Origin of the sequence: Crossiella sp. CA198 (assembly GCF_052078295.1) — a bacterium.
Classification (GTDB): domain Bacteria; phylum Actinomycetota; class Actinomycetes; order Mycobacteriales; family Pseudonocardiaceae; genus Crossiella.
Window position 1 is genome coordinate 281,676 of sequence record NZ_JBQJIM010000007.1, and the last position, 56,820, is coordinate 338,495.

The window sequence follows — 56,820 nt, forward strand, 5'->3', positions numbered from 1 at the left end:
GACCAGTAGCCGGGGGTTGTCGGCCCGCACCGTGGCGGCGCCGATCAGAATGGCGTCGGACTCGGCGCGCAACTGGTCCACGCGGTCGAAGTCCGCCGCGTTGGACAGCGGAAACCGTTGCGCGCTCACGTCATCTATGTAGCCGTCAACGCTGACGGCGACGCTGAGCAACACCTGCGGACGGGTCACCAGGGACACGCTACCCGTGAACCGGCCGGGGCTCGCCCACGTCTACCCAGACAGCGCACCCGGACGGAAGGATCCCGACGATGCCGGCACGGTCGACTGTGGACGGTCGGGGCGCCACTCGCCGCGTCCTGGCGCACCTGATGACCGCGCTGGCCGCGCTGCTGGTGCTGTTCGGCCTGCTGCTGCCCAACGACGTCGACCGGCTCACCCCGGCCGCCTTCACCCGGCTCCCGGCCGAGGGCCTCCTGGTCCTCCTGCTGCTGCTCTTCCTGCCCGGCAAGGCCCGCCGGGTCACCGCGCTGGTCGGCGGTATGGCACTCGGCCTGCTCACCGTGGTCAAACTCCTCGACCTCGGCTTCGACGCGGTGCTCTACCGACCGTTCGACCTGCTGCTGGACTGGCCGCTGTTCGGGCCAGCCGTGGACTATCTGGAAGTCACCCTCGGCCATCCCGCCACCCTGGCCGCGATCGCGCTGGCCGGACTGCTGGTGCTGGCCGTGCTCTTCCTCACCGCCCGCGCCACCCTGCGCCTCACCGAAGCGCTCGCCCACCGCCGCAGGCCCGCCATCCAGGCCGTCGCGGTGCTGGCCGTGCTCGCGGTCACCGCCACCCTGCCGGTGGCCACCGGCAGCACCGGCGCGGTGGTCTACGAGCACGCCCGCCGGGTCCAGGCCGGACTGCACGACCAGGAGGCCTTCGCCGCGGCGGCCGCGGTCGACCCGTTCCGGGACACCCCCGGCCCCGAACTGCTCACCGCCCTGCGCGGTAAGGACGTGGTGCTCGCCTTCGTGGAGAGCTACGGCCGGGACGCACTCGACCAGGCCGGGGTCGGCACGGTGCTGGACAACGGAACCAGGGAACTCGGCGCGGCCGGATTTGCCGCCCGCAGCGGATTCCTCACCTCGCCGACCGCGGGCGGCGGCAGCTGGCTGGCCCAGGCCACCCTGCTGTCCGGACTCTGGATCGACAACGAACAGCGCTACCGCACCCTGGTCGCCAGCGAACGGCTCACCCTCAACGGCGCCTTCCGCCGCGCGAACTGGAGTTCGGTCGGCGTGGTCCCCGGCATCACCCGCGCCTGGCCCGAAGGCGCCTTCTTCGACTACCAGCGCATCCACGCCGCCGCCGACCTCGGCTACCGCGGCCCGCGCTTCGGCTACGCCACCACCCCCGACCAGTTCACCCTGGCCGCCTTCCAGCGCGCCGAACGCGCCCCCGCCAACCGGCCGCCGGTGATGGCCACCATCCCCCTGGTCACCAGCCACGCGCCCTGGACACCCACGCCCGCACTGCTGGACTGGAACGACCTCGGCGACGGCTCGGTCTACCTCGCCCCGCCCGGCGCACAGGATCGCGGTCCGGCCCAGGTCCGCGCCGACTACGGGCACGCCATCGAGTACTCGCTCCGCTCGCTGATCTCCTACCTGCGCACGCACGGCGACCCGAACCTGGTGCTGGTCTTCCTCGGCGACCACCAGCCCGCCCAGCTGCTCACCGGCGCCAACAACACCCGCGACGTGCCGATCACCATCGTGGCCAAGGACCCCGCCGTGTTCGAGCGCACCGCCGGCTGGGGCTGGACCGAGGGCCTCGCCCCCGCGCCCGGCGCGCCGGTGTGGCCGATGGACGCCTTCCGGGACCGCTTCCTCACCGCCTTCGGCCCCACCGCCGACGTCCGCCGCTAACGGTTGGCGGCTCCGCCCCGCTGCGGTTACCGTCCCTGTCGATCACGTCCGGGCTGGGGAAGGACACGACATGGCCTCCGTGCTGCGCAACGTCAACTTCGACTGTGCCGACCTCTTCGCACTGGCCGGATTCTGGAGTCAGGTCACCGGGAATCCGGTGCGGTCCGAGGACGGGCCGGACGAAACGGAGGTCTGGGTGTCCATGCCCGAGGGCCCGGACCTGTATTTTCAGCAGGTCGCCGAGCCCAAGACGATCAAGAACCGGGTGCATGTGTGCCTGGAACCACTGATCCCGCGCGATGAGGAAGTCGAGCGGCTGCTGGGCATCGGCGCGACCATGGTCACCGATGCGCGGGAACCCGACGGCACCGGCTGGGCAGTGCTGGCCGATCCGGAGGGCAACGAGTTCTGCGTGCTGCGCAGTGCGGCCGAACGCGCGGTCACCGCGTAGCGGCATGATGGAGAGGAAAAGCATGTCCCAGGCGATTTCCGGCGGTCACCTCACCCTGGCGGGCGACCTGACGCTGAGCCGCCTCGGCTACGGCGCGATGCAGCTGGCCGGTCCCGGTGTGTGGGGGCCGCCGAGCGACCCCGCCGAGGCCGTCGCGGTGCTGCGCGAGGCGGTGCGGCTGGGCGTCACGCACATCGACACCAGCGATTTCTACGGCCCGCACACGGTCAACCAGGTCATCCGCGAGGCACTGCACCCGTACCCGGAGACGCTGCGGATCGTGACCAAGGTCGGCGCCCGGCGCGGCGCGGACAAGTCCTGGATCATGAACCGGGAACCGGCCGACCTGGTCGCGCAGGTGCACGACAACCTGCGCAACCTGGGCGTGGACGTGCTCGACGTGGTCAACCTGCGGGTGGGCGCCTCGGCCGGACCGGTGCCCGGCTCGATCGCCGAAGCCTTCACCGCGGTCGCGCAACTCCAGGAGAAGGGCCTGATCCGGCACCTCGGCGTGAGCAGCGTGACCCCGGAACAGCTGGACGAGGCACGCGCGATCGCGCCGGTGGTGTGCGTGCAGAACCAGTACAACATCGCGCACCGGGTCGACGACGCACTGGTCGACCGGTGTGCCGAACTGGGCATCGCCTACGTGCCGTTCTTCCCGCTCGGCGGCTTCTCCCCGTTGCAGTCCCAGGTGCTCGACCAGGTGGCCGCCCGGGTGGGCGCGAGCGCGCGGCAGGTGGCGCTGGCCTGGCTGCTGCGCCGCTCGCCCGCGATCCTGCTCATCCCTGGCACCTCCTCGGTGGCGCACCTGCGGGAGAACCTGGCCGCCGGGGAGATCGAACTGTCCGATGTGGACTACGCCGAGCTGTCCGCGATCGGCTGAGACCGGGCTCAGCCGGTGATCAGCCGCTGGATCTCCGCCGCGATCAGCTCGGCGTCGGTGAGCGGTACCAGGTGCCCGGATTTCGGGGCCAGCACATGCCGTCCGCCGGTGGAGACCAGTGCCCGCCGCCGGTGCGATTCGGTGGCGGCGGCCCGGGTGCCGCGGGGCATGCCGGGGGAGTCCAGCGCGCCGGAGATCACGGTGACCGGGATGCCGGGCAGCGGCGGCGGATCGTCCCACAGGGCCACCAGGTCCGTGGGCACCGAGGCCAGTTCGGCGGCCCGGGTCCGCACCGCCGCCATGGTGAAGCCCTCCCGCCGGATGTCCGCCCTGGGCACCGGCGGGAGCGCGGCGGTGGGTCGCCGGTAGGCCAGGCCGAGCAACCGGAACCGGACCAACCAGGTGGTCAGCGCCTGGCCGATCCGCTCGGCCTTGCGCACCTGTTCGGTGAACAACAGCTCGCACAGCTCGTCGGTGGCGTCCACCAGCACCACCCCGGCGATCCGGGCCGGTTGGGCCGCCGCGGCCAGCCGCACGATCGGCCCGCCCCAGCTGTGGCCGACCAGCACGAACGGCCCCTGACCCAGGTGATCCAGCAGTCCGCCCAGATCCGCCGCCAGTTGCGCGGCGTGCCGAGGGCCGGAGCTGGCCGGGCTGCGGCCCAGGCCGGAGCGGTCGTAGCAGACCGAGTCGGCGAAGGCGGCCACCGCGGGCTGCACCAGGCCCCAGAACGAGCGGGAGGCGGCCAGCCCCGACTCGAAGACCACGGTCGGGGCGGCCGATCCGGCCGGACCGGCCACCCGCTCGTAGTACAGCTCCCGGCCGTCCGGCAACCGCGCGATGCTCATTCCTGCCCCCAGGAAGTTAGGTGACCCTTACTTGAGTGGACTGTAGCAGCGCCAGGGCGAAGCGGGTGCGCGCCGGACAATTTGGCTCAGGTGCGCCACGCCGGAGATCATGACCGCCGTGTCACCAGGGTGCTCCGTGCGGCGATCCCGATCAGCGACAGGAGCGTGAGCCCCGATGGCGCAGCAGACCGGTCCCCGGCGACGGAGCAAGGGGGTGAGCACCGCGCCGGTGCTGGTGGACATCGCGCTGCTGCGCACCACCGGCTCCCCGCGCCACTCCGGCGAGCACCCCGGCCATTCCCGGTTGCTGGCCGAATTCCGTTCGCTGCCGCCGATTCTGGTGCACCGGCAGACGATGACCGTGATCGACGGCGTGCACCGGCTGCACGCGGCCGTGCGCAACGGCGACACCCGGATCCGGGTGCAGTTCTTCGACGGCGATGAGGAGACCGCGTTCCTGCTGGGTGTCCAGGCGAACTCCGGCCTCGGACTGCCCCTGGACCTGGCCGAGCGCGCGCACGCGGTCCAGCGCATCCTGCGCCTGTGTCCACAGTGGACAAGCGCAGCCATCGCCAGTGCGGTTGGCCTGGACCCGGACACCGTGGCCCGGCTGCGTGCCGGGGCCGCCCCGCCCGCGCGGTCCGAGGCCGGTGCGACCGACCTGGCCGCCGATCACCTCGCGCTGCGCGCGGATGCCGGACTGGCGGCCACCGCCCAGGGCCGGGTGCTGGTGCGCTGGCTCGGTTTCGGCGCCGCATTCGCCCGGAACTGGCCCGCCCTGCTGGCCGGTGTGCCCGCGTGCAGCACCCGGCTGGTCGCCCGGATGGCCAGGGCGTGCGCGGACTCGTTGCGCTGCTTCGCCGAGGAGCTGGACCGGCGCTGAGCCGTCCAACTGCCGACCGGCCCCGGCTGGACACGATTTCCTTGCCGCCCAAGCCATCCCTGGCCATGCTGTGCCGCGGTCACGGCCCAGGGAGCGGATGGTCTGATGCGCGGACTCGGCGAGCGGCTCAACACGGTGCGGAGATCGGCTGGCCCCTGCCCGCGCTGCGGCCTGCGGGAATCCTTCACCGTGCACACGCACGCGGTGGTGTGGCAGTGCGGCCTGGTGCGCTGGCTGCCGCCGCTGAAGAGCCCGCACGAGGAACTCACCGGCGCCTGCCTGCTCACCAGGGAACACCGGCTCGGCGTCACCCTGTTGAGCCGGGCCAAGGTGATCCACACCCTGGTGCCGGACGAGCTGTGGCGGCAGATCCAGCCGCGCCTGCCCGAACGCCCGGCGCGCCGGGACCGCAATCCCGGCCGCATCCCCATCGACGACCGGGCGGTGCTGGCCGGGATCGTCTACGTGCTCAGCCTGCGAATCCCGTGGAAGGCACTGCCGAATGAGGCGGTCGGCTGTTCCGGGGTCACCTGCTGGCGCCGGCTACGCGAGTGGAAACGGGCCGGGGTATGGCCGGAGGTCCGCGAACTGGTCGACCACCGCCTCCGAGTCCTGGCCGCCCGAGACCTCCGCATCGCGATCAGCCCCTCCCCACCGATCCGCCGCTGAGTTGGCCCAAGTGGTACGCCCAGTTGGGCAAAGCAGGCGTACGACTTGGGCCAACTCGGCGTTAGACCGGGCAGCCGGGTGCCTTGGTGTCGTGCTCGCGCAGGATCCGGGACAGGCGGGCGGCGCTCTCGTCGCGGTGGTCCGGGGTGTAGATGGTCATGGTCAGGTCCGGGCCGTCGAAGCCGCGCAGGGTGGCCACCCGGAAGGAGACCGGGCCTGCCTGCGGATGCGCCACCCGCCAGTGGTGCGCGTGCGCGGCCCCGGGATCCGGTTCGGCCCACCAGGCGGCGAAATCCGGGCTGGCCGCGCGCAGTTCGGCCACCAGCGCGGTGGCCACCGGATCGTGCCCGCGGGCCCGCGCCTCCGCCCGGAACACCCTGACCATGTACCGGGCGATCTCCCGCCAGTCCGGCAGGTACCGCTGAGCGCCCCGGTCCAGCAGCATCACCCTGAGCAGGTTGCCCGCGGGCTCGGGCAGCGAGTGGAAACCGAACACCACGCCCGCGGACCGGTTGTAGGACTTCAGGTCCCAGGTGTAGTCGGCGACAAAAGCCGGTGCGGGCAAGGCTTCCAGGAAGGCCAGGGTGGCCGGGGAGAGCAGCTCGGCGCCGCGCACCGCGGCCCCGTCCGCGCCCCGGCCCAGTCGCAGCAGGTAGGCCCGTTCGGCGTCACTGAGCAGCAATGCCTTGGCCAGCGCCAGCAGCGCCCTGGCCGAGGCGGTCACCGGGCGGCCCTGTTCCAGCCAGGCGTACCAGACCGCGCTCACCCCGGCCGCGGCCGCGACCTCCTCCCGGCGCAGCCCCGGCGTGCGCCGCCGCCGGCCGCCGGCAGGCTGCTCCGGGGTCAGCCGGTCCCGCGCACCGCGCAACAGCCTGCCCAGGTCCTTGCGTATCTGCTCGGATCGCACCGCGGCCCTCCCGCCTTCGGCCTGTCGAAGGCGGGAAAGTACTGCGGGCTAACCGGTCCTGTCGACATCCACCCCAGGTTCGCCGCTGAGCACCCGCTCCAGCCGCGGCCCGCTGATCCCGTCCGGCACCGGGGCGAACAGGTGCAGCATGAGCTGCGGGCTGTCACAACCGCGCAGCACCACGGTGCGGAAGGCGATCGCCCCGGCCCAGGTGTTGAGCACCCGCAGCGCGTCCTCCCGCGCCTGCGGCAGCTCCTCGTTCTCCCACCAGCCGTTCACCTCCGGACTCACCGCGCGCAACCGGGCCACCAGCTCGCGCACCGCGGGCTCCTCCGCCCGCAGCGAGCTGGCCAGCCGCAGCCGCCACACCATGGCCCGGCTGACCTCCGGCCAGTCCGCGACGTAGCTGCGCGCGGCCGGGCGGGTGAGCATCAGCTCCAGCAGGTTGGTCGAGTCACCTGGCAGCCCGGCGAAGCCGAACAACGTCGCGGCTGGCCGGTTGTAGGCCTGCAGCACCCACACGTCGTCCACCAGGTAGGCCGGGATGGCCAGCGCGTCGAGGAAGGCCAGCATGCCGGGCGAGGCCAGATCCCGGCCGGCCGACAGCGGCGCCTCCTCGCCCCGGCCGAGCCGGAACAGGTAGGCCCGTTCCAGATCGCTCAGCGCCAGCACGGTGGCGATCGCGTCCAGCACCCTGGCCGAGGCGGTGATCGACCGGCCCTGCTCCAGCCAGGTGTACCAGGTGGTGCTCACCCCGGCCGCCCGCGCGACCTCCTCCCGGCGCAGGCCCGGCGTGCGCCGCCGCCTGCCGCCGGGCCGGTCCGCGGTGGGTGGCTGGGTCCGGCCACGCGCCCGGCGGAGCAGTTCGCCGAGTTCTCGCCTGCGCTGGCCGGACAACGAGGTCATCAGAAGGTCACTCCATCATCCGTTCGGGTATGGACGGTCAGCTTGCGGCGCATTTCCGCGGTGGGGTTAGCAATACGAAAGCCGATTCTTGTACTTTTCTGGCATGGTCGGCACGCAACTCGCTCCTGGCAAGTCCTATGCCGCCGCCGTGGTCGAACTCGGCGGCGCCGGACGCACCCGGATGAGCAGGGAGGACGAGCACGGCCACGACCTGGTGCACGTCTTCGGCGGGATTGGCCAGGTGCGTTCCGGCGCGGCCATTTCCCGGCTGGAACAGGGCGATGTGCTGTTCCTGCGCGCCGGGGTCCGGCACACCCTGGCCGCGGCGCAGGGCGAGGTGTTGTCGCTGGTGCTGGTCTCCTTCCCGGACCCCACCTGGCGGGCCTTCGCCGACCTGGCCGGGCTGGAGGCTGGGCGCTGGGTGCTGGACGGGCCGCCGCCGCAGGTCAACCTGCGTTACGGCGACGGCACGGTGCCAGCCGCGTTCCGCCGGGTGCTGGCCGGGCAGGCCGAACCGGCGCGGCCGATGGACCTGGTGCGACTGTGGGTGGAGGCGCTGCCGCCGCTGGAACGCGCGTTGCGCAGCCGGGCCTTCCACCCGGTGCCGGACTGGCTCACCCAGGCCTGCGTGCTGTTCAGCTCGGAGGAGCACCTGCGCGCAGGCGTGCCGGGCCTGCTCGCGCTGGCCTCGGTCAGCGCCGGGCATCTGACCAGGTCGATGCACAAGCACTACCAGTGCACGCCGAGTGAGTTCGTGGACCAGCGGCGGCTGGCCTACGCCGCGATGCTGCTGTCCAGCACCCGGCTGCCGGTGGGCGCGGTGGCCAAGCGGTGCGGGTTCAACAGCCAGTCCTACTTCGCCCGCCGGTTCCGCGAACGGCACGGCTGCAGCGCCACCGAGTTCCGCCGGGCCCCGGTGCAGAGTGGTAGTTAATGTACCGTGATATGGCTGTTGACTTGACTCCGTGCATACCGAGAACATGTATTCGGTCGCGCAATTCAAGGCGCCCGGCATATCGGAATTCCTGAATCCGGTTGCCGCGAATTCTCCTTTCCCGGTCGGAGTGTGGATGCGGCATGGACAACAGTGCGGTAGCGACCTGGGCGCCGGACCTGGTTCCGGTCACCGTCGCGGTTTCCCAGCTGGATCTGGCCGGTTCGCCCCGCGTTTCCGGGGAGAACCCGGAACACGTGAAGGTGCTGGCCGGAATGGCGGGTCTGCCGCCGATCCTGGTGCACCGGCCCTCGATGCGGGTGATCGACGGCGCACACCGGTTGCGCGCGGCGATGCTCAACGGCGAACGCACCATCGAGGTGCGCTATTTCGACGGTGACGACCGGGCCGCGTTCGTGCTGGGCGTGCGGGCGAATGTGGCGCACGGCCTGCCGTTGAGCCTGGCCGAGCGCAAGGCCGCCGCGGTGCGGATCATGGGCCTGTACCCGGACTGGTCGGACCGCGCGGTGGCCACCTCGGCCGGCCTGGCCGCCAAGACGGTGGCCAAGCTGCGCAAGGTCTGGCAGCCCGGACCCACCGCGCCCCCGGTCCGGGTCGGACTGGACGGCCGGGCCCGCCCCCTGGATGCCGCCGCGGGCCGGCGCAAGGCCGCCGCGTTGATCGGGCTGCGGCCGGATGCCTCGCTGCGGGAGATCGCCGGGCTGGCCGGGGTGTCCCCACAGACGGTCAGCGATGTGCGGGAGCGGCTGCGCGCCGGCCGGCCCCCGGTGCCGGGGACCGCGCGGCCCCGGCGCGGTTACCGGCGCGACGACGGTCCGCACGACCCGGTCGTGGCACTGCGCGAGATCCGCCGGGACCCGAGCCTGCGCTTCACCGAGAACGGGCGGCAGCTGCTGCGCTGGGTGGAGGCCAACCTGGCCGCCCCGGCTGGCTGGTCCGCGCTGCTGGAGAGCGTGCCCGCGTACTGGGCGCCGGTGCTCTCCGCGATGGCCAGGGACTGCTCGGCGGCGTTGCGTCAGTTCGCCGAGGAGCTGGAGCAGCTGGAGCGGCCCGCCGCGGCGCCCGCGCGGCGGTCCTGATGACCGGGATCGAACCGGCGGTGCTGCTCGCCGAGAGGCCCTCGCTGGAGTTCATGGCCAGGGTGCCGCGCGGCCTGCCCGCGCTATGAGCGGCTCAGCAGGCCGCGGATCTCCGGCGGGGCCGGGAAACTGGCCTGGTCCGCGCCGCCGGTGGCGGTCAGCACGGCGAGCGCGGCGCGCAGCGTGGGCAGATGCCCCGCGGTGAAGCACCAGCTCACCTCGCGCGGGTCGAACACGTCCCAGCCCGGCTCCGGCAGCAGTGTGCGGTAGGCCGCCGCGTGGGCCGGATCCGCCAGCAGCACCACGACATCGGCCCGCGCGGGGGAGTGCCGCACCGCGCCCATCCCGTGCCGGGACAGCTGGTAGAACCGCCAGCCCCGGCCGCGCAACAGCTCCAGCAGGACCTGCCGTTCCGCCTCATCCTGATCGCGGTGGACACGCATGATCCCGACGCTAGAAGCGCGAATCGGGACGGGTCCCGCCGTGCCGCGCTACCCCTCGTACAGCCGGTCCAGGTCGGGTGGGACCAGGGTGGTGGAGACCATGAGTTCGCGGAAGAGGTTGTCGTTGAGGCTGTTGCCCACCGGCTCGCCCACCTCGTCCCTGGTCAGTCCGGGCACCCCGGCGCGGGACAGCCGGCCGCGCACGCCGAGCAGCAGGTGCTCGACCCGCTTGAAGGTCCAGCCCTCGGCCGGGCGCAGCCGGTCCAGGCAGGCGGCGGCCTCGCGGCGGGACAGCGGTTGCGCGCCTGCCTCGTGCCGCAGGTAACGCTGACCCAGCGCGGTCAGCGCGAGCCGTTCGGCGGTGGTGAGCCGCCAGGTGCGCGGTGGTGTGGTGGCCTCGTCCCGGCTGGCGCCGCGGCGCTGCCCGTCCCGCCCGGCCACATACAGCTCCAGGAGGTGTTCCCGGCCGCCGGAACCGCGGATGAACAGCGGGGTGTAGCCCTCGGTCAGCGGCACCGGTTCCTCCTCGGCGAACAGCAGCCGGGACCCGGGCAGCCGGATCGGCCGCCTGCCGAGGTTGCCCACCCACCACTGCTCGTCCCGGTGCACCAGCCGGCCGTGGTGGCGGCTGATGTGCCGGTCGTCCTCGCCGATGCACACGTGCACCTCGGGCCGGTTGCGGCCGAACAGGATGGTGCGGCCCTCCCGCGGCGGCACCGCCAGGCCGCCGGAGGTGACCAGGGCGTACATGGTGCCCGGCGCCGAGGGCGGCACGCCGAAGGCCAGGCTGTCGTGGCTGGCGGGCAATTGCTTGTCCGGCAAGGCTTTCCCGGCGCGGGTCATGTCGAGGGCAGACTGGCGAGGGCGGTGTGCGCGAGGTCGGTGGCCTGCGCGCACAGCCGCTGGTGCCCGGTGCGGCCGAGCAGGGCGATGCCGAGGATCTCGCTGGCCTGCTGGCCATGCTGGTCCGGGTAGCTGCGGTGGCTGATCCGGGCCAGGCAACTCTCCGGGCCCCAGCCGTCCGGGCGCAGGAAGAACCGCCGGTCGCCGACCTGGTGCGGCACCCCGTCCTCGCCGGGGCTGGGCGGCTGGTCCCGGTCGAAGATGATCAGCACCGTGACCGGGTCGGTGGTGCTGCGCCAGCGGCATTCCCAGCCGCCGAAGCCGCGCATCCCCTTGCCGGGGTCGATGCCGGGCACCCGGCGCAGCGCCTCGGCGGGCAGCAGCGCGCAGGCATCGAGGCGGGCCAGCGAGGCCAGCTCCGGCGGGGCGCCGCGGCGGGCCAGCGGGGCGCGGTCGAGGATCTCGGCGGTCCTGGTGGCGGCGACGTCGGCGATGGCGCACAGGTCGGCGCGTTCGCCCCGGTCGTGCCTGGCGTTGATGGTGACCGTGGTGGCCTCGGGCAGTTGCAGGGCCCGGCGGCACTGGTCGCCGCCGCCCTGCTCGCGCACGATCCGCACCCGGCCGAGCTGTCGCACCGGCCCGTCCGCCTTGAGCGCGGGACGTAGTTCGTACTTGACGTCGACCACCCCGGTGCCGTGGCGCACGATCACATCGCAGCGGTTGAAGCTGCCGTAGTCGGTGTCCACCTCGGTCGCGCCGAACCTGGCCAGCGCCACCGCGTCGGTCAGCGCGCAGGGATCAGCGCTGTGCTCCGCCCCGATCACCGGAGTGGCCGCGGGCGCGGCGGGTGGCGGCGAGGCGGCCATCAGCACCGGCAGACCGCTGAGCAGCACCACCACCCCGGCCACCGCGCCGATCCGCGCGCCCAGTCGTCGCCGAACCGGTTGCCCCGCACCAGGTTCCCGGTCCTCGGCCACCGCGGCCAGCAGCCGCCGGGCCTGGCAGGCGTCCGGCCGGTCCGCCGGATCCGGTCGCAGCAACGCGGACAGCACCGGCCCCAGCGGCCCGGCCCGGGTCGCGGGTGGCACCACCCCGGCCGCCGCGCGTCGCAACACGGCCAGTGGATTGTCCCCGGCGTTCCCGAACGGCGAACATCCCTGCACCGCCGCGAACAGGGTGGCGCCCAAGGAGAACAGGTCCGCGGCGGCCGTGGCCTGCTCGCCGTTGGCCACCTCCGGCGCCAGGTAGGCTGGGGTGCCCGCGACCAGCGCCGCCTGCGAGAGGGTCGCATCCCCGTTCACCGCACGGGAAATCCCGAAATCGGTCAGCCGCGCCGGACCGTCCGCCGGCACCAGCACGTTGCCCGGCTTGACATCCCGGTGCACCACACCACAGGCGTGCACCGCGGCCAGTGCCGCCGCGAGCTGCGCGCCCAGCGCCGCCACCCGGCGCGGCGGCAACGGACCATCGCGCTCGATCAGTGCGCCGAGATCCGGCCCGGCCACGTATTCCATGACCAGCCAAGGCTGTGCGCCCTCGCCCACGACGTCCAGGAACCGCACGATGCCGGGGTGCTTGAGCCCCGCCACGATCCCGGCCTCACCACGCAGTCGCCGCCGCCCGCGCGCACCGTCCACATCGGCGGAACGAGCCCGTTTCACCGCGACCGGCCCGCCGTCTCGCTCGTCCACGGCCAGCCACACCACGCCCATGCCGCCGGAGCCGATCGGCTCGGTCAGCCGGTACCGGCCCGTGATCAGGTCTCCAGCGTCCAACCAGGCCTCCACGTCACCGGTGGTGCGGCCAATCGCCGCGGCGACCGTACTGCAATCGGACCGGGTTGTCAGACCCCCGTGCCAGGCTTTTCCGGTGACCAGCCCACAGGAACTTCGAACCGCCCTCGCCGAGCTGTCCCGCGAACGGCTCGGTGACGACCTCGGCGACCGGCTCGTCGAACTCAGCCGCCCGTCGATCCGGCTGCTGCACCAGGAATCCGGCGCCGGCCGCTCCCGGCTCGGCGGCGACCCGGTGCTGCCGCCGGGCACGGAATGGCCCGCGGTGCGCGGCGAACCGCTGAGCCTGGTGGCCGTGCTCGACCTGGCCGAGGTGGCCGAGTTCGCCCAGGTGGACTGGCTGCCGAAGACCGGGCTGCTGAACTTCTTCTACGACCTCGTCGGGGAGTGGGCCTACTCCCCGGACGCGGTGGACAGCTTCCACGTCGCCTACCTGCCCGACGGTGGCGTGCCGGTCCCAGCGCCCGTCGGGGCAACGGTTTTCCCGGCGCGGCCGGTGCGCTTGGCTCACCTGCTCTCGCTGCCGACTCTGGACGATGAGGTGCCCGAGTTGGCCCAGGCCGACCCTGGGCGGCTGGAGGAGCTGCGCCAGGAGTGGGCGCGCTGCTCGGCCCGGCTGGGTGACTGGCCGGAGGACGCGCCGAGTCACCAGATCAACGGCTGGCCGGACCTGGTCCAGTGCCCGCTCTGGCTGGAGGCGCACTACGACTCGCAGGGCATGGAGTGGGCGGAGGCGCCCGAGGAACAGGCCGAGCACGAGCGGCTGGCGCGGGCGCAGTGCTGGCAGTTGCTGCTCCAGCTGGACTCCGACGACACGATGGACTGGGTGTGGGGCGATGTCGGGACGCTGTACTACAACATCCCCGACCAGGCCGCCCGCGCGGGCGAGTTCGACCGGACCTGGTTGATCATGCAGTGCAGCTGAGGCTGTTCGACCACCCGCACCGCACGCTCGAACACCCACCCAACAAGACGAGACTCATTCATGTCTCTTCTTACGATCCTGATGATTATTGACTCGTAAATGAGACACCGGATATAGACGTCTCATGGAACTGGGGCAGCAGGAGCGGGCACAACGCTCGGCATCGTGGCCGGAGCTGGGGCTCGTCGATCTACCGGTGCGGCTGGTGGCGGTGTCCGCGCTGCGGGCCGAGTCGATGTCACCGCGGCAGGCGGGGGAGAACATCGAGCACGTCCGGCTGCTGGCCGACAGCACCGCCGAGCTGCCGCCGATCCTGGTGCACCGCAGCTCGATGCGGGTGATCGACGGCATGCACCGGCTGCTCGCGGCGGTGGCGCGCGGCCGCGGCGAGGTCGAGGCCTGCTTCTTCGACGGGCCGGAGCGGGACGCCTTCGTGCTCGCGGTCCGGGCCAACATCGCGCACGGCCTGCCGCTGTCCGCGGCCGACCGCAGTGCCGCCGCCGGCCGGATCCTGCGCAGCCACCCGGAGTGGTCGGACCGGCTGATCGCCAAGGTCGCCGGGCTGTCCCCTGGCACGGTGGCCGGCATCCGGCAGCGCGACGACCGGGCGGGCGCGCCGCTGGCCCGGATCGGCCGGGACGGCCGGGCCCGGCCGATGAACAGCGCGGATGGCAGGCGCAAGGCCGGGGAGCTGTTCGCCGAGCGGCCGACCGCCTCACTGCGCGAGGTCGCCAAGGCGGCCGGGGTGGCCGTGTCCACCGCGCAGGACGTGCGCCGCCGAGTGCGCGCGGGCGAGGACCCGGTGCCCGCCGGGTTGCGCGCCCGCGCCCGGCCCGCGCCGCCGCCCGCACGGTCCGGCGTGGACCGGGAGAACGTGCTGCAGGCCCTGCGCGCGGACCCCTCGCTGCGGTTCAACCAGTCCGGCAAACTGCTGCTGCGCTGGCTGGACGCGGCGCCGGTGCCCGGTCTGCCCCTGGACCAGGTGGTGGCTGGCGTCCCGGACTACCGGCGCGGCGATGTGGCCGAACTGGCCATGGCCGCCGCCCGCGCCTGGCAGGAACTGGCGATCCGGTTACGCCGGAACGCCCGGTGAGCGAACTGGCCGTGGTCCGCGACCTGCTCCGGCGGCACTGGCCCGCGCACTGGGACCGGACCGCGCCGGAACGGCTGCCGGACTGGGCGGACACCACCCGGCACTGCGTCTGGCGGGTGCCCTGCCACGGCCGCGCCCACCTGCTCACCCTGCGCCGCCACCAGGACGACCCGTGGGCCGAGGCCCGCTACGCGCTGCGCCGCCGGGTGCTGGCCGACTGCCACCGCCAGGGCCTGCCGGTGCTGCTGCCGATCCCCACCGCCGCGGGCGCGCCGGCCGGCTGGCAGGCCGGGTTCGCCGGTGAGCTGACCCCGATGGCCAAGGGCGTGGTGCCCAACCAGTTCGCCCCGCCGCAGGTGGCCGCGATGACCACGGCCGCGCTGGACCTGCGCGACTGCCTGGACCAGCTGCCCACCGTGCTGCGCCGTGGCCTGGCCGCGATCACCGCCCCGGCCCCGGCCGGTGACTGGGCCGCGGCCGTGGAGCAGGCCCAGCGACTGCTGCCCGCCGCCAGGGGCCGGGCCGACATCTGGGGCTGGACCGCCACCGCGGTGCTGCGCGGCGTGCTGGCCGCCGTGCCCGCGCTGTGCACCCTGGACCAGCGCGGCCCGGCGCCGGCCGCGGTGGTGCACGGCGCCCCGCACGATGACAACGTGCTGCTCTCCGGCGGCGGCGAACCCCAGGCGCTGGCCGTGCTCGGCTTCGACGAGCTGCACGTGGGCGACCGGCTGCACGATCTGGCGGTCATCGCCGACACCGCGGCCAGGGTCCGGGTCGGCGAGACCGCCCGCAGGCAGGCGCTGGCCCGGTTCCTGGACCAGGCGTTCCGGCGCGGCCTGCTGCCCGACGGCGAGGAGCGCTTCCTGATGCCGGTGCTGCTGGCCAGGACCGTGCCCGCCGCGGTCGAGCTGATGGCCCAGCTGCTGCGGGACGGCCGGGGCGGTCCCGAACTGGCCGACCGCCTGGACCGCCTGGACCCGATGCGCAAGGTCAACGTGCACCACCTGCTCACCGGCGCCGAGGTCCGCTCCTGCTGCTGAACACCTGCTGTCCAACCGCGGACCGGGCCCGGTCGAGCAGGTGGCCGGTGTCCCACGATGAGGCAGATTCCCGATGTGTGTCGCGCTGAGATAAAAGATAAGATGTCCACATGTCGGCCAAGCCCAGCAGCAGGCCCGTTGTCCAGGAAACCCCGCTCAGCCGGGCGTTGTCCGGCTGCGGGCCCACCGCCAAGGCGACCCCGGTTGACGCGTTCAAGGTGGCCCGGACCTGGTTCCTGGAAGGCCGCCGGGTGGACATGCAGCAGCTCGCCGAGACCCTGGGCGTCAGCCGGGCCACGCTGTACCGCTGGTGCGGCAACCGGGAACAGCTGCTGGGCGAGGTGATCTGGGCGCTCACCGAGGAGCAGCTCAACCGGACGAAGAGCAAGGTCCAGGGCAGCGGCCTCGGCTATGTCACCGAGGTGATCGGCACCTGCATCGCCAAGTTCCGCACTTCCAAGAACCTGCGGCGGCTGCTCTCCGACGACCCCGAGTACGCGCTGCGGCTGATGACCTCCAAGCACGGCATCGTGCAGGGCCGCATGATCGACTGGTGCGCGGAACTGGTGTCCGGCCTCAATCTGCGCCCCGACCTGGACCTGCCGGACCTGTCCTATGTGATCGTGCGGATCTGCGAGTCCTTCGTGTGGAGCGACCTGATCACCGGCGCCGAGCCGGAGACGGAGAAGGCCGTGGTGATCATCGAGCTGCTGCTGGGCGCGGCCCAGGTCGCGGAGTGACTGACGGGGACCGGCCCGCGCGCCGGTCCCCACCAGGTTTTCCCTACTGGGTCTGGAGATCCAGCCCGTAGGCGGTCAGGATCTCGCCGATCGGCTGGAAGTAGGCGATGTTCGGCTCACCCACCTTCTCCCCGCATTCGGCCTTGTCCTTCTCGTCGATCCGCCCGTCCCCGTTGGTGTCCTTGGTCCGGTAACCCATGCCACCACTGGTGACACCCTGGGCGACCGTGCCCGACATCCACGCGCCGCCGCTGTCCCCGCCCTCGGTGCACACGCTGGCCTGGGTCATCTCCTCCACCCGGGTGCCGCCGGCGTAATTGACCGTGACGTCAAGGGATTCCACCTCACCGCAGGTCCACCCGGTGGTGCGGCCGGACTTGCAGATCACCCCGCCCACCGCGGTGGCCCCGTGCCCGGTGACCCGGACCGCCCGGCCGTTGTACTGGCTGACCGCGGCCTGCGGCGTCCAGTCCGCGGCCAGCGAGGAGTAGGCGTAGTCGTTGACCGGGAAGCTGTGGTCCCGCACGGTGCCGAGGTAGGTCCCGTTGCGCCGGAACTCCCCGTCGGCGATGCCGTCCGCGCAGTGCCCGGCGGTGATCATGACCGGGTTGTCGTCCCGGTCGGTGGCGTTGAACCCGACCGAGCAGACGTAGCCGCGCCCGCCGACGGTGAACTGGATCTCCTGTCCGCCATAGAGATTGGCCTGCGCGCTCGCCTGCCCCGCGGTCCGCTTGACCCGCGCGCCCTCGATCGCGCCGACCCGCGCGGCCAGCCCGTCCAGCGCCGCCCCGGCCGGGATGGTGGCCACCACCGCGTTGCCGGCGACATCGGTGTGACTGCTGCTGCCCGGCACCCCGGTCAGCAGCCGCCGCACCGCCTCCTTGGCCCCGGCCAGCTTCGCCGCCCCGTTGGCCACCCGCTTCGCCTTGGCCCCGGCCGATTCCGCCGTCCGCGCCGCCGCGTCATCGGTGACCGCCACCACCACGCGCCCGGCCTCCAGGTAGGCCCCGGCGGCCCGCCCACCCAGTTCCGCGGTGAGCCGGTCCGCCTTGCGGGACAACGTGTCCTGGTCCGCGATCCGCCGCACCGCCGCGTCCCGGTCCAGCCCACCCGCGACCAGGTGGTCCACGGCCGCGGCCTCCGCCGCGCTCAGCTCCGGACTGGCGAGCGCGCTGGGTCCGGCCAGCATCGCGGTTGCCGCGACGGTGACCGCGACCCCGGCACGCAGGGTGCGCCAGGTTCGATCCGACATGACTCCTCCTCGACTGCCCAGCGCACTCGCCAAGGGGTGAGCCCTCGTCACCCTGCAGGGGATGGCGTGCCGCTGTGTTGTGCAGTGCGGAGTCTGCGTTTCCTTGCGGTCACAAGGAATGACCCGGTTTTCAGATGGCGTTCAGTTCACGCCACTCTGTTCAAACAAGTTCAGACCACACAGTGGCCCGCACCCGTCCGGCCCAGGTCGGCAGGCTGAGTCAGGTCATACTGACCGGTGGTAGACAACAAAGCTGGGAAATGCGTGCACACCCGGCCGGTCCCCGATCTCCCGGATCGCGGACTGGATCTCGCGCAGCTGGGCCACGGACAGCTCCAGCGGCGGCTCGTCCGGCTGGTAGGTGGTCCGGATCGGATAGTCCACTCCGGACTCCCGGGTCATCTCGATGTGGCAGCCCAGCACGTGCGAGACCGGCCGCCGCCCGGCGAAGTCCACCAGCCGGTCGATCGTCGCGCCGAAGGCCGCCCAGTCCTGGACGTACAACCGTCCGGGGTAGACGGTGTCCCCGGTGAGCAGGAACCCGGTCCACGGATCGAAATAGGTCACCGCCGCCTCGTGGTGCCCCGGACTGGCAATGCACTCCAGCACCCGCCCACCCAGATCGAGTGAGGCCAGCCCGTCCTCGTCGAACCCGAAGAACGCCCGCACACTCGCCAGCCCCGCGTCCACCACCGTGGTATCGGCCCGCCCGGCGAACTGCCCATCCCCGGCGACATGGTCCCCATGCCCGTGCGAATGCAGGACAAGCAACCGGTAACCCACCCGCGGATTCCGCGCCAGCCACTGTTCGATCAGTCCGTCCACGATCTGGCGCAAGGGAAAGAACTCGGCCGATTCGGTGGCTCCGGTGTCCACCAGCACCGCGGTGTGTTCCCCGAACAACAGGAACAGGAACGGCGCCTCGTAATTGATCGCCATGTTCTGCCGCAGAATCACCGAGTTGCCGTCATACCAGTAGACCTGGAGATCCGGATCGGTGTTGTGCTTCGCCGACTCCGAACCATGGATCCAGCGCACGTCCAGGGGAAGGGCCACCACGACTCCATCGTGCGTCGTCTTGGCGGTCCGGGTACGGCGCACATCTCGTCCGGGGAAGGCACGAACGAGCCCCCGATCAGCAACATACACGCTGCACTAGCGCTACTCCGTTCGGGCGAACCTCCGATTAGGTGGAGCCAATGGCTTGTTGCCATCGTCCATGGTTACGATGCGAATAAGTTGGCGATAAGCCACGTGCGGCTGGGGGGCCCGTGCTGTTCGAGGGGGAGTACCACCGATGGCTGATCCGGACGAGCACCTGCTCACACCTACTCAGCGCAAGATGCTGGACGAGCAGAAACGCGCCAATCCGAACCCGGTGCCGGTTGACGTGCAGGGATCGTTGAGCCAGGTCGGCCGCTACCGGATCGATCCAGCCCACGCAGGGAAGGCCCTGGCCAAGCTGGAAGAGGCCCTGGAGGAGGTCCGGGCCATCGGGGAAGACGCGAGAAAGCTGCAAAAGCTCGACCCGCCGTACAACGACCCGTACAGCAAGGCCGCGGTGAAGGCGATCATCCAGCGGGCCAGTGACGAGCAAGGTTGTCACGGCAAGGCCAACAAAGACCTGGAGAACACGCTCCAGAACATGATCGACAACATCAAGGCTATGGTGCGCGAGCACGAGAACACCGAGGGCAAGAACAAGGGCATCGGAGGACACCGCTCGTGACCCGCACAGTCCAGCTCGCCGCCATCATCTCACTGAGCACGCTGGTGTTGTCCGGTTGCGGCGGAGGCACGCCCGACCCCACCCAAGCGACCAGCGCACCGACCAGCACCAGCAAGCAGAGCCTGGCGCCGCCGATCAACAACCCGGTTTCCGCCGACGCGTTCAAGGACCGGCCGTGCGACCTGCTCACTCCAGCACAACGCGAGACCGTGGGGGCGACCAAACCTCCGAAGGCCGACGACTCCGTCCTCGGGCCAGCCTGTGTCTGGGGGCCCAAGGACTCCAGCGAGAACACCCGCGTCTCCGCGACTCTGTACACCAAGCCCGAAGCCGTGAAGTGGGAACGCTTCTTCGAGCTGAAGGACCAGAACCCGTTCTTCGAGCCCGCTGGTGAGCTTGCGGGTGTCCAGGCTGTGCACACCCACGATGAGAAGACCGCCGAGCGCGGCGGCTGCACCACCCAACTGGGCCTGAGCAAAGACCTCATGATGGAGGTGGCCGTGAACCTGCCGTTGAAGTCGCCGGACTACAAGACGCCGTGCAAGGTCTCCGATCGGATGGCGACACTCGTGATCCAGAACCTACGGGCAGGGGGCTGAGATGGGCCAGGAAATCAGGTACATCGCGATCAGCCGGGACGGCAGTCTGCCGCGCTCCCAAGCCTTCGACGGCCGCACCATCTATGACTATTTCAACCAAGGCGTCAAAGGCACCGGACCCACCACCGAAGCCAACAAAGACTCCTGGTCCAAGCTCGGCAAACGCTACGACGCCGTCGCCCAGCTGATCACCGACGCCATGTCCACCGGCCGGATCGCCTTCGAGGGCAAAGCCGCCGACGCCATGCACAACAAGATCGCCCCCGTGGTCGCCATCGCCACCCAGGCCAAGGGCGTCTGCGACAGCGTGGCGCTCCAGGTCGCCGCACAAGGAGACCACGCCCGGCGAGCACAACAGGCCATGGAGCAGGTTCCGGATGTGCCGGACAAGCCGTGGCTCAACGATCTCAACCCGATGGACACCGACTACGACAAAGCGAAGCGGGCCGAAGGCGAAGCGTTCAAACGCAACCAGGAACGCTTCGATTCCTACCGCGGCAACACCCAGGGCACCGTCGACGCCCTGCCCCAATACCAATTCCAGCCCCAACCCGAACTGACCCTGGACACCGGCAACGGCAACCCGGGTGAAGTCGACCCCGGCCGCCGCGACCCAGGCCGAGTCGACCCACCACGCGGACTACCAGGACAACCCGGCCGAATGGACCCACCCGGACCCGGCGGCGGACCCACCGGCAACGGCGGAGGCGGCACCGGCAACGACCAGGTACGCAACGACTGGAACATCCCAGCACCACCCCCAGTCGGCGGACCCCCACTGCCACAACCCATTCCCGCACCTGGACCAGTCCCTGGACCGAGCCCGCTACCGGTGCCGCCGCCCGGGATTCTCCCGCCCGGCGGGCAGCCGCCCGGTGGCGGTAGCGGCGGTGGCCGGGCTGGTACCGGTGGTGGCGGCGGGTTCGGGCCGCGGGGGAGTGGCGGGGCCTTCGGGTCCGGCGGGCGCGGTGCCGGATTCGGGCCCGGTGGGTCCGCGGGCATCGGCGCTGACCCGCACGCGGCCGGTGGTCGTGGTGGACCCGGCGGCACCGGCGTACGCGGGGCGGCGGGCACACCTGGTGGGCCGATGGGCGCCGGGGCGGGCGGCCGGGGCGAGGAGGACAAGGAACACCAGCGGCCGGAGTACCTGATCGAGACCGAGGACATCTTCGGGGACACCCTCACCGTGCCGCCGCCGGTGATCGGGGAGAGCGGCGGGCCTTACGGCGGCTGAGAAAACCACGGCGCGGGGCCGGAACCAGCACTGGGTTCCGGCCCCGCGCCATGGGCAGGGGGTGTTACGGGGTGACCTTGATGTTGGTCAGGCCGGTGGTGGCGCCGGTGACCGTGTTCGAGGCGTGCACGACGTTCGGGTTGGCCGAGCACTTGGACACCGACGGGATGTAGATGGCGTACTTGCCCACCCCGCCGAGGTCGGACTTGTTGCCGCGCCAGGTGTTGCCGCAGCCGTTCGGGAAGGACGGGCTGCTGGACGGGTTGTGCGTCTCGTAGCCGTTGGCGAAGACGCCGGGCTTGGCGAAGGTGCCGGTGTTGTTCTCGATCAGGTAACCGGTGCCCTTCACGTCGATCCAGGAGTCCGCGGAGTTCTGGCCCTTGATGCCGGTGCCGTTGAACTTGTTGCCGCGGATCACCCCGGCGCTGGTGCCCTCCTTGACGTCGATGTGCTCGGCCGCCACCTCGGGCCCGATCTCGTTGTCCAGCACGCTGACCCGGTCCGAGCGGTCCGCGCCACCGGTGTTGCCGTGGCACTTCCAGTTCGAGCCGGCCGAGCCGATGTAGACGCCCTCGCCGTAGCTGGGCTGCACCAGGCCGGCGTGGGTGATCCTGGAGTTCCTGATCACGCCGTCGGCCGAGGAGCGCCGGAAGTGCACCGCTTCCTCGTCCACGTGGTGCACGTAGACCTTGTCCAGGGTGACGTGGTGGGAGTTGTCCAGGATGACGCCCTTCTTGGAGTCCTTGACCGTGAAGCCGGTCAGGTTCCAGTAGGGCGCGTTGTGCAGCCACAGGCCGTAGCCGGAGTCCCAGCCCGCCGTCGGGACGGGGCAGGACGGCGCGGTGCCGGAAGGGCCGTCGTTGATCAGCACCGCGTTGGCCGGGCCGGTCAGGGTGATCCGGGCGGCGGCGGTGCCCGCCTTCTGGGTCACGAACGAACCGCGGTACTCACCGGCGGCGAGTTTGATCGTGTCGCCCGGTTTGGCGTTGGCCAGCGCGGTTTTGAGCTGTTCCGCGGTGGAGACGTCCACCAGCGCGCCCTGGGTCGCTTCGGCGCCGAACACGGTGGCACGGCCCGGGTTCTTCAGGAACAGGCTGCCGGAGGAGTCGGTCTTGCTGGCGTTGACCCCGTTGTTGGACTTGGTGAAGTCCACCGTCTCCTTGCTCGCCCAGTCCGGGATGGTGGTGCTGCCGACGCTGAGGTGCTTGAACTTGCTCGCGTCCGCGGCGTCACTGCCGAACTGGTAGATCCGCTGCCGGTCGCCGTAGTAGGGCTGGAAGGCCCCGCCCTTGACGGTCTGCTTGCTCATCTCGTTGTTGTAGAAGACGTTCTGCGGACCGCTGGAGCCCGACCACTTGGCCGCCTTGGGGCCCGCGGCCCACCAGATCGGGTACCAGGTGGAGTCATCCGGCGCGCCGCCGCCCTCTTCGCCGCAGTTGCTCTTGCAGTTCTTGGAGGCGTGCTCGAACGGCACGGTCACCTTGTTGTTCTCGAACAGGTTGCGGCGCTCCCAGCCGCCGTGCACGTTGAGGTCGGAGTCGAAGTCGTTGCCGACGACCACGTTGTTGGAGGCCGACCACTGGAAGGTGAAGTGCCGCAGGTTGCGGGTGGTGTTGTAGGCATACAGCGAATCCCACACCCGGGAGCCGCGGAAGTAGCCGTTGCCGCCCTTGCCCTTGTTCCAGGAACCGTCCAAATAGGACTCCTGGATCTGGATGTTCTTGGCGCTCTCGGTGACGATCGGGTGCGAGCCGGTCATCTCCGCGCCCACCCGGCGGATCCAGGTGTTGGCCGCCCACTTGAGCACGATGCCGTGCATCTCGTACTCGGGCGCCACGTTGCCGTAGTTCTGGGTGGCGTCGGCCTTGGTCACGTTGTGCGTGCCGCCGCCGTGCTTGGGCATGCCGTTGAGTTCCTGGGTGATGCTCAGGTCCTCGATGCCCACGCCCTGCACCACCTTGAGCGGGGTGACCCGGCTCGGGTAGGTGGTGCCGCCGATGGCCGCTGAGCCGTCGGCGGTGGAGTTCAGCGGCAGGTCGTATTCCAGGGGCTTGTCGATGGTGAGGTCCTTGGTACTGGAGTTCACCGCCGTGATCTGGAAGATCTGTTGCCGCATATGCAGGTTCAGGTACTGCGCGGTGTTGGTCACGGTCTGCTGCTGGTAGAACTTGATCGTGTTGGCCGCGCCCACCCACAGGTAGCCGCCGACCTTGAACTTGCTGATGTCGGCGTTCTTGGCCAGCTTGATCTGATTGGCGCCCAGGGCCGAGCCCTCGCGCAGCGGAATCCCGGAGGCCCAGTGCTGGTTGATGCTGCCCTCGAAGATGTCCTTGCGGTTGGCCGGGGCCGACTTGTGGTCGGCGGCGTACTTGGGTGAGACCTCACGGGTCTGCACCCGGAGCAGGCCGCGGCCGGGCCACATCCAGCCGCCCTTGCCCGCGCCGTGCACCATGCCGTCCTCGTCCCAGTCGCTGCCGTCCTCGGTCAGCGCGTCGTAACGAGTGTTCGCGTCCGGGCGGAAGACCAGCGTGGTCTTGCCCCGGCCCGCGCCCTTGATCAGCAGGTAGTCCGCGTCCACACCGAGCTGCCGGGTGACCGTGAGCCTGCCCTCCGGCAGGGTGATCGAGGACAGCTTGGTGTAGCTCGCCTTGGGCGAGCACTTGGTGCGGATGTCGTCGATGGCCTTCTGCAGACCGGCGGTGGCATCGCTGCCGTCGGTCTTGACGCCGTACTGGGTGGAGAGTTCGCTCGCGGTGATCTGACATGCCGCGTCCGGGTTGATCTCGGAAGGGCCGGGTAGCGCGGCCCCGCCGCGGTAGCCGGCCTTGCTCCAGTCGGGCAGACCGGAGATCGGGGCCCGGCGGTTGGCACTGGTCAGATCGGGCAGTGCGGCCTGGACACCGGATTCGTCCGCGGCACCGGCCGAGGGCGGGGTGACCAGGGCGGAAAGGCCGCTGAACGCGAGCGCGGCCGCGGTGAGCGCGGCCGTGCGGCGGCGTCGCCGTGCGGAGTGACCCGCGGGCGACAGCCTGGTGAGTCGCAACATCGTTGCTCCTGACAGATCTCGTTTCGACGGGGCAGGGCGTCGTTGGCGGCGAGACGTTCAGGCGACAGTTCAGGTGAACGCGGTAGGAATAGTAAGGAAACTATCCTAACTCTACGGGAACGCACAGGGCAAGGGGTTGTGCAAACCATTGCGCTTGACCGATCAACGCAGTTCTCCGTACGGTGCGTAAGTAAGGTTTCTTTACCCCGGAGGTGTCATGAGCAGTCCAGTCCGGGGTACGCCAAGCCTGATGCGGGCGATCAACGACCGCGCCACCCTGCGTGCGCTGCTGGAATCCGGTTCGCTGACCCGGCCGCAGATCGTCGCGCTGACCGGGCTGTCCAAACCCACCGCCTCCCAGTTGCTGGCCCGGCTGCAGGAGATCGGCCTCGTCATCAGCGATGGCATCCGCAGCGGCCGCACCGGCCGCAGCGCGGAGGCGTACCGGATCAACCCGGCCGCGGCCCAGGTGGCCGCGATGGACGTGACCCCGGAACGGATCGAGATCCAGATCGCCGACCTCACCGGCACCGTGATCGGCGCGGCCACCCTGCCCGCCACCGGACCCACGCCGGACCCGGTCACCCGGCTGCGCGCCGCGCTGGCCGCCGCCGACCCGCCGGGTGGTTTGGACCGCCTGGTCATTGGCGTGCAGGGCGCGGTCAACCCGGCCACCGGGCGCCTGGACTACGCCACCGACGAGGACATGCCGGGCTGGCAGATCCCTGACCTGGCCCCGAGTCTGAGCCAGGCGCTCGGCGTGCCGGTGGTGGTGGAGAACGACGTCAACCTGGTCGCACTGGCCGAACAAGCGCACGGCGCCGCCGCGGGCAGCCCGGACTTTGTGCTGCTGTGGGCTGATGAGGGCCTGGGCGCGGCACTGATGCTCGGCGGCCGGCTGCATCGCGGGGCCACCGGCGGCTCCGGCGAGGTCGGCTACCTGCCCGCACCCGGCGCGCCCACCGCCCGCGAGGTGGGCCGGTTCGGTCACCACGGATATCAGGCGCTGGCCGGCGGTCCCGCGATCCAGGAATTGCTGGCCGGGCACGGGATCACCGCGCCGGACTTCCGGCAGGCGGTGGCGAACGCGGCCCGGCGGGCGGTGGACGGCGACCCGGCGGCGAGGACCGGGTTGCGGGAGGTCGCCGAGCGGCTGGCGGTGGGGCTGGCCGAGATCACCGCGGTGCTGGACCCCGGACTGATCGTGCTGGCCGGTGGGCTGGCACTGGCAGGCGGGGAGGTGTTGCGGGAACTGGTGGAGCGGGAACTGCACGCGCTGACCATCCCGCGCCCGCCGCTGCGACTGTCCACTGTGGAGGGAAATCCGGTGCTCGCAGGCGCGCTGGACCTGGGACTGGGCCAGGTGCGGGACGAGCTGTTCGGCGCGGCCATCCCCGCGGGCTGACGGGTAAGGTCCTTCGGTGTGGCCAAACCGACCGCGGCCGAGCTAGCCGCCGCGACCACCAGGACCCTGCCCGACGTGATCGCGCCAAACCTGGCGGTGCTGTTCTGCGGCATCAACCCCGGCCTGTACTCCGGCGCCACCGGCCACCACTTCGCCCGGCCGGGCAACCGGTTCTGGCCCACCCTGCATCGCTCCGGCTTCACCCCGCGGCAACTGCAGCCGAGTGAGCAGCTGGAGTTGCTGGAGTACGGGCTGGGCATCACCAACGTGGTCGCCCGCACCACCGCCCGCGCGGACGAGCTGACCAAGGACGAGCTGCTGGCCGGGGCGCTGGCACTGACCGAGCGGGCGCGGCGGTACACGCCGAAGTTCGTCGCGGTGGCCGGGATCTCGGCCTACCGCGGCGGGTTCGGCAGGCCCAAGGCGGTGATGGGTCCGCAGCCGGAGCTGATCGGCGGCTCGCGGCTGTGGGTGCTGCCCAATCCGAGCGGGCTGAACGCGCACTACCAGGCCGCGGACCTGGCCGCCGCGTTCGCCGAACTGCGGGCGGCGGCCAGGTCGTGAGCGGAATTCCGGTCAGGACGGGGCCATCCCGGCGGGATTGGGTAGTACCACCCACGGTTTCCGGCATTGCTGGCGGCGTTGATCCGGCCGCAGGGTGGTGCTCCCGCGGTGTTGGCCGCGGGTCCCTGCACTAGGAGGATCCCGTGCGGATCAGATCAGCACTGCTCGTGGCGCTGGGGGTGGTGGCGCTGGGCGTCACCGTCCCGGTCGCCGAGGCGGCCGGGCCACCGGCGGACCACCTCGTCACCCTGACCGACGGCAGCACCGACCCGGCCGCGCTGGCGGCGCGGCACAGCACGCGGGTCGGGCACGTCTACCGGCATGCCCTCACCGGCTTCGCCGCTTCCCTGACGCCCCAGGCGGTCGCGGCGCTGCGGCGCGATCCGCGGGTGCGCTCGGTGGAACCGGACCAGGTGGTGCGCACCACCGCGCAGACCACGCCCACCGGGGTGGAGCGGGCCTTCGCCACCAAGAACCCCAACCTGAAGATCAACGGCGTCAGCGACTACAGCGCGGACGTGGACGTCGCGGTGATCGACACCGGGGTGGACGGCAAGCACCCCGACCTGACCGTGGTCGCCCGCGCCAACTGCGTGAACAGCAGCAGCTGCACCGACAACGCGGGCAGTGACGGCCACGGCCACGGCACCCACGTGGCGGGCACCATCGGCGCCAAGGACGACGGGACCGGGGTCACCGGCATCGCGCCCGGCGCGCGGATCTGGTCGGCCAAGGTGCTCGACGACAGCGGCAGCGGCCAGCTTTCCGGGGTGGTCGCCGGGGTGGACTGGGTGGCCGCGCACGCCGAGGAGATCGAGGTGGCCAACATGAGCCTCGGCTGCGAGAACTGCACCAACGACGCGCTCACCCAGGCGATCTCGGCCGCGGTGAACAAGGGCGTGGTGTTCGCGGTGGCCGCGGGCAACAACCACAAGGACGCCAAGACGTTCTTCCCGGCCAACCACCCCGAGGTGATCACCGTCTCCGCGCTGGCCGACTTCAACGGCCAGCGCGGCGGCGGCGCGGCCTCGACCTGCCGGGCCGACCAGGACGACACCCTGGCCGACTTCAGCAACTTCGGCGCCACCGTGGAGATCGCCGCACCCGGCACCTGCATCCTGTCCACCCACCTCAACGGCGGCTACCAGACACTGAGCGGCACCTCGATGGCCGCGCCGCACGTGGCAGGGGCAGCGGGTCTGCTCACCGCCAACGGCAACCGGGCCACCGACCGGGACGGCGTGCGCGCGGTCCGGCAGCGCCTGATCGACACCGCGAACACCGACTGGACCGACGATTCCGGCGACAACGTCAAGGAACCACTCCTGGACGTCAGCTCCGCCCAGGACTACCCGGCCGGTCCCGCCGACCCTGGCAGGCCCACCGCCGCCTTCACCGCGAGCTGCTCCACCAGCAACACCACCTGCTCCTTCGACGGAAGTTCCACAAAGGACAGTGACGGCACCATCACCGGCTACGCCTGGGAGTTCGGCGACGGCGGCACCGCCACCGGCAAGACCACCTCGCACGACTACGGCAAGTCCGGGCACTACAGCGTCCGGCTCACCGTGACCGACAACGACGGCAAGACGCACAGCACCCGCCGCTTGGTCAAGGCAGGTGACCTGCCGCCGAGTGCCGCTTTCACCAGCCGCTGCAACCGGGGGAGTTGCTCCTTCGACGGCAGTGCCTCCAGCGATGAGGAGGGCCCGGTCTCCGGCCACGCCTGGAAGTTCGGCGACGGCGCCACCGGCACCGGCCCGACCGCGTCACACAGCTATCCCAACGTCGCCGCGAACTACACGGTGACCCTGACCGTCACCGACAGCCGCAACCAGACCGGCTCGACCAGCCGGACCGTCCGCTGCCACAAGCACATCAGCGTCCCGCTGTGCTTCGCCAGCTGATCAGCTGACCGCGGTGCGACCGGGCCGGTCCCGGTCGCACCGCCAAGCATCAGCCCGGTCCGTACCTCGCCGGCGTGTTGGCCGTTGTCGTACCCCGTGTTGGCCGATCTGGTACCACTTGGGCCAACTGGTACGCCCACTTGGGTCAACTCGGCGTACCAGTTGGGCCAACTCGCCGTCCATAACGGCCAACACGCCGTACGACAACGGCCAACACGATGGCGGGTGGGTGTTGCTTAGGTGGGTAGGGTGATTTCGCTGCGGGTGGGGACGCTGAGTTTGTGTAGCAGGCTGGCGACGTGGCGCTCGACTGTGCGTGGGGACAGGAACAGCAGGGCGGCGATCTCCCGGTTGGTGCGGCCGGTGGTGATCAGCCGCGCCACCTCCCGTTCGCGGGGGGACAGCGCGCCGCCGTAGCCACGCCGACCGGGTCCGCCGCCGGGTGCGCCGAAGTGCTCGCGTCGCAGGCGTTCGCAGCGGGCCACGTCCCAGGTCGCGCCGAGTCCGCCGAACAACCGCACCGCCTCCGCCGCGCGTTGCCCGGCCTGGGTGCGCGCGCCGAGGGTGAACAGGCTGCGGGCCAGTGCTTCCAGGGCCCTGGCCTGTTCGTAGGGGCGGGGGAGGGCGGCGAATCGGGCTGCTGCAGCGGTCAGTAGTTCCACCGGGTTCTCGGTGTCCAGAAGTCCCTGTCCGTGGCATAGCACCGCTTCGCCGAGTGGGCAGTCCCGCCCGGTGATCCCGGCCGCGAACTCGGCCAGCAACTCCCGTGCGGCACCGTGTTCGGCCTGTCCTAGCAACGCTTCCACGCCCGCGTCCACCAGTTCGGCCGCCCACACCCACACGCCCTTGCCCCGCACCAGGGCCAGCGCGCTGTCCAGGTCCGCCGGCCTGCCCTGGGCGGTGGCCAGCCGGATCCTGGTGGCGGCCACCGCGAACACCGCCGAGCCGCACCAGCCGGGCCCGGCGAGCAGCTCCTCGGCCGCAGCCCAGTCACCGGCTGCGAGGGCGAGCCGGGCCAGCACCAGGCGGGATTCGGCGGCCGAGCGCGGGTTGTGCGGCCCGGCGGCCAGATGCGCGCGCACCCGCTCGGCCAGGCCGGACCAGTCCCCGGTCACCAGGGCCAGGCGCAGCCGGTTGGTCTCGGCCACCTGCGCCAGGTAGGGGGCCGCGGTGACCTCGGCCTCGGCCAGGAAAGCGGCCGCGGATGTGTGGTGGCCCAGGGTGATCGCGGCGTCGGTGAAGTTCAGCCGGCCGCGATGCAGTTCCAGCCGTGGACCGGCGGTGGGCAGTGCGGCCCAGGCCCGGGGATCGCCGAGTTGCAGCAGCGCGGTCGCCCGGTTGACCTCGATCGCGGTGCGCAGACCTAGATCGGCGCGTGTCGGCCCGACGCGGTCCAGTTCGGCCAGCCAGCGCAGGTGTTCGGCGACTGGGGCCGCGCCCAGGTGTGGCAGGGCCAGTGCGGACATCGCCCTGGCCGCCAGCGCGGGCCGCCGCCGCAGCTCGCCGACCGCGCGCACCATCTGGGTCCGGCCCGCGTCGGCGTCCCCGGCCTGGTTGGCCAGCAGCAGACCCAGGTGCAGCCGCAGTTCGCCATGCACACCGGCGGGCAGTGACTCGTCGGCGACCAGCTCGCGCAGCACGGTCACGGTGTCCTGGTCGGACCAGCTGCCCACGGTCAGCCTGCCCAGCCGACTCGCCAGGGTTGCCCGGACCCGGTGTGGCAGACCCGCCTCGCCGAGCAGTTCGCGCAACGGCCCCACCGCTACGGCGGGGGTTCCGGTCCGCACCGCGTGCTCGGCGGCGCGTTCGGCGTGCCGGGCCGCCGCGACCAGGTCACCGGCCGCGCGGTAGTGGTGGATCCGCTCGGCGCCGTCGAGCACCCGCGCGATGGCCCGGTGCGCCGACCGCCGCCGGGCGAGTGGCATGGTCGCCGCGACCGCGAGTCCCAGCAATGGCGGCCGGAACTCGAAGGCGCCGTCCACCCGGACCGCGAGCAGTCCCGCGTCCACCGCTCGGTCCAGCGCCGTCGCCGCCCGCTCCTGGCCCACCCCGCACACCCGCGCCGTCACCGCCACGCTGATCGGGTCCCGCGGCAGGGCCGCCGTCAGCACGATCGCCCGGTCGGCCACGGACAGCTTGTGCAGGCAGATGGTGGCCAGTTCCAGCACACTCCTGGGCAGTCCACTGTGGACCAGTGTGCCCGCCGGATCCGGATCATCAGGGTAGGTGTGGTCCAGTACTTCGCTGAGCAGCAACGGAATGCCGCCGGTCAGCCGGTGCAGCCCGGCCACCCAGTGCGCCGGGGCGCTGCCGTGCCGTTCGCGGGCCAGCCCGGCGACCTCGGCCGGGGTCAGCGCGGTCAGTTCGATCCGGTGGCCCGGCGCCCACCGCGCCTGGGGTGGTGCGGTGACCAGTAAACCGACCCCCGGCGGCAACCGGGTCGCGGCGCAGCGCAGCACCTGCCGGGAGCACCGGTCGGCCTGGTCGAGATCATCCAGCACGAGCAGCGCGGAACCCGCGTCGGCGAGCAGTTCCCGCAGTGCCAGGCAGATCCGGTACTCCGAGCGCTCTCGCCGGTCCACCGCGGTGAGTACCGCGTGGCCCAGCACCGGATCGCACCCGGCCTCGACCAGGCCGCGCACCACCTCGCGCAGCAGCACATGCGGTTCCGCGGGCAGCCCTCGGCAGCCGATGAGCACCCGCACCCGGGCCCGCGAGGCAGCGCGGACCTGGGCGGCGAGCCAGGATCTGCCCAGGCCCGCCGCCCCGTCCACCAGCACCACGGCGGGCGGGTGCGCGAGCAGCTCGCCCACCCGCCCAACCAGCGCCTGTCTGTCCACTGTGGACTATTCCTCAGCGCTTCAGCCGCCACGCGCCGATCTCGGCCGCACTGGTCCAGGTGCCGCCGTTGATCTCGCTGAGCGCCCGCAACTTCAGGTATCGCCCGGATTTCGCCGGGAAGCTGACCACCTTCTCGCCCTTGTCCGCGGCGAAGTTCCCGGTCGCCACCGCCGGTCCCCAGTCGGTGCCGTCGGCGCTCACGTAGACCTCATAGCCCTTGATGCCGCCGTTGACTCCGCTGTCCTGCCGGGGCAGGTAGGACAGCCCGGTGACCGCGTGCGCGGCGCCCAGGTCCAGCTGGATCTCGTGCGGTAGCGCGGATCCGGTGCCCGACCAGGCCGTGTGCCACTTCGTGCCGGGGTCGCCGTCGATGGCGTTGGCCGCGGCGCCGTTCTCGTTGGCGGTCTCCTGGCTGTCCACCTGCTTGACCGTCCAGCCGGTCTTGGCGATCGGCTCATCGGCCCGGCTCGGGATCGCCTGTGGCACCGGCAGAGTCACCCCCTCGGCGGTGACGGTGAACTCGGACCCGGTGGACTGGGTGCCGGTGCGCACGTGCAGCACGCCGTCACCGAAGAACCAGCCATTCGCCGCCGCGTCGTAGTCCGCACGCTTGGCGTACCCGGTCAACCTGGTGCCGCCCAATGAAACCTGTCCCGGCGCGCTCGCCACGTGCACTGCCAGCTCGTAACCTCGGCTGCCCGGCTTGCCCGCGTAGTCGCCGGTGGAAGCGCCCACCCGCACCGTGACATCGCCGCGGCCACTGGTCGGCGCGGACACCCGCACCGGCTGCTTGGCGTACTCGCCGCGCTGGAACTTCCGGGTCACGCCGTCGTCCTCGTACAGCTCGAACGCGGAGTTCCCGTGGGGGTAGACGTCGAAGGTGATCGGGGTCTTCGGCTTCTCCCGGTGGTGGTTGGCCTGCGGCCACATCGGCACGATCGCGCCGCCCTTGACGAACAACGGCAACCGGTCCAACGGCGCCTGGTAACCGTCGAAGGTGCCCGGACCCTGGTACACCGTGCCGGTCCAGTAGTCGGTCCAGGTGCCGGCGGGCAGGTAGATGCCGTCCCTGGTGCTGCTCGCCGAGGTCACCGGCGCGACCAGGAAGGCGTCCCCGGCCAGGAACTGCTGACTGGTCTGGTTTCCTCTGGCGATCGGATCGTTCGGGTACTCCAGCACCATCGCCCTGGTGGTCGGCACCCCGGTCTCGTGCGCCACCCGCGACATCGAGTAGAAGTACGGCGTCAGCCGCATCTTCAGCTTCAGGTACTTCCGGTTGATCTCCTGGTGTGCCGCGTCGAACCGCCAGGGCTGCTTGTCCTGGTAGGCGGCGCTCGGGTTTTTCGCGCCCCAGCCGGACATGCTCATCAGCACCGGGGTGAACGCCTTCCACTGCAGATCGCGCGCGTAGGTGTCCGGGCTGCCGGCGAAGATGCCGTCCACATCGCCCGCGGCGTAGTTCAGCGCGGACAGGCCCGCGCCGGTGATCGCCGGGACGTGCCAGCGCATGTTGTCCCAGTCGCCCTCGGTGTCCCCGGTCCAGACCACCGCGTTGCGCTGGGTGCCCGCCCAGCCGTCCACCGTCCAGACGAACCGCCGCGCGTCACTGTTGTCCTCGATGCCGGAGACCGCCTGCTGCACGCCCTCGAACGCCTTCTGGTACCCGCCGCCGATCCAGGCCACATCGGTCTTGATCATCCGGGAGCCCGCGGTCACCTCGTCCTTGACGTTCTTCAGTCCCGTCGAGGTCCACAGGCCGGTGTAGAAACCCTTGTCGTGCAGGGACTTCACCGTGTCCGGCAGGCCGGTGTAGCCGCAGCCGTAACCGTCGTTGGGCAGGAACCAGCCCGCTGGCATGTCCGCCGCCCGCGCCTGTTCGGCGTACTTGAGCACGTCCGGGGTCTTCTGGTGGTCCACCCGGTTGTGATCACCCTGGTACTCCGGGTTGCTCGCGTTCCAGCAGTCCGCGTGCCCCATCTCCAGGCCGTACACCGGTGCCAGGAAAGGCTTCCCGGTCACATCGGTGTACCGGTCGAGCACATCCTTGAGTCCGGCCCCGGCGAAGTACACCGCGTCGAACCGGCCCTCCTCATGGGTGGTCTGCACCGGCGCGGTGAAGGAGTAGCTGCCCGGCGTCCAGGTGTTGCGCACCACGCCATAACCGTTGGTGGACAGATAGAACGGGGCCGGACTGGCGTTGTTGTTCTCGTTCCACTTGTTGTCCACCCGCACCGGCACCGTCTTGTCCCGCAACGCCCACGCGCCCAGCCGCAGACCGGTGCCGTAGAACTGCTCGTCCGGGCCCCGGCTCAACCGCTGCCGAGCGGCGCCCGAGGACCAGGTCAGTCCGGCCGACTCCTGCCACACCAGGGTCGTGTTGTCCTTGCGGTACAGGGCGAACCGCAGCGGCTGCTTGTACGCACGCAGCACCACCGCGTCGGTCTCGATCTTGTAGTACTCGCTGGTCTCGGTGACCGTGGTGGTCACCGGGCCGAAGTCGGTGGCGGTCAGGATGGCCCGTCCGGCCGGATCGCTGAAGGTGCCGCCGGGGCCGAGCCAGAGCCGGAACACGTCCGGCTGCAGGAAAGCCACCCGGACGCGGTCGGCGCCCGCGCTCACCGTCACGGTGGCGCCGTTCTGGCTGATTCCGGTGATGTGGCCGAGCGTGCGCTCGGCGGGCTGGGCCTGGGCCGGTTGCCCGATGGCCAGTAACGCGAGGAGGGAGACGACGCCGATCAGGCGCCGCACAGGTCTGGACACTCGCATGCCGTACTCCCTGGCGGGGATGAAGTGTGCGCGAACATGCTTCAAAGTGCCGCCGACGGTACATTTTCGCGCAACCTTGAGGAAAGACGCTACCGAGGGGTACGGGGAACCGGCTTTTCAGTTCAAGTTCGGTGTCAGGTCGCGTTCGGTGGATCCTGGTCGCGATCGCCGGGCCCAGATCGCCCCTGGCCGCGCCGCCGCAGCGGCCACGTACAACACCGGTACGAGGCCACCACGTCGACACGACCAGGAACAATCTGGACTCCGGCGCTCATCGACCACTATCCACCGAACACGACCTAGCCGAGTTCGCGCGCGGCTCGCCCGCCGAAACCGAAGCCCAGCGCGCCCAGACCCAGGGCCAGCAGCAGGTGCAGCCAGTCGTCAGCCTCGTTGAGCGGGAGGAAGTTCGCCGGGCTGTTGTCGCTGACCACCAGTCCGTAGAACCACAGCATCAGGAGCAGCAGCCCGCCGCCGATCAGGTACAGCGCCGCGCCGCGGGTGCTGCGGGCCAGGACCAGCGCGGCCAGGCCGAAGGCCAGGTGCACCAGGTTGTGCAGCACCGAGACGGCGAAGACCCCCAGCAGCAGGGCGCCGGAGCGGTGACCGGCGAAGGCGAGCGCCTCGGTGTTCGTGGTCAGGCCGGGGATGAATCCGGCAACGCCGACCAGCAGGAAAAACAGCCCTGCCGCCTGGGCGGCGGTCTGGACCGGGGTGCGCGGAACCGTTGTGGCGGCGGACATCTGGGCTCCCTGGCGGCCGAGGAACGTAGCCCCGGACTACCCGTGTCCCGCACCGGTAAACGCCTCGGCCCGCCGTGGCCAGAGCAGGCCGCCGAGGCTCAGGGCGAGGCTGAGCCAGGCGAGCCAGTCGCCGAAGCGGGTGAACGGGGTCGCGCCCGGCCCGGTCGGCAGGTCCGCGACCACGGTGACGAAGGGGGCCGGGCCGTCGGTGCGGGCCTCGGCCAGCACCCGGCCGTACCCGTCGGCGAGCATCAGCCTGCCGGTGCGGGCCGACCACACCGTGGCCTGCCCGTGCTCCACCCCGCGCAGCAACATCATCCGGCTGTGCTGCCAGCCGTTGTCCACCTCGTCGGCGGCCGGGACCAGCAACAGTCCGGTGCCCGCCGCGGCGTAGCCCCTGGTCGGATTCGCCAGGTTGACGTCCGCGCAGATCTCGATGCCCGTCCCCGCCCGGACGAGCAGTTCGTGGCCGCGCACGCTGACCTGGTCGTGGTGCTTGAGGTAGGACACCGGCTCGCCGCCACCGGCCGGGAACAGCAGGGCGTGGTTGTACTTGACCGCCCCGTCCCGGCGCGCGAACCCCACCACGATGTCCAGCGCCCGGTGCGCGGCGAGCTTGCGCATCGGCTCGACCAGCGCGGCGGGCCGCGGCTCCGGCGCGCCGAAGGACGCCTCGGGCAGCACCACCGCCCGCACACCCGCCGGCAGCGCGGCGATCCGCTCCGCGTAGGCGGCCACCAGGTCCCGGCCGGCCGGGGTGGCCAGGTCCGGCGCCCAGTGCCGCTGGTTCGTGGAGATCGCGGCCACCCGCTGCACCGGACCGGCGGGTTCGGCCAGCCGGAGCGCGCCCGCGCCCAGCGCCGCCGCGAGCAGGACCACCGTGACCACCCCGACCCGCACCCCGGCGGCCCAGCGCACGCCCGGCGCGAATGCCGCCGCGATCGCCGACGGCACCAGCAACACCAGGAACTCCACGCCCCACAGGCCGGTCAGCGCGGCGGTCTGCAGGACTAGGGGCACGTCGCCGAAGTGGTTGGCCAGGGTGCCCATCAATCCCATCGGATTGACCACCGACACCAGGTACACCGCGCCGGTCCACAGCGCGGGCGCGGTCAGCGCGGCCACTAGCGGACGGCCCCGCGTCACCTGCCGGTGGAAGCCCCAGACCGCGAGGGCGAACACCAGTGCCGTGCCCAGGTTGAAGATCAGGCCCACCGGCCACAGTGGGGTGTCGTGCGAGCGCAGCTGGAACGCCCAGCTGTTCGCGGTGCCCGCCAGGTAGGCGAGGAATCCGGCCCCGGCGGCTACCCCGGCCGGGACGCGGGAAGCCAGTAGCAGCACCGGTAGCGGGGCCAGCCAGGTCAGGGCCGGGATCGGAGACATCCCGGTGCCGAAGTAGAACAGCACCGCGGCGGCCATCGTCGCCAGCACGCGGTCACGTCCGGACGCCATCGAGCACCCTCTCGATCGTGCGCCGGCACAGCGCGCGGAATTCCTTGGGAGACAGAGCGATCCGGCCGCCGTGGTAGAGCTGTACCAGGCCCATGACGGGGGTGGTGATGGCCAGGGTGACCTCCAGTGGATCACCCGGCCGCAGCACGCCGTCCCGGATGCCCTGGGCCACCGCCTCGAACGCGGGTGCGAAGGTCGGCGACTCACCGGACCGGAAGTCCGCCGGGAACCGCCGCACCCCTTCCCTGGGCTCGGTGATCACGAAGGTGTACAGGTGTGGCTTGCCCAGCGCGAAATCCAGGAAGTCCGCGAGCAACCCGTCCACCCGCTGCTGGAAGGTCCGGTTCGGGCGCCGCCGCCCCCAGGTCGCGACGACCTCGGCGACGGCGGTGTCGACCACCTTGCGCAGCAACGCCTCCCGGTTCGGGAAGTGCCGGTAGCTGGCCATCGTGGTCACCTCGGCGGCGGCGGCCACCCGCCGCATGGTCACCGCCTGCGCGCCCTCGGCCAGCAGGATCGACAGCGCTGCTTCGGCGATCCGGTCCGCCGTCCCCCTCGCGGTCATGTGTACAGCGTACACGTGCCCGCGAGGTCAGGGGGCGCTGCGGGCAGGCGCGCTGCGATCGCGTTGCGGCGTGGTGGATTCGCCGCGGGGGAGGGCGACCGCGGCTACCAGTGCCGCGGCGACCAGGAAGACCGCCGACAGTAGGAAGGCCGCTGAATATCCCGTGGCCAGCGCGGTGCGGCTGCTCGCGCCACCCTGGTTCGCGGTGATCGACGCGGCCAGGGTGCTCAGCACGGCGAGGCCAATCGCGCCGCTGGTTTGCCGGACCGTGTTGAGGACTCCGGCGGCCAGGCCGTTCTGGTGTGCGGGCAGGCCGGTGGTGGCGGCCACCGTGATCGGGGTGAACGCCGCCGCGCTGCCCAGTCCCAGCACCAGGCCGGGCAGCGCGACGGCGAGCAGGTACGGCCGGTCCACCCCCAGGAGGACCGCCGTACCAGCGAATCCGGCCGCACCCACCAGGCAGCAGAGCACGGTGGCCCGGCGCGCGCCGCAGCGCACGGTGAGCGCGCCTGCCGCCCGCGCGCCCACGCACATCGCCACCCCGATCGGCAGGTAGCCGAGCCCGGCGGCCATCGGGGAGTAGCCGGAAACGTAGTGCAGGTACAGTGAAAGCAGGATCGGGCTGGCGAAGAAACCCAGGCCCAGCAGGAACATCACCGCGTTCGCGGCGGCCACCGAGCCCAGCCGGAACACGCCGAGCGGCACCAGCGGATCGGCCGCCCAGCGGGCCTGGTGCAGCAGGAACACCGCCAGCACAAGGATTCCGCCGACCAGCGGGACCAGCACGGACGGACTGCCCAGTCCGGCTTGGGCGATGTTCATCACCGCGTACACCACGCCCACCAGTCCGGCGGTGGCGAGCACCGCGCCCACCACGTCCAACCGCACCGGGACGGTGGCGCGATCCCGCGGTGGCAGTACCCGCAGCGCCAGCGCCATCGTGGCGGCCCCGATCGGCACGGTCACGAAGAACACCCAGCGCCAGCTCAGCCAGTCGGTGAGCAGCCCGCCGAGCACCGGACCGCTGGCCGCGCCGATGGCGCCGACCGCGCTCCAGGTGGCCAAGGCCCTGGCCCGCGCGGCCGGTTCGGTGAACGTGGTGGTCAGCAGGGACAGCGTGACCGGCATCAGCAGCGCGCCGCCAAGTCCCTGCACAGCCCTGGCGGCCAGCAGCAGACCCGGGCCGGTGGCCAGGCCGCCGATCGTGCGGGCCACGGTGAACAGGCCGAGGCCGAGCAACAGGATCCGGCGTGGTCCGAACGCGTCCGCGCAGCGCCCGCCCAGCAATAGGAATCCGGCGAAGGCCAAGGTGTAGGCGTTGACCACCCAGGGCAGCGATTCCGGGCTGAAGCCCAGCGCGGTGCGGATCTCCGGCAGTGCCACGGACAGGATGGTGGCGTCCATGATCACGAGGAATGAACCGGCGCAGGCGAGCAGCAACACCAGGCTGGATGTCCTCATTGGACGGTGTCCTCGCTGTCGTGTTCGGGAATCGGTACCGCGTACAGGGCATCCATCGCGGCCCGGCGGCCGGGATAGCTCGCGATCAGCCCGTCCAGCTCGGCGCCCTGGGCGGGCAGTCCGGCCGCGGTCAGCAGGTTCCGCACCACGGCGCCAGAGTCCTCGGTCATGCCAAATCCTCCACAGTGGACAGTGGTCGATGCCAGTCGGTGTGTTCCTGGAAGGCCGCGCCGACCCGGATGAGCAGCTCCTCGCCGAAGTCCGGTCCGGCGAGTTGCAGGGACAGCGGCAGGTCCTCGGCGGTGCGACCCATGGGCAGCGCCAGCACCGGGTTACGCACGCTGTTCCAGTACGGCGTGTGCAGCAGTCCGAACAGCCCGTCGTTGTCCTGGTGCCCGGCCGGGGTGGTCAGCGCGGACAGCGGCGGCGCACCGGTGGAGGCGGTCGGGCAGGCGAGCACGTCGACCTCGTCGAACAACGCGGCCACAGCTGCCCGCCCGGCCCGGCGAACCCGTTGTGCCTGCACGTAATCCGCGCCCGAGACCAGTGCGCCGTTGGCCAGCAGCCCACGGGCGGCCACGGTGTAGTCCGCCCACCGCGTGCCAAGGCGGTCGCGATGGTAGGCCAGGCCCTCGCACTCGGCCGTGACCAGCGTGGCGGTGATCAGTTCCGGCCAGAGCGGCAGCCGCACCTCGGTCAGTTCCGCGCCCAGTCCGGTCAGCACGTGCAGGGCCGCGTCGAAGGCCGGTGCCACCGCGGGATCGCCGTGCGCCGGGAAATGATGCTCGCGCACCACGCCGATCCGCAGCCCGGTCAGGCCCTCGTCGAGGCGTGGCAGGGTGAACGAGGTCAGCGCGGCGAGCACCGCGGCGCAGTCCAGCGCACCGTGCGCCAGCGGACCAACCCGGTCCAGGCTCGGCCCCAGCGGCACGCAACCCGCGGCGGGCACCCGGCCGTAGGTGGGAATCAGCCCGGTGACCCCGCAGAACGCGGCAGGCATCCGGATGCTGCCCGCGGTGTCCGAACCGATCCCGGCCAGGAACATCCCGGCCGCCACCCCACTGGCCGAACCCGAACTCGACCCACCCGGCCAGCGCGCCGGATCCCGTGGATGCCGCGGCACCGGGAACGGCTTTGCGGCATCCGGCAGGCCGATGCCGAACTCCATCAACGTGGTCTTGCCGGTGAGCACCGCCCCCGCCGCCCGCAGCCGCGCCACCACCGGCGCGTCCCGGCCACCGTGGAATTCGGGGTCGGACACCAGGCTCTGCGCCGTGGTCGGCGTCCCGGCCAGCGCGATCGAGTCCTTCACGCCGACCGGGATCCCGTGCAGTGGACCGCGATCCAGCCCGGCCGCGAATTCCCGGTCCGCCCGCGCCGCCGCTGCTCGGGCCTGGTCGTCGAGCCTGGTCAGGTACACGCCGAGCCGACCATCCAGGCGGTCGGCGGTGGCCAGCGCGGACTCGGTCAGCGCCACACTGGTGATCTCCCCGGCCCGCAACGCGGCGGCCGCGGCCAGTAGCGACCTCGGCTGGTCGATCATCGGCAACCCCTCCCCGATTAGGTGAGGCTTACCTTGCAAGCTCAACCCGGGTTGAGGTCAACTGTGCTGGTGGACACGCTCTGCTCGATCCGGACCACTGCCGCCCACTTCGGCCTGCCGGTCTCCACGCTGCACTACTGGGAGCGCCGCGGCCTGATCACCCCGCACCGCCGCGGTGGCCGCCGCTACTACGACACCGACCAGCTCTACCGGATCGCGGCCATCCGGCACTGGCGCGACCTCGGCCGGTTCAGTCTGGAGGAGATCGGCGTGCTGCTGGCCGGACGCACCGCCACGCACGACTGGCTGGCCACGGTCAGCGCGCGGATCGCGTTGGTGGACAAGGAGATCCAGCAGCTGGAACGCACCGGCGCGTACCTACGGCACCTGCTGACCTGTCGACAGGACGTGCCGGAACGGTGCGCGACCTTCCGCGCGGAGCAGGAGATCCCGTCGCCGTAAAACCACGCGACCAGAAGTCCCGCCGCCAACTCGCGGGCGTGTTGGCCGTTGTCGTACACAGTCTTGGCCGAACTGGTACGCCGTTCGGCGAACTCGCCGTCCAGATCGGCCAACTCACCGTCCGGAACGGCCAACTCACCGTCCGGAACGGCCAACTCACCGTCCGGAACGGCCAACTCACCGTCCGGAACGGCCAACTCACCGTCCGGAACGGCCAACACGGGGGTGGGATGACCGGGTGACCCCGGGCTACTCGCGTTAGGCGAGGCTAACCTATGCTGCGAAGGTCGCGGCGCTGGTCGCCGCCTGGGGACGCGAGGAGTGCGAGTGGGACGCGAGGACCACCGGCACCGACATCTGGACCGGATCGCCGAGGTCCGGGCCGGGTCGAGTGCCGAGAAAGTGCCGTATCCGATCGGGATCCGGGAGACCGAGGTGCTCGGCGCCCGGATGGTCGGTTCGGGCCTGCTCCGGTTGACCCTTGGCGGTCCCGGCACGCTCGGTTTTGAGGCGCACGCGCCGGATGAGCACATCAAGCTGATCTTCCCGGACGCCGGGGGCGTGCTGCGGCTGCCCGAACCGAACGGGCTGATGCTGCGCTGGCCGCGACCCGCGCCGGTCTCCCGCGAGTACACCGTGCGCCGCCACGACCCGGCCACCGGCGAGATCGACCTCGACATCGCGCTGCACCCCGGCGGGCTCGGCTCGGACTGGGCCCAGGCTGTGCGGCCGGGGGAGCGGGTGCACGTCGCGGGCCCGCCCGGCGGCCGGATCGTGCCGCCCAACTACGACCGCTACCTGCTGGCCGGGGACCTCACCGCGCTGCCCGCCATCGCCAGGTGGCTGGAGGAACTGCCACGTACGGCCGCGGGCTGGGCGTTCATCGAGGTCGCCGACGCGACCGAGCAGATCGAACTCGCCGCGCCCGAACGGTTCGAGGTGCGCTGGCTGCACCGGGGCGAACTGCCCGCGGGCACCGGCGGCCTGCTGGCCGACGCGGTGCGCGCGGTGCGCTGGCCCGCGGGGGAGCGGGTGCACGTCTGGATCGCCGGCGAGGCCGGGCAGATCAAGCCACTGCGCGGCTGGGTCCGCGATCTGGGGCTGGCCAAGGGTGATCACGACATCACCGGCTACTGGAAGTACGGCGTCGCCGACTTCGACGAAGACCACGAACACGAGCACGAACACACCGCCGCCGCTGGAAATGAGGACCGCTGATGTCCACCCGCCGATCCGCCCGCCTGTTAGGCGCCCTGCTGGTCTCCCTCGCCCTCGCCGCCACCGGCTGCGGCGCGGGTGACGCCAAGGACAACGCGGTCGAGACCCGGGTGGTCAAGGCCGACAACGGGGACATCACCATCCCGGCCAAGCCCAAGCGGGTGATCGCCACCGGCTACGCGGTGCCGGTGCTGATCGAGTCCGGCGCGCCGCTGGTCGGCGTCTCCTCCTGGACCCGTGGCCTGCCACTGATGTCGGCCACGGACCGGGCCAGCTACGACGGCCTGAAGAAGGTCGCCGGGGAACAGGCCAAGGAGACCAACTACGAGGCCATCGCCAACGCCCAGCCCGATCTCATCGTGATCGGCGTGCCCGCGCCGGTGCTCGGCGACATCGACCTGGCCCGGCTCAAGACCGTCGCGCCGGTGGTGGCCATCGGCCCGACCGTGCCCTCGGCCTGGAAGGAACTCTCCCGCCGCCAGGCCGACGCGGCGGGCGCGCTCACCGGGTTCGACGCCGCCCAGACCAAGTACCAGGCCAGGGCTGCCGAACTCGGCGCCAAGTACAAGGGCGTGCTGCCGCAGCTCAAGCTCGGCCACCTCGGCGCGTACGGCGAGGTCGCCAAGGGCCAGTTCCAGCACGAGTTCAACGGCTCCTGGGGCACCAACATCGCCCAGGACATCGGCGCGAACTACTACGGCCAGGTCAAGAAGAAGGGCGGCGGCTCCAAGGACGTCAGCGAAGCCTCTTCCATCGAGGAGCTGACCACCGCCTACGCCGAGGCCGACGCGATCAGCTACTCGGTCAAGCCGGACGGTTCGGTGCCGCCGCCGGTGCAATACGTGCTGGATTCGGGGCTGTGGAAGAACCTGCCCGCGGTCAAGGCGGGCCGGGTCTACCCGTTCCGGCTCACCGAGGCCGCCACCTACACCTCGGCCCTGCAGACCCTGGACGCGATCGACACCGCGTTCACGCCACTGCTGGCCAAGTGAGCGCTCGGCGACTCCCGGCCCGGCAGCTGACCGTGCTGCTGGGCGCGCTGGTGCTGCTCGCCGTGGTCGCGGTGCTCAGCCTCGGCGTCGGCGCCAACCCGGTCGCCCCGGCCGAGGTGCTGCGCGCACTGGTGTCCTACAACGGATCCAGCGCACACCTGATCGTCTGGGACATCCGGGTGCCGCGCGCGGTGCTGGCCGTCGGGGTCGGCGCCGCGCTGGCCACCGCGGGCGCGGTGATCCAGACCCTGTCCCGCAATCCGCTGGCCGAGCCCGGAATCCTCGGGGTCACCGCCGGCGCCGGGTTCGCGATCACCGCGGGCTCGGCGTTCGGCCTGGCCGCCACCCAGAGTGGACAGCTCGGTCTGGCCGTGCTCGGCTCGGCGCTGGCCGCGCTGCTGGTCTACGCGGTCGGCCGCCAGTCCCCGCTGCGCCTGGTGCTCACCGGGGTGGCGCTGAGCGCGGTGCTCACCGGCGTCTCGCTCGGCCTGCGGCTGATGGTGCCGGAAGTCCTTGACCAGTACCGATTCTGGTCGGTCGGCTCGCTGGCAGGCCGGGAGCAGGCGCCGCTGACGCTGCCGCTGGTGGTGATCGCGCTCGCGCTGGGCGGGACGCTGCTGGTGAGCCGGTCGCTCAACGCGGTCGCGCTCGGCGAGACGGTGGCGCACGCGCTGGGCGTGCACGTGGCCAGGGTCCGGCTGATCTCGCTGGTGCTGATCACCGTGCTGGTCGGCGCGGCGACCGCGGTGGCCGGGCCGATCATCTTCGTCGGCCTGATGGTGCCGCACCTGGTCCGGCGGCTGGCCGACGGCTCGATCCCGTGGCTGCTCGCGCACACCATGGTGCTCGGGCCGGTGCTGCTGCTGATCGCGGACACGCTGTCGCGGGTGCTGCTGGTCACCGGCGAGGTGCCGGTGGCGATCGTGACCGCGTTCCTGGGCGGCCCGGTGCTGATCTGGGCGGTCCGGCGGTACGGGACGGAGTCGTTGTGAGCGGCCTGCTGAGCGTCTCCCTACCGAACGGTCGGTCGGTACGCATGGAGCGGCGTACCCTGGTGGTCGCGCTGGCGCTGACCGGGTTGATGCTCGGTCTCGGCCTGCTCGGGCTCTGCCTCGGCGCCTCCTGGTCCAGCCCCGCGGAGGTCTTCGCCGCCCTCGGCGGCAGCGGCGAGTCCGTTGTGGTGATCCGGGATTGGCGGCTGCCCAGGGTGCTGGCCGCGCTGGTCTTCGGCGCCGCGCTCGGCCTGGCGGGCGCGATCTTCCAGAACCTCACCCGCAACCCGATGGGCAGCCCGGACGTGCTCGGCCTGGACAGCGGCGCCTACACCGGCGCGCTGTTCGCGATCACCGTGCTGGCCGGCACCGCCGCCGACCGAGCGGTCGGTTCGGTGGTCGGCGGCCTGATCGTGGCCACGCTGATCTACCTGCTGGCCAGCCGTGGCGGCCTGTCCGGGATGCGGCTGGTGGTGATCGGGGTCGCGGTGAACGCGATGGCGGTCGCGCTGAACTCCTGGATCGTGCTGCGCGCCGAACTGGAGGTGGCCATCGCCGCGGTCGGCTGGCACGCCGGCTCGCTCAACGGCATCGGCTGGCCGCAGGTGGTGCTGCCGTTCGCGATCATCGGTGTGCTGCTGGCCCTGCTGTTCACCCAGTCCCACGCGGTGCGGCAGCACGCGCTGGGCGCGGACCTCGCGGCCACCACCGGCGTCGGCGTGTCCCGGCTGCACCTGCTGATGGTGCTGATCGGCGTCGGTTGCACCGCGACGGTGACCGCGGTGGCCGGTCCGATCGTGTTCATCGCGCTGGCCGCCCCGCAGATCGGGCGCAGGCTGGCCAAGGCGCCCGGGGTGCCACTGCTGCCCGCCGCGCTGACCGGCGCGGTGCTGCTGCTGACCGCCGACCTGCTCGCCCAGTTGCTGCTGGCGCCGGTCGCGCTGCCGGTCGGCGTGCTCAGCAGCGCGATCGGCGGCTGCTACTTGATCTGGCTGCTCACCAGGGAGGTGAGGCGCGCGTGACCGCACGCCTGAACGCACGGGAACTGACCCTGCGCTACGGGGAGCGGGTGGTCTCCACCCGGCTGGACCTGGACATCCCCGACGGCGCGTTCACCGCCATCGTCGGCCCCAACGCCTGCGGCAAATCCACCCTGCTGCGTGCCTTCGTCCGGCTGCTCCGCCCCGCCGAGGGCGGCGTGCACCTGGACGGGCGCCCGGTGACCGGCTACCCGCCCAAGGCACTGGCCCGCTCCCTCGGCTTCCTGCCCCAGGATCCGGTGACCCCGGAGAACATCAAGGTCCGTCAGCTGGTCGGCCGCGGCCGCTTCCCGCACCAGTCCCTGCTCTCCACCTGGTCCACAGTGGACGATCAGGCGGTGGCCGAGGCGATGACCGCGGCGGGCGTGGCCGACCTGGCCGAGCGCGGCGTGCACGAACTCTCCGGCGGCCAGCGCCAGCGGGCGTGGGTGGCGATGGTGCTCGCCCAGCAGACCCCCTGGCTGCTGCTGGACGAGCCAACGTCCTTTTTGGACATCACGCACCAGTACCAGCTGCTCCGGCTGCTGGCCCGGCTGCGCGATGAGGGCCGCACCATCGTCGCGGTGCTGCACGACATCAACCAGGCCTGCCGCTACGCCGACCACCTGGTGGCGATGAAGGACGGCCGGGTCGTCGCCGAGGGCCCCGCCGCCGAGATCGTGGACAGCGCCCTGATCAAGGAGGTCTTCGACCTGCCCAGCATCGTGGTCCCGGACCCGGTGACCGGCACACCCATGGTGGTGCCGACGTTATGACCGGGCGCGCACCGGCCTGAGCGCGAAGGCCAGCGCGCTCGCCACGGCCAGTGCGACCCAGCCGGTCCAGCTGCTCACCCCGACCTGCGCGGCCAGGTTCGGCGTGCGCAGCTGGTCGGCGTCGATGAACAACGCGGTCAGCACGGTGGCGACGGCGTTGTTGGCCCCGTGCGCGAGCACGCACGGCCACACCGAACCGGAGGCCAGCCGCAGCCAGCCGAACAGCACGCCCAGCAACACGGCCGTGACCAGGAACGGCGGCAGCCCGGCCAGGTCACGGCCACCGGCGCCGAGGTAGATCGGCAGGTGCCACAACGCCCAGATCACCCCGGAGAACAGCAGCGCGGGCCACAACCCCAGTGGCAGCAGCCGGGGCAGCAGGAACCCGCGCCAGCCCCACTCCTCGCACCACATCAGCGGCAGGGTGAGGGTGAACAGCAGCGCGCTGGTGCCGAGCATGCTGCCGATCAACGCCCACGGCACGCCGGTGCCGCCCACGGTGTCCGGCGCGACGGCGGCCCGCAGGCCGGAGAAGTCCGCCAGGTCGACCCGGTAGTCGCCGGTGAGCCAGCCGAGGCCGAGCCCGGCCAGGTTGACCACCGGGATCAGCAGGAATCCGAGCAACAGCCAGCGTGGCCGGTGCGGCCGGACCAGCGCGGTCGCGGCCGGGATCGAGGCAGGCCGCACCGACCACCGCAGGGTGGCGAAGGTGGCCAGCGCGACGCAGACCATCGAGCCGCCCTCCAGTACCGCCGAGGGCAGCCGGCCGCCCAGCAGCGCCCACCACAACCAGGTGGAGCCGAAGGCCAGTAGGACAAAGACACCGATGTGCCGCCAGGGCACGGCTGGGGCGCGGGTAGGCGCGTCGAGCACGGTCATGACTTCCCCTCAGTCGGTTGAGCTGTTATAGATTACATATAACAGATAGACTGGACCGCGTGCAGCTGAGCATCGACCTCGACAGCGAGGTGCCGATCTACCAACAGATCCGGGATCGGATCGTGGAAGCGGTCGCCGACGGCGGCCTGGCCGAGGGCAGTCCGCTGCCGTCCACCCGGCAGTTGGGCGCCGACCTGGCGATCAACTTCCACACCGTGAACAAGGCCTACGACCTGCTCCGGCGGGAAGGGGTGATCCGGATCAACCGCAAGAGCGGCGCGGTGGTGCGCCGCGACCCCGGTTCCGGGCCACCGGAGCCTGGGTTCGCGCAGGACTGGCAGGCGCGTTTGCGCACGCTGCTGGCCGAGGCCGCGGTGCAGGGGGTTGGGGCCGATGAGGTGCTGCGGCGGTGTGGCGAGCTGCTCGCCACGTTCCGCACTGGGGAGGAGAACGAGACGTGATCATGACTGTGCTGCTCGACCTGCTGGTGATCGCGCTGGTCACCGCGGCGGCCTGGTCTGGGCCGCTGCTGGCCCGGCCGACGCTGCCCTTCGGGGTCAGGGTGCCAGCCGCCCGCGCCGAGGACCCGGCGATCCTGGAACACCGCACCCGCCACGGTCACCGGGTGCTGGCGCTCGGCGCGATCGCCGCGGTCACCATGCTCGGCTGGTGGCTGTGGACCGGCTGGGCGCCGGGGCCGGAACTGCTGCTGCTGCCGATGTTGTTGGCTGGCATCGCTTTCGGGCTGCTGGCCGCGCGCGAAGTCCGGAAAACCAAGCGGGACAAGGACTTCGACGCGGGCACTCGCCGGGTGGCCACCGCCGACCTCGGCCTGCGCGTCAACCCGGTCCGGCTGCCCTGGCTCTGGCTGGCGCCCGCGATCCTGGTCACCAGCGCCACCGCCCTGCTGCACAGCCTGACCCCGGGCGCCACCTTCACACCGGTGCTCGCCCAGCTGCTGCTGATCACGCTGGTGCTGCTGGTCGCGGCCGGAATCCTGCGTGCCCGCCCGGAAATCGACCCCGAACGCCCGATTGGCTCGGCCCGCCGCTACCGCGTGTACCTGCACGGCTTCACCCGCCTGCTGCTGGCCTCGGTGGCCCTGGCCAACCTCACCGTGCTCGCACATGCCTTGCCACAGTGGGGAATTCTCCCCATCGACGGCTGGTTCACCGCGCTCGGCTACCTGCCGCTCGCGCTGGCGCTGGCCGCCTGGCTGCGCTTCAGCATCCGGGTCGGCGAGGCCGGACACCGCCTGCCGGCCGAACCCGGCGAAGAGGCCCCGGCCCCGGTCCGGCGCGACGACGACCGGCACTGGCACCTGGCCGGGATGCTCTACCTCAACCGCCGCGACCCCGCCGTGCTGGTGCACCGCCGCTCCGGCCTGTTCTGGACCCTCAACCTGGGCCACCCGCTCGCCTGGACCGCCGTCGCCGCGGTCATCCTCCTCGCCGTGCTGACCTCCCTCGGCGTGCTTGAACTGCCCAGCCGGAGCTGACCCGGCGAAAAGCCGCGAAACGGTGAAGAACCCCCATTCCGCCCGTCCACCTGCCTAGACTCCCGCGGACCCGCCCCGGCGACCGTGAGGAGAACCGTGCCCCTGTTCCTGACCCGGCTGCTCGCCCGGCTCGCCTTCCTCAGCAGCTGGGCGACCCCGGCCGCGGTGGTGCTGTTCGTGTTCTGCACCAGCTGGCCGCTGATGGCGCTGGCCGAACCCGCGGACAGCGACCTGGTGCGACCGGGCAACTACTGGTGGTACTTCGTGGTCACCGCCGCCACCGTGGGTTACGGCGACCTGTACCCGACCTCGGACTGGGGTCACCTGGTCGGGGTGTACGTGATCATCGGCGGGATCGTGGCGCTGACCACGGTGTTCACCAAACTCGCCACGGTGCTGGAACAGGCGAAGGGACGGCGCATGCTGGGCTCCAACACGGTGGACGCCACCGGCCACATCGTGCTGCTCGGCTACGAACCGGGCCGCACCGAACGTTTCGTGGACCGCCTGCGTGCCGAGGGCGCCGATCGGGTGGTGCTGTGTGCCCCGGAGGAGGTCGGCACGCACCCGATGCCCAGCCCCGAGATCGACTTCGTCCGCGGCCAGCTCACCGACGAAGCGGTGCTGCGCCGGGCCGCCGTGCCCAAGGCGGCGGCGGTGCTCATCGACGCGCACGGCGACAACGAGGCCCTGGCCATCGCGGTCGCCGTCGACCACCTGGGCTCACCGGCGCACATCGTGGTCGCCCTGCGCGACACCGACCGCACCAGCCTGATGCACTACGTGGACAAGAACATCCACTGCGTGCCCTGGCATCTGCCCCGGATGATCTCCGAGGAGCTGACCTCGCCGGGGATCGGGGAGGTCTACACCGAGCTGATGGCGCACGGCGGCGCGAACACGTATTCGTTGCGGATCCCGGAATCGCTCGGCTCGGTGTCCATTGAGGACTGTCAGTTGGCGTTGGGGCGCAAGCACGGGGTGACGGTGCTGGCGGTGCGGGACGGGGCTGGCACGCTGGTGGTGAATCCGAGCTGGCAGAGCGAGGCTCCGGCGGGGTCGGTGCTGTATTACGTGAGTCCGCGGCGGTTGTCGGATCGGCAGGTCGAGGACGCGCTGCGCGGCTGATCACGGGCGGTAGGTAGGGTGCTGCGGCATGGCAAGGATCGTGGACGAGGTCTCGCGGACGTTCAATGAGTACCTCCTGCTGCCGAATCGGACCCGGATCGAGTGCTCGGCAGGCGCCGTCGATCTGCGCACACCCCTGGTGCGGCACCTGGTGGGCGAGGCGCCGGCGATCGAACTGCAGGCGCCGTTCACCTCGGCGATCATGCAGGCGGTCAGCTCGCCGGAACTCGCGATCGCGTTGGCCCGCAACGGCGGCCTGAGTTTCCTGCACCACAACCAGTCGATCGAGGAACAGGTCGCGGCCGTCCGGAAGGTGAAGAACTTCAAGGCCGGTTTCGTCACCAGCGACACGAACGTCCGGCCCGAGGACAGCCTGAGCCACCTGGTCGGCATCATGCGCCGCACCGGCCACAGCACCGCCGCGGTCACCCACGACGGCAGCGCGTCCGGCCGCCTGCTCGGCCTGGTGACCTCCCGCGACTTCCACCCCCAGCGCCACGATCTGGACGGACCCGTCAGTGGCCGGATGACGGCCATCGCCGAGCTGCCGCACGCCGGCGGTGACTGCACGCTCTCCGCGGCCAACGCCAGGCTGTGGGACGAGCGACTGGACTGTCTACCGGTGGTAGACGATGCCGGGCACCTCCAGCACCTGGTGTTCCGGTCCGACTACGCCGACAACAAGCGCTTCCCCAACCAGGTCGTGGACGGAGACAAGCGGCTGCGGGTGGGCGCGGGCATCAACACCCACGACTACCGCGAGCGGGTCCCCGCGCTGCTGGCCGCGGGCGCCGACGTGTTGTGCTTCGACTCCTCCGACGGCTACAGCGACTGGCAAGCGCAGGCCCTGACCTGGGTGAAAAAGCACTACCCGGAGATCCCGACCGGTGGCGGCAACGTGGTCGACGGCGAGGCGTTCACCTTCCTCGCCGAGGCGGGCGCGGACTTCGTCAAGGTCGGCGTGGGCGGCGGCTCGATCTGCATCACCCGTGACCAGAAGGGCATCGGCCGCGGCCAGGCCAGCGCGGTGCTGGACGTCGCCGCGGCCAGGGACGCCTTCGCCGAACGCACCGGCGAGTACGTGCCGATCTGTTCCGACGGCGGCCTGGTGCACGACTACCACGTGGCCCTGGCCCTGGCGATGGGCTCCGACTTCGTCATGATGGGCCGCTACTTCGCCCGGTTCGACCAGGCGCCGGGCGCGAAACTGCCTACCAGGGACGGCTTCGTCAAGGAGTACTGGGGCGAGGGCTCGAACCGGGCCCGCAACTGGCAGCGCTACGGCCAGGGCGGCCAGGGCCTGGTCTTCGAGGAAGGCGTCGACGGCTACGTCCCCTACGCGGGCGACCTGCACGAGGGCCTGGCGGTCACCATCGCGAAGATCAAGTCCACCATGGTCTCCTGCGGCTCCAGCTCGCTGCCGGAGTTCCAGTCCTCCGCCCGGCTGACCCTGGTCTCCGAGCAGAGCTTCCAGGAGAGCCACGCGAACGTCACGGTGCGGGACACCGCGGCGACCGTCGACTGAGCGGTCGGGCGGCACGGGAGAAGCGCCCGGCGGGGTATTAGCATGGCCGGGTGGCTTGAATGCAATAGTGAGTTCAGTGCTGAATGAAATGAAAGTTTCGCTGGTCAAGGGCACAATCCAGCCCAGAGGAGGGGCGCGGGTCGTGGGTGTGCGGAGGTAGCTTGTGCCTGCCTTGGCGGTACAGTGATCTGGCAAGGAGGGGTACCCATGACGGCGTTGCCGACCGACTACCTCTACCCACCTCCGGGTGGGTGGACGCTGGCTGACGTACGGGCCCTTCCAGAGAAGTGTCGTGTGGAAGTGCTTGACGGAGCCCTCATCGTGAACCCCAGTCCACTGCCCATCCACCAGCGCATCATGCGCCGACTCGCCGCGGCTCTGGAGCCCGCGTTGTCGCCGGAGTGGCAGCTGGAGGTCGACATCGACGTGCTTCTGGAAGAGGAGCCGCTCGATTACGTCGCCCCAGACATCGTGGTCTTCTCGGCCACTGTCCCGTTGACCACCCGCCCGATTCCCGCGGGCACCGTGTTACTCGCGGTCGAGGTGGTTTCCAAGGGGTCTCGTCGTGAGGACCGGGGGTCCAAGCCACTGGCCTACGCCGAGGCCGGCGTCCCGCACTACTGGCGTCTGGAAAGCCAGGCCAGTGGCGCACTGGCCCCGGCCATGCACACCTACGTCCTGGACGTGGTGACCGGCGCCTACACCGAGACCGGCGTGCACCACGACCGGTTGCGCAGCAAGGTGATCGGCCCGGTGGACATCGACCTCGCCGCGCTCACCCGCTGACCGCCCGCCCGCCTACTCGATCACCGTCGCCAGTCCGCGCAACCGCGCCGCGTCCTGACCCGGTGGCGCGCCGAACATCCGCCGATACTCCCGGCTGAACTGCGACGCGCTGTCATACCCCACCGAATGCCCCACCGCCGCCACCTCCCCGCCCGCGGTCAGCAGCCGCAGCCTGGCCTGCTGCAACCGCAGGTGTTTCTGGTACTGCACCGGGCTCATCGCGGTCACCGCGCGGAAATTCCGGTTCAACGTGGACACGCTCAGCCCGATCGCCGCCGCCAGATCATCCACCCGCAGCACCTGGTCGAAACGTCGCTGGATCCAGCGGATGGCGTGCGCGACCGTGGTCAGGCGGCTGTCGGCCAGGCCGATCTGGCGGACCAGGCTTGCCTGGGGACCGGTCATCAGGCGCCAGTGGATCTCGCGGCGGACCGCGGGGCCGAGTACGCGCAGGTCCTCGGGGGAGTCGGTCAGGCGGAGCAGGCGGAGGACGGCGTCGAGCAGGTCGGGGGGTGCGGGGCTGACCGCGATGGCCATGTCGTCGCCGGGTGTGCTGCGGCTCGGTCCGGCCTCCAGCAGCAGTTGGGCGATGGTGTTGGCCTCCAGGGGAAGTCCGAAGCCGAGGAAGGGTTCGGCGGGGCTGGCCTGGGTGACCTGGCCGACCAGCGGCAGGTCCACGGTGACGACGAGGTACTCGCCCGCGTGGTAGTCGAACAGGTGATCGCCGAGCACCGAACGCTTGGCGCCCTGGGCCACCAGCGCGAACACCGGTTCGGTCACCGTGCCCATGGGCGCGGTCGCCTGGTCGGTGGCGGCCACGATGATCTCGCCCTCGCGCACGGGCTGGGGACGGTCGACGGCCAGACGGTGGATGCGGTCGCGCAGCTCGGCCGGGACGTCCATGTCGCCAGTGAACCAGGGTGACCGGGCGGTGCCAACTCGATCCGGGCGAAGTTGAGCGGATCGTGCACTCGGCTGGGTCCATTGGTCTAGGGGTACGGGGGTGCTGCTGGTGGAATTGAGCAGTAGCACGGGCGGCCGTTCCGGTGGGCCCGATGATCTGTCTGGAGTACGCGGATGTCTCTTGATTCCTATGTGACCCTTGGTCGTTCCGGACTGCGGGTGAGTCCGTTCATCTTGGGCACCATGACTTTTGGTGAGGACCACGGCTGGGGCAGCAGTGTCGAGGAGTCGAAGGAGATCCTGGCCGCCTACCTGGACCGGGGCGGCAACTCGGTGGACACCGCGAACATCTACACCAACGGTCACGCGGAGGCGATCATCGGTGACTACCTGGCCGGGCGGCCGGGGTTGCGTGACCGGATCGTGCTGGGCACCAAGTTCTTCGCCAACCTGCACGAGCAGGATCCCAACGGCGGTGGGCCGGGCCGCAAGGCGATCATGAACCAGCTGGAGGACTCGTTGCGGCGGTTGCGCACCGACCACGTGGATCTGTACTGGCTGCACAACTTCGACCCGGTGACCCCGGTCGAGGAGACCCTGCGCGCGCTGGACGACCTGGTGCGCGCCGGGAAGATTCGCTACGTCGGCTTCTCCGACGTGCCCGCCTGGGCCACCGCCGAGGCCGCCACCATCGCCGGATTCCGTGGCTGGGCCCCGATTGTCGGCCTGCAGGTCGAGTACAGCCTGCTGGAACGCACCTCCGAGGGCGAGCTGCTGCCGATGGCGCAGGCGCTGGGCATGGGCGCGATGGCCTGGAGTCCGCTGCGCGGCGGGCACCTCTCCGGCAAGTACACCCGCGCGAACGGCGGCCCGGTGGACACCGCCCGTGCCGGCCTGGTCGGCGGCCCCCGCGAGCGCGACTACCCGGTGCTGGAAGTCCTGGACGCGGTGGCGGCGGAAGCGGGCGCGACCCCGGCGGCGGTGGCGCTGGCCTGGGTGCGTGGTCGTGCGGGCATCGCCTCCACGATCCTGGGCGCCCGGCGGCGGGAGCAGTTCGAGCAGAACCTGGCGGCCCTGGCGGTCACGCTCACCGCGGCCCAGGTGGCGGCTCTGGAGGAGGTGTCCGCGCCCAGCCTGAACTTCCCGGCCGAGAACAACCGGACCCTGTCCAGGGCTTTGCAGTTCGCGGGGGCCAGGGTGGACGGCGTCGAGTCCGCGGTGCTGCCGCTGTTGCGGGCCAGCGCGGTCCGGTACTGACATCTTCAGCATCCCGACAGCCCGCACACAGCTCCATGACAGTCCCCGCCCGCACTGTGGTGGCATGCGCAACCGCCACCACACCTACCAGGGCCGCCCACTGCCCCGGCCGCAGGACGAAGTCGTTGACCAGGGACTGGGTTTCGACCTGGGCACGCTGTTGAGCCGCCGCCGGGTGCTGGGATTGTTCGGGCTCGGCGCCGCCGGACTGGCGCTGAGCGCGTGCACCCCCAGTGCCACCGGCACCGCTCCCGCCGGCACGTCCGCCGCCGCCGGGTTGGCGGAGATCCCGGAGGAGACCGCGGGGCCGTTCCCGGGTGACGGGTCGAACGGGCCGGATGTGCTGGCGCAGAGCGGGATCGTGCGCGGTGACATCCGGTCCAGCTTCGGCGCGTTCACCGGCACCGCCACCGGTGTGCCAATGAACCTGGAACTGTCCATTGTGGACATCGCCAACGGCGGCAGGCCGTTCCAGGGCGTGGCGGTCTACGTCTGGCAGTGCGACGCCCTTGGCCGGTACTCGCTGTACTCCGACGGGGTGCGGAACGAGAACTACCTGCGGGGCGTGCAGATCGCCGACGCCGAAGGGCGGGTGCGGTTCCAGAGCATCTATCCCGCCTGTTACCCGGGGCGCTGGCCGCACATCCACTTCGAGGTCTACCCGGACCAGAACAGCATCGCGGATGTGGCCAACGTGCTGGTCACCTCCCAGGTCGCGCTGCCCAAGGAGGTGTCGGACACGGTGTACGCCCAGCCCGGCTACGAGCAGTCCGGGCCGACCTTCCGGCAGGTGAGCCTGGCGCGCGACAGCGTGTTCCGGGACGACGGCGGCGCCAGTCAGCTGGCCACGGTGACCGGTGCGGCAGGCACCGGGTACACGGCCGCGCTGCGGGTTGGCGTGGACAGCTGAGCATCCGCACCTGACGGAACGTCAGATTTCGGGACATTTGTACCCGGATTTCGCGTACATCAGTCGATTACGGCGAACCCGAGCTGATCCCTACCTTATAGCCGCGTCCCTTCGGCGCACTGGGGATCGGTTCACAGGGGGTTCGGATGACAGCCGCCGTGCTGCGTCATGTCCGCGGTCGACTTGGCCTACTCGGGATGGTCGCGGCGCTCGTCGGCACCACCGTGCTGACCCTGCCCGCGGCCGCCGCACCGGCCGCGCAGGCCCAGCGGGTGGAGATCGAGTCGGCGCGGACCGAGACCGCGCAGGTCTTCCAGGAACCGGACGGTTCACGCACCCTGGAACAGCATCCGCGGCCGGTGCGGGTGCGTGCGGGCACCGGGTGGCGGGCCCCGGACACCACCCTGCGCGTGCAGTCCGACGGCCGGGTCACGCCGGTGGCCGCGGCGCTGCCGATCACCTTCTCCGGCGGCGGTCGCGGGCCGTTCGCGCGCATTGGTCAGGCCGGGGCGGCACTGGAGTTGAGCTGGCCCGAACCGCTGCCCGCGCCGACGCTCTCCGGCGCCTCGGCGACCTATGCCGAGGTGCTGCCCGGCGTTGACCTGCGGGTGACGGCGCAGGTCAGCGGGTTCACTCACCTGCTGGTGGTGCGCACGGCCGAGGCGGCCCGGCAGCCGAGGCTGGCCAAGCTGACCTTCGGCACCCGCGCGGACGGGCTGCGGATGGCGGCGGGCGAGCAGGGTGGGCTCACCGCGACCGGCCAGGACGGCAAGGTGGTGTTCCGGGCCCCGCAGGCCCAGATGTGGGACTCACCGGCCACCGGTCCGCGCGCGCCCGGCGCCACCGGTGCGGACGCGCGGCGGGTGCGGATGCCGGTGGAGCTGGGCCGGGACACGCTCAGCGTCACCCCGGACCGGGCCATGCTGGCCGATCCGGCCACCCGGTTCCCGGTCTACATCGACCCGGGCTGGGACGGCGAACCCGGCGGCTGGGGCCTGGTCTACGGCACCCCGGACTCCTATCGCGACCAGTCCTACTGGCAGGGCGACGGCGACGGCATCGCCAAGGTTGGTTACAGCAACTGGGAAAGGCCGACCGTGCTGGCCCGGTCCTTCTTCCAGTACGACGTGCGCAGCCTGAAAAACCGCCGGATTTCCGTTGGCAAGAGCAGTTTCGACGTGTTCCAGAGTTACGCGCCCTCCTGTCAGGCGCGCTGGACCGAGCTGTGGCAGACCCAGGTCTACGAGCCGTGGCACACCTGGAACAACCAGCCTGCCGGGGTGCGCAAGCTCGGCGCGCACAACGTGGCGCGCGGCTACAACGCGGCCTGTCCCGGTGACTGGCTCGGCTTCGACGTGCGGGACGCCGCGGTGGACGCGGTGGACGGCAACGGATTCGTCACGCTGATGCTGCGCGCCGGCGACGAGGGCGATCCGCAGGCCTGGCGCAAGTTCCACCCCAATCCCAAACTGGTGATCAACTACAACACCTACCCGGACCGGCCCGGCGAGCTGAACGCCGCAGGCAAGCCCTGTGCGGTGCAGCCGCAGGAACCGCACCTGCGGATCACCACGCCGCAGTTGAACGCGACCGTGGGCGATCCGGACGGTGGCACGGTGGCCGCGGAGTTCGAGTGGTGGATCCGCGGTGAGCGGCCGGTCGGTTCCTTCCGCACCGCGACCCAGCACTCCGGCACCCCGTTCAGCGCCACCGTGCCGCCAGGGACCTTCGGTGACGGCAGCCGGATCGGTTGGCGGGTAAGGGCTTTCGACGGTGAACTCTTCGGCGACTGGTCCGACTGGTGCGATGTCACCATCGACCTGACCGCCCCGCGCACCGCCCCGGAGGTCGGTTCCGCCGACTACCCGGCGGAGCAGTTCGGCGGCGGCATCGGCCGGACCGGCTGGTTCACCCTGTCCGCGCCGGGTGAGGCCGATATCGCCGAGTTCCAGTACCGGCTGACCACCACCGAGTTGCGGAAAGTGCCCGCGGTGAACGGGAAAGCGACCGTGCCGCTCACCCCGCCGCGGGACCTGCGCAACGTCGCCGAGGTGTACGCGGTGGACAAGGCAGGCAACATATCTCCCAAGCGTAGCTACGAGTTCTTCGTGCGCAGCACCAGGTTCCCGCCGGTGCAGCACTGGCGGCTGGACGGGAAACTGCCCAGCACCACCGTGCCCGACGCACTCGGCCGCGGCGCCACCGGCAGCTTCACCCAGGGACCGGTGAGCTGGACCACCGGCCGGGACGGCGACGCGCTGCTCTTCGACGGCCGCAGTGGCCAGGTCGGGCTCGGCCCGAAGTCCACCGTGCACACCGGGGACAGCTTCTCCGTCTCCGCCTGGGTCCGGCTGGACCGGCTGGACGGGCCGTGGCAGACCGCGGTCAGCCAGGACGGCACCCACGCCAGCGGTTTCTACCTGCAGTACCGCAGTGATGAGCGGCGCTGGGCGTTCACCATGCCGGAGGCGGATCAGCACAACTTCGGCAAGGACCGGGTGAGCGCGGATGTGCCGGTGCGCCAAGGAGTGTGGACGCATCTGGTCGGGGTCTACGACTCGGCGGCCGAGCAGTCGCTGCGGATCTACGTGGACGGCCGGTTCGCCGGCGCGGCCGAGCACAAGGCGCGCTGGCACGCCGGTGGCGAGGTGCGGATCGGGCGCGGCAAGTACAACGGCGCGGCGGTGGACTTCCTCACCGGCGCGGTCGACGACGTGCGGATCTATGACCGGGTGCTCGGCGACGGGCGGATCAACCCCGGTGACCGGGTGGCCGAGGGCTCGGACGTGCACACCTTGTCCACCAAGTGGTTGCAGGAGTCCGGGCAGTGGCTGGCCGAGGAGAACTCGGGCCGGGTGGCCGGGGACATCTCCGGCAACTACCGGGAGGCGAGTTTCCAGGGCGGGGTGGCCTGGGCGCCGGGCCGAGTGGGTTCGGCGTTGCGGTTCAACGGCATTGACGGGCACCTGAGCACCGCCGGGCCCGCGGTGCGCACCGACACCAGCTTCACCGTCAGCGGCTGGGCGAAGGCGG

Annotated in this window: 51 protein-coding genes and 1 riboswitch (2 of these 52 running past the window's edge); of the genes, 31 read left to right on the forward strand and 20 right to left on the reverse strand. The window is 71.3% G+C overall.

The genetic code is table 11. The features are described 5' to 3' along the window. A protein-coding gene (locus tag ACTOWY_RS14285) for a RibD family protein (RefSeq protein WP_441310098.1) crosses the window boundary here: on the reverse strand, positions 1–189 show its beginning. 495 nt of this gene lie to the left of the window's left edge; only the first 189 of its 684 coding nucleotides appear in the window; it begins with the start codon at positions 187–189; the stop codon falls past the left edge of the window. Positions 190–269: 80 nt separating this feature from the next. Between ACTOWY_RS14285 and ACTOWY_RS14290 the strand changes: the two genes are divergently transcribed. The 3 genes from ACTOWY_RS14290 (at position 270) to ACTOWY_RS14300 (ending at position 3,211) form a co-directional block, all read left to right on the forward strand. Beyond that, positions 270–1,874 carry a sulfatase gene (locus tag ACTOWY_RS14290; protein ID WP_441310099.1) on the forward strand — a complete coding sequence of 535 codons (1,605 nt, stop codon included), beginning with the start codon at positions 270–272 and terminating at the stop codon, positions 1,872–1,874. Between the two features lie 70 nt (positions 1,875–1,944). Then, entirely contained in the window at positions 1,945–2,325 is a 381-nt protein-coding gene (locus tag ACTOWY_RS14295; protein WP_441310100.1) for a VOC family protein, read from the forward strand. Between the two features lie 22 nt (positions 2,326–2,347). Further along, the gene (locus tag ACTOWY_RS14300; protein WP_441310101.1) at positions 2,348–3,211 is read left to right on the forward strand and encodes an oxidoreductase; all 864 of its coding nucleotides are present in this window, start codon (positions 2,348–2,350) and stop codon (positions 3,209–3,211) included. An 8-nt stretch (positions 3,212–3,219) separates the two neighbouring features. Here the strand turns inward: ACTOWY_RS14300 and ACTOWY_RS14305 are convergent, their stop codons facing one another. Next, the gene (locus ACTOWY_RS14305) at positions 3,220–4,059 is read right to left on the reverse strand and encodes an alpha/beta fold hydrolase (RefSeq protein WP_441310102.1); all 840 of its coding nucleotides are present in this window, start codon (positions 4,057–4,059) and stop codon (positions 3,220–3,222) included. A 214-nt stretch (positions 4,060–4,273) separates the two neighbouring features. On the opposite strand from ACTOWY_RS14305, the gene ACTOWY_RS14310 reads away from it, so the two are divergent. Both ACTOWY_RS14310 and ACTOWY_RS14315 read left to right on the forward strand, forming a co-directional pair. Beyond that, positions 4,274–4,942 (forward strand): hypothetical protein, encoded by a 669-nt coding sequence (locus tag ACTOWY_RS14310; protein WP_441310103.1) that lies wholly within the window; start codon positions 4,274–4,276, stop codon positions 4,940–4,942. Between the two features lie 105 nt (positions 4,943–5,047). Next, on the forward strand, positions 5,048–5,611 hold the full coding sequence (locus tag ACTOWY_RS14315) for a transposase (protein ID WP_441310104.1): 564 nt from the start codon (positions 5,048–5,050) through the stop codon (positions 5,609–5,611). 61 nt (positions 5,612–5,672) lie between these two features. Here ACTOWY_RS14315 and ACTOWY_RS14320 read toward each other — a convergent pair whose 3' ends face one another. Together ACTOWY_RS14320 and ACTOWY_RS14325 are read right to left on the reverse strand one after the other, a co-directional pair. Continuing rightward, positions 5,673–6,518: an MmyB family transcriptional regulator gene (locus tag ACTOWY_RS14320; protein WP_441310105.1), complete on the reverse strand. Its 846-nt coding sequence runs from the start codon at positions 6,516–6,518 to the stop codon at positions 5,673–5,675. A gap of 48 nt (positions 6,519–6,566) precedes the next feature. Continuing rightward, positions 6,567–7,424, reverse strand: coding sequence for a helix-turn-helix transcriptional regulator (locus ACTOWY_RS14325; protein WP_441310106.1), 858 nt, complete (start codon positions 7,422–7,424; stop codon positions 6,567–6,569). 103 nt (positions 7,425–7,527) lie between these two features. Here ACTOWY_RS14325 and ACTOWY_RS14330 point away from each other — a divergent pair, with 103 nt between their 5' ends. Then, positions 7,528–8,358 carry a helix-turn-helix domain-containing protein gene (locus tag ACTOWY_RS14330; protein ID WP_441310107.1) on the forward strand — a complete coding sequence of 277 codons (831 nt, stop codon included), beginning with the start codon at positions 7,528–7,530 and terminating at the stop codon, positions 8,356–8,358. Positions 8,359–8,501: 143 nt separating this feature from the next. Further along, positions 8,502–9,458: a ParB/RepB/Spo0J family partition protein gene (locus ACTOWY_RS14335; RefSeq protein WP_441310108.1), complete on the forward strand. Its 957-nt coding sequence runs from the start codon at positions 8,502–8,504 to the stop codon at positions 9,456–9,458. A gap of 83 nt (positions 9,459–9,541) precedes the next feature. Here the strand turns inward: ACTOWY_RS14335 and ACTOWY_RS14340 are convergent, their stop codons facing one another. From ACTOWY_RS14340 to ACTOWY_RS14350, 3 genes are read right to left on the reverse strand one after another with little or no spacing between them, the layout of a single operon-like run. Beyond that, a complete protein-coding gene (locus ACTOWY_RS14340) occupies positions 9,542–9,901 on the reverse strand; it encodes a hypothetical protein (protein WP_441310109.1) in 360 nt (119 codons plus the stop codon). 48 nt (positions 9,902–9,949) lie between these two features. Beyond that, positions 9,950–10,744 (reverse strand): FHA domain-containing protein, encoded by a 795-nt coding sequence (locus tag ACTOWY_RS14345; protein WP_441310110.1) that lies wholly within the window; start codon positions 10,742–10,744, stop codon positions 9,950–9,952. After that, positions 10,741–12,519: a serine/threonine-protein kinase gene (locus tag ACTOWY_RS14350; RefSeq protein WP_441310111.1), complete on the reverse strand. Its 1,779-nt coding sequence runs from the start codon at positions 12,517–12,519 to the stop codon at positions 10,741–10,743. Before ACTOWY_RS14350 ends, ACTOWY_RS14345 begins: the two co-directional genes overlap by 4 nt. 94 nt (positions 12,520–12,613) lie before the next feature. Between ACTOWY_RS14350 and ACTOWY_RS14355 the strand changes: the two genes are divergently transcribed. From ACTOWY_RS14355 to ACTOWY_RS14370, 4 genes are all read left to right on the forward strand, one after another. Next, positions 12,614–13,462, forward strand: a complete 849-nt coding sequence (locus tag ACTOWY_RS14355) for a YwqG family protein (protein WP_441310112.1) — start codon at positions 12,614–12,616, stop codon at positions 13,460–13,462. A gap of 124 nt (positions 13,463–13,586) precedes the next feature. Next, positions 13,587–14,555 (forward strand): ParB/RepB/Spo0J family partition protein, encoded by a 969-nt coding sequence (locus ACTOWY_RS14360; protein WP_441310113.1) that lies wholly within the window; start codon positions 13,587–13,589, stop codon positions 14,553–14,555. Further along, positions 14,552–15,595, forward strand: a complete 1,044-nt coding sequence (locus tag ACTOWY_RS14365) for a phosphotransferase (RefSeq protein ID WP_441310114.1) — start codon at positions 14,552–14,554, stop codon at positions 15,593–15,595. Before ACTOWY_RS14360 ends, ACTOWY_RS14365 begins: the two co-directional genes overlap by 4 nt. A 110-nt stretch (positions 15,596–15,705) precedes the next feature. Then, entirely contained in the window at positions 15,706–16,335 is a 630-nt protein-coding gene (locus ACTOWY_RS14370) for a QsdR family transcriptional regulator (protein WP_441310115.1), read from the forward strand. Between the two features lie 43 nt (positions 16,336–16,378). On the opposite strand, the gene ACTOWY_RS14375 is transcribed toward ACTOWY_RS14370, so the two are convergent. Further along, entirely contained in the window at positions 16,379–17,587 is a 1,209-nt protein-coding gene (locus ACTOWY_RS14375; protein WP_441310116.1) for a S1 family peptidase, read from the reverse strand. 225 nt (positions 17,588–17,812) lie between these two features. Beyond that, on the reverse strand, positions 17,813–18,646 hold the full coding sequence (locus ACTOWY_RS14380) for an MBL fold metallo-hydrolase (protein WP_441310117.1): 834 nt from the start codon (positions 18,644–18,646) through the stop codon (positions 17,813–17,815). 8 nt (positions 18,647–18,654) lie between these two features. Continuing rightward, a riboswitch (guanidine-III (ykkC-III) riboswitch) is annotated at positions 18,655–18,722 on the reverse strand. A gap of 162 nt (positions 18,723–18,884) precedes the next feature. Here ACTOWY_RS14380 and ACTOWY_RS14385 point away from each other — a divergent pair. The 3 genes from ACTOWY_RS14385 to ACTOWY_RS14395 are packed head-to-tail and all read left to right on the forward strand — an operon-like array spanning position 18,885 to position 21,149. Continuing rightward, entirely contained in the window at positions 18,885–19,316 is a 432-nt protein-coding gene (locus ACTOWY_RS14385) for a hypothetical protein (RefSeq protein WP_441310118.1), read from the forward strand. Further along, complete coding sequence (locus tag ACTOWY_RS14390; RefSeq protein WP_441310119.1) at positions 19,313–19,915, forward strand: DUF3558 domain-containing protein; 603 nt, start codon at positions 19,313–19,315, stop codon at positions 19,913–19,915. Before ACTOWY_RS14385 ends, ACTOWY_RS14390 begins: the two co-directional genes overlap by 4 nt. A gap of 1 nt (position 19,916) precedes the next feature. Beyond that, a complete protein-coding gene (locus ACTOWY_RS14395; RefSeq protein WP_441310120.1) occupies positions 19,917–21,149 on the forward strand; it encodes a hypothetical protein in 1,233 nt (410 codons plus the stop codon). A gap of 64 nt (positions 21,150–21,213) precedes the next feature. On the opposite strand, the gene ACTOWY_RS14400 is transcribed toward ACTOWY_RS14395, so the two are convergent. Further along, positions 21,214–24,195, reverse strand: coding sequence for a hypothetical protein (locus tag ACTOWY_RS14400; protein WP_441310121.1), 2,982 nt, complete (start codon positions 24,193–24,195; stop codon positions 21,214–21,216). Positions 24,196–24,412: 217 nt separating this feature from the next. Here ACTOWY_RS14400 and ACTOWY_RS14405 point away from each other — a divergent pair, with 217 nt between their 5' ends. The 3 genes from ACTOWY_RS14405 to ACTOWY_RS14415 all read left to right on the forward strand — a co-directional run bounded on the left by ACTOWY_RS14405 (position 24,413) and on the right by ACTOWY_RS14415 (position 28,071). Further along, on the forward strand, positions 24,413–25,600 hold the full coding sequence (locus tag ACTOWY_RS14405; protein ID WP_441310122.1) for an ROK family protein: 1,188 nt from the start codon (positions 24,413–24,415) through the stop codon (positions 25,598–25,600). 18 nt (positions 25,601–25,618) lie between these two features. Beyond that, entirely contained in the window at positions 25,619–26,164 is a 546-nt protein-coding gene (gene mug / locus ACTOWY_RS14410; RefSeq protein ID WP_441310123.1) for a G/U mismatch-specific DNA glycosylase, read from the forward strand. A gap of 143 nt (positions 26,165–26,307) precedes the next feature. Next, a complete protein-coding gene (locus ACTOWY_RS14415; protein WP_441310124.1) occupies positions 26,308–28,071 on the forward strand; it encodes a S8 family serine peptidase in 1,764 nt (587 codons plus the stop codon). Positions 28,072–28,307: 236 nt separating this feature from the next. Here the strand turns inward: ACTOWY_RS14415 and ACTOWY_RS14420 are convergent, their stop codons facing one another. The 8 genes from ACTOWY_RS14420 to ACTOWY_RS14455 all read right to left on the reverse strand — a co-directional run bounded on the left by ACTOWY_RS14420 (position 28,308) and on the right by ACTOWY_RS14455 (position 39,442). Further along, the gene (locus tag ACTOWY_RS14420) at positions 28,308–30,911 is read right to left on the reverse strand and encodes a LuxR C-terminal-related transcriptional regulator (RefSeq protein ID WP_441310125.1); all 2,604 of its coding nucleotides are present in this window, start codon (positions 30,909–30,911) and stop codon (positions 28,308–28,310) included. 13 nt (positions 30,912–30,924) lie between these two features. Then, on the reverse strand, positions 30,925–33,678 hold the full coding sequence (locus ACTOWY_RS14425) for a discoidin domain-containing protein (protein WP_441310126.1): 2,754 nt from the start codon (positions 33,676–33,678) through the stop codon (positions 30,925–30,927). Positions 33,679–33,977: 299 nt separating this feature from the next. Continuing rightward, positions 33,978–34,421, reverse strand: a complete 444-nt coding sequence (locus ACTOWY_RS14430; RefSeq protein ID WP_441310127.1) for a DUF4383 domain-containing protein — start codon at positions 34,419–34,421, stop codon at positions 33,978–33,980. Between the two features lie 36 nt (positions 34,422–34,457). Next, on the reverse strand, positions 34,458–35,873 hold the full coding sequence (locus ACTOWY_RS14435; protein ID WP_441310128.1) for a nitrilase-related carbon-nitrogen hydrolase: 1,416 nt from the start codon (positions 35,871–35,873) through the stop codon (positions 34,458–34,460). After that, the gene (locus tag ACTOWY_RS14440) at positions 35,857–36,438 is read right to left on the reverse strand and encodes a TetR/AcrR family transcriptional regulator (RefSeq protein WP_441310129.1); all 582 of its coding nucleotides are present in this window, start codon (positions 36,436–36,438) and stop codon (positions 35,857–35,859) included. Before ACTOWY_RS14440 ends, ACTOWY_RS14435 begins: the two co-directional genes overlap by 17 nt. A 27-nt stretch (positions 36,439–36,465) precedes the next feature. After that, positions 36,466–37,899: a DHA2 family efflux MFS transporter permease subunit gene (locus ACTOWY_RS14445; RefSeq protein ID WP_441310130.1), complete on the reverse strand. Its 1,434-nt coding sequence runs from the start codon at positions 37,897–37,899 to the stop codon at positions 36,466–36,468. Continuing rightward, positions 37,896–38,069, reverse strand: a complete 174-nt coding sequence (locus ACTOWY_RS14450) for a hypothetical protein (RefSeq protein WP_441310131.1) — start codon at positions 38,067–38,069, stop codon at positions 37,896–37,898. Before ACTOWY_RS14450 ends, ACTOWY_RS14445 begins: the two co-directional genes overlap by 4 nt. Beyond that, positions 38,066–39,442, reverse strand: a complete 1,377-nt coding sequence (locus tag ACTOWY_RS14455) for an amidase (RefSeq protein WP_441310132.1) — start codon at positions 39,440–39,442, stop codon at positions 38,066–38,068. Before ACTOWY_RS14455 ends, ACTOWY_RS14450 begins: the two co-directional genes overlap by 4 nt. Before the next feature lie 69 nt (positions 39,443–39,511). Between ACTOWY_RS14455 and ACTOWY_RS14460 the strand changes: the two genes are divergently transcribed. The 6 genes from ACTOWY_RS14460 (at position 39,512) to ACTOWY_RS14485 (ending at position 44,901) form a co-directional block, all read left to right on the forward strand. Beyond that, a complete protein-coding gene (locus ACTOWY_RS14460) occupies positions 39,512–39,904 on the forward strand; it encodes a MerR family transcriptional regulator (protein ID WP_441310133.1) in 393 nt (130 codons plus the stop codon). 327 nt (positions 39,905–40,231) lie between these two features. Continuing rightward, a complete protein-coding gene (locus ACTOWY_RS14465; protein ID WP_441310134.1) occupies positions 40,232–41,122 on the forward strand; it encodes a siderophore-interacting protein in 891 nt (296 codons plus the stop codon). Next, positions 41,122–42,114: an ABC transporter substrate-binding protein gene (locus ACTOWY_RS14470; RefSeq protein ID WP_441310135.1), complete on the forward strand. Its 993-nt coding sequence runs from the start codon at positions 41,122–41,124 to the stop codon at positions 42,112–42,114. The genes ACTOWY_RS14465 and ACTOWY_RS14470 overlap by 1 nt, the downstream gene beginning before the upstream one ends. Continuing rightward, positions 42,111–43,106 (forward strand): FecCD family ABC transporter permease, encoded by a 996-nt coding sequence (locus tag ACTOWY_RS14475; protein ID WP_441310136.1) that lies wholly within the window; start codon positions 42,111–42,113, stop codon positions 43,104–43,106. The genes ACTOWY_RS14470 and ACTOWY_RS14475 overlap by 4 nt, the downstream gene beginning before the upstream one ends. 44 nt (positions 43,107–43,150) lie before the next feature. After that, complete coding sequence (locus tag ACTOWY_RS14480) at positions 43,151–44,128, forward strand: FecCD family ABC transporter permease (protein WP_441310137.1); 978 nt, start codon at positions 43,151–43,153, stop codon at positions 44,126–44,128. Further along, positions 44,125–44,901, forward strand: coding sequence for an ABC transporter ATP-binding protein (locus ACTOWY_RS14485; protein ID WP_441310138.1), 777 nt, complete (start codon positions 44,125–44,127; stop codon positions 44,899–44,901). The genes ACTOWY_RS14480 and ACTOWY_RS14485 overlap by 4 nt, the downstream gene beginning before the upstream one ends. Here the strand turns inward: ACTOWY_RS14485 and ACTOWY_RS14490 are convergent. Then, a complete protein-coding gene (locus ACTOWY_RS14490) occupies positions 44,896–45,780 on the reverse strand; it encodes a CPBP family intramembrane glutamic endopeptidase (RefSeq protein WP_441310139.1) in 885 nt (294 codons plus the stop codon). The genes ACTOWY_RS14485 and ACTOWY_RS14490 overlap by 6 nt on opposite strands. Before the next feature lie 59 nt (positions 45,781–45,839). On the opposite strand from ACTOWY_RS14490, the gene ACTOWY_RS14495 reads away from it, so the two are divergent. From ACTOWY_RS14495 to ACTOWY_RS14515, 5 genes are all read left to right on the forward strand, one after another. After that, positions 45,840–46,241: a GntR family transcriptional regulator gene (locus ACTOWY_RS14495; protein WP_441310140.1), complete on the forward strand. Its 402-nt coding sequence runs from the start codon at positions 45,840–45,842 to the stop codon at positions 46,239–46,241. 2 nt (positions 46,242–46,243) lie between these two features. Next, positions 46,244–47,278 carry a DUF5808 domain-containing protein gene (locus ACTOWY_RS14500; protein ID WP_441310179.1) on the forward strand — a complete coding sequence of 345 codons (1,035 nt, stop codon included), beginning with the start codon at positions 46,244–46,246 and terminating at the stop codon, positions 47,276–47,278. 96 nt (positions 47,279–47,374) lie between these two features. Continuing rightward, positions 47,375–48,406: an ion channel gene (locus tag ACTOWY_RS14505; protein WP_441310141.1), complete on the forward strand. Its 1,032-nt coding sequence runs from the start codon at positions 47,375–47,377 to the stop codon at positions 48,404–48,406. Between the two features lie 28 nt (positions 48,407–48,434). Next, positions 48,435–49,931, forward strand: coding sequence for an IMP dehydrogenase (locus tag ACTOWY_RS14510; protein WP_441310142.1), 1,497 nt, complete (start codon positions 48,435–48,437; stop codon positions 49,929–49,931). 207 nt (positions 49,932–50,138) lie between these two features. Then, the gene (locus ACTOWY_RS14515) at positions 50,139–50,717 is read left to right on the forward strand and encodes a Uma2 family endonuclease (protein ID WP_441310143.1); all 579 of its coding nucleotides are present in this window, start codon (positions 50,139–50,141) and stop codon (positions 50,715–50,717) included. 12 nt (positions 50,718–50,729) lie between these two features. On the opposite strand, the gene ACTOWY_RS14520 is transcribed toward ACTOWY_RS14515, so the two are convergent. Then, positions 50,730–51,620, reverse strand: coding sequence for an AraC family transcriptional regulator (locus ACTOWY_RS14520; RefSeq protein ID WP_441310144.1), 891 nt, complete (start codon positions 51,618–51,620; stop codon positions 50,730–50,732). Between the two features lie 174 nt (positions 51,621–51,794). Here ACTOWY_RS14520 and ACTOWY_RS14525 point away from each other — a divergent pair, with 174 nt between their 5' ends. The 3 genes from ACTOWY_RS14525 to ACTOWY_RS14535 form a co-directional block, all read left to right on the forward strand. After that, complete coding sequence (locus tag ACTOWY_RS14525) at positions 51,795–52,877, forward strand: aldo/keto reductase (protein ID WP_441310145.1); 1,083 nt, start codon at positions 51,795–51,797, stop codon at positions 52,875–52,877. Positions 52,878–52,941: 64 nt separating this feature from the next. Continuing rightward, positions 52,942–53,787 carry an intradiol ring-cleavage dioxygenase gene (locus tag ACTOWY_RS14530; protein ID WP_441310146.1) on the forward strand — a complete coding sequence of 282 codons (846 nt, stop codon included), beginning with the start codon at positions 52,942–52,944 and terminating at the stop codon, positions 53,785–53,787. Positions 53,788–53,984: 197 nt separating this feature from the next. Beyond that, positions 53,985–56,820: the 5' portion of a LamG-like jellyroll fold domain-containing protein gene (locus tag ACTOWY_RS14535; protein WP_441310147.1), read on the forward strand. Its footprint extends 1,181 nt past the window's final position; 2,836 of the gene's 4,017 nt are visible here — the first part of the coding sequence; the start codon lies at positions 53,985–53,987; the stop codon falls past the right edge of the window.

Bases quoted from the DNA above. Each gene is read 5' to 3' on its own strand.
- ACTOWY_RS14290 (WP_441310099.1), top strand. From the start codon at position 270: ATGCCGGCACGGTCGACTGTGGACGGTCGGGGCGCCACTCGCCGCGTC.
- ACTOWY_RS14295 (WP_441310100.1), top strand. From the start codon at position 1,945: ATGGCCTCCGTGCTGCGCAACGTCAACTTCGACTGTGCCGACCTCTTC.
- ACTOWY_RS14300 (WP_441310101.1), top strand. From the start codon at position 2,348: ATGTCCCAGGCGATTTCCGGCGGTCACCTCACCCTGGCGGGCGACCTG.
- ACTOWY_RS14305 (WP_441310102.1), bottom strand. From the start codon at position 4,059: ATGAGCATCGCGCGGTTGCCGGACGGCCGGGAGCTGTACTACGAGCGG.
- ACTOWY_RS14315 (WP_441310104.1), top strand. From the start codon at position 5,048: ATGCGCGGACTCGGCGAGCGGCTCAACACGGTGCGGAGATCGGCTGGC.
- ACTOWY_RS14325 (WP_441310106.1), bottom strand. From the start codon at position 7,424: ATGACCTCGTTGTCCGGCCAGCGCAGGCGAGAACTCGGCGAACTGCTC.
- ACTOWY_RS14330 (WP_441310107.1), top strand. From the start codon at position 7,528: ATGGTCGGCACGCAACTCGCTCCTGGCAAGTCCTATGCCGCCGCCGTG.
- ACTOWY_RS14335 (WP_441310108.1), top strand. From the start codon at position 8,502: ATGGACAACAGTGCGGTAGCGACCTGGGCGCCGGACCTGGTTCCGGTC.
- ACTOWY_RS14340 (WP_441310109.1), bottom strand. From the start codon at position 9,901: ATGCGTGTCCACCGCGATCAGGATGAGGCGGAACGGCAGGTCCTGCTG.
- ACTOWY_RS14345 (WP_441310110.1), bottom strand. From the start codon at position 10,744: ATGACCCGCGCCGGGAAAGCCTTGCCGGACAAGCAATTGCCCGCCAGC.
- ACTOWY_RS14360 (WP_441310113.1), top strand. From the start codon at position 13,587: ATGGAACTGGGGCAGCAGGAGCGGGCACAACGCTCGGCATCGTGGCCG.
- ACTOWY_RS14370 (WP_441310115.1), top strand. From the start codon at position 15,706: ATGTCGGCCAAGCCCAGCAGCAGGCCCGTTGTCCAGGAAACCCCGCTC.
- ACTOWY_RS14375 (WP_441310116.1), bottom strand. From the start codon at position 17,587: ATGTCGGATCGAACCTGGCGCACCCTGCGTGCCGGGGTCGCGGTCACC.
- ACTOWY_RS14385 (WP_441310118.1), top strand. From the start codon at position 18,885: ATGGCTGATCCGGACGAGCACCTGCTCACACCTACTCAGCGCAAGATG.
- ACTOWY_RS14395 (WP_441310120.1), top strand. From the start codon at position 19,917: ATGGGCCAGGAAATCAGGTACATCGCGATCAGCCGGGACGGCAGTCTG.
- ACTOWY_RS14400 (WP_441310121.1), bottom strand. From the start codon at position 24,195: ATGTTGCGACTCACCAGGCTGTCGCCCGCGGGTCACTCCGCACGGCGA.
- ACTOWY_RS14405 (WP_441310122.1), top strand. From the start codon at position 24,413: ATGAGCAGTCCAGTCCGGGGTACGCCAAGCCTGATGCGGGCGATCAAC.
- ACTOWY_RS14425 (WP_441310126.1), bottom strand. From the start codon at position 33,678: ATGCGAGTGTCCAGACCTGTGCGGCGCCTGATCGGCGTCGTCTCCCTC.
- ACTOWY_RS14430 (WP_441310127.1), bottom strand. From the start codon at position 34,421: ATGTCCGCCGCCACAACGGTTCCGCGCACCCCGGTCCAGACCGCCGCC.
- ACTOWY_RS14435 (WP_441310128.1), bottom strand. From the start codon at position 35,873: ATGGCGTCCGGACGTGACCGCGTGCTGGCGACGATGGCCGCCGCGGTG.
- ACTOWY_RS14440 (WP_441310129.1), bottom strand. From the start codon at position 36,438: ATGACCGCGAGGGGGACGGCGGACCGGATCGCCGAAGCAGCGCTGTCG.
- ACTOWY_RS14445 (WP_441310130.1), bottom strand. From the start codon at position 37,899: ATGAGGACATCCAGCCTGGTGTTGCTGCTCGCCTGCGCCGGTTCATTC.
- ACTOWY_RS14450 (WP_441310131.1), bottom strand. From the start codon at position 38,069: ATGACCGAGGACTCTGGCGCCGTGGTGCGGAACCTGCTGACCGCGGCC.
- ACTOWY_RS14455 (WP_441310132.1), bottom strand. From the start codon at position 39,442: ATGATCGACCAGCCGAGGTCGCTACTGGCCGCGGCCGCCGCGTTGCGG.
- ACTOWY_RS14470 (WP_441310135.1), top strand. From the start codon at position 41,122: ATGTCCACCCGCCGATCCGCCCGCCTGTTAGGCGCCCTGCTGGTCTCC.
- ACTOWY_RS14480 (WP_441310137.1), top strand. From the start codon at position 43,151: ATGGAGCGGCGTACCCTGGTGGTCGCGCTGGCGCTGACCGGGTTGATG.
- ACTOWY_RS14490 (WP_441310139.1), bottom strand. From the start codon at position 45,780: ATGACCGTGCTCGACGCGCCTACCCGCGCCCCAGCCGTGCCCTGGCGG.
- ACTOWY_RS14500 (WP_441310179.1), top strand. From the start codon at position 46,244: ATGACTGTGCTGCTCGACCTGCTGGTGATCGCGCTGGTCACCGCGGCG.
- ACTOWY_RS14510 (WP_441310142.1), top strand. From the start codon at position 48,435: ATGGCAAGGATCGTGGACGAGGTCTCGCGGACGTTCAATGAGTACCTC.
- ACTOWY_RS14515 (WP_441310143.1), top strand. From the start codon at position 50,139: ATGACGGCGTTGCCGACCGACTACCTCTACCCACCTCCGGGTGGGTGG.
- ACTOWY_RS14520 (WP_441310144.1), bottom strand. From the start codon at position 51,620: ATGGACGTCCCGGCCGAGCTGCGCGACCGCATCCACCGTCTGGCCGTC.
- ACTOWY_RS14525 (WP_441310145.1), top strand. From the start codon at position 51,795: ATGTCTCTTGATTCCTATGTGACCCTTGGTCGTTCCGGACTGCGGGTG.
- ACTOWY_RS14530 (WP_441310146.1), top strand. From the start codon at position 52,942: ATGCGCAACCGCCACCACACCTACCAGGGCCGCCCACTGCCCCGGCCG.